Origin of the sequence: Pseudonocardia sp. (assembly GCF_025465255.1) — a bacterium.
Classification (GTDB): domain Bacteria; phylum Actinomycetota; class Actinomycetes; order Mycobacteriales; family Pseudonocardiaceae; genus Pseudonocardia.
In genome coordinates this window covers 56,305-97,495 of the sequence record NZ_JAODNI010000141.1, presented here as the reverse complement: position 1 = coordinate 97,495, position 41,191 = coordinate 56,305, and the positions used below count along the sequence as shown (strand labels likewise).

42 protein-coding genes and 1 pseudogene (1 of these 43 cut by a window edge) are annotated in these 41,191 nt (G+C 73.5%); 28 read left to right on the top strand and 15 right to left on the bottom strand.

Annotated elements, in window-relative coordinates:
* From JWP64_RS17405 to JWP64_RS17335, 15 genes are all read left to right on the top strand, one after another.
* On the top strand, window positions 1–643 hold a 643-nt coding region (locus JWP64_RS17405; RefSeq protein ID WP_297498143.1), incomplete at its 5' end, for a gamma-glutamyl-gamma-aminobutyrate hydrolase family protein.
* 83 nt (window positions 644–726) lie between these two features.
* A complete protein-coding gene (locus JWP64_RS17400; protein ID WP_297498161.1) occupies window positions 727–1,290 on the top strand; it encodes an NUDIX hydrolase in 564 nt (187 codons plus the stop codon).
* Between the two features lie 304 nt (window positions 1,291–1,594).
* The gene (locus JWP64_RS17395; RefSeq protein WP_297498140.1) at window positions 1,595–1,804 is read left to right on the top strand and encodes a hypothetical protein; all 210 of its coding nucleotides are present in this window, start codon (window positions 1,595–1,597) and stop codon (window positions 1,802–1,804) included.
* Between the two features lie 70 nt (window positions 1,805–1,874).
* Window positions 1,875–2,861, top strand: a complete 987-nt coding sequence (locus JWP64_RS17390) for an LLM class F420-dependent oxidoreductase (protein WP_297498137.1) — start codon at window positions 1,875–1,877, stop codon at window positions 2,859–2,861.
* Window positions 2,862–3,039: 178 nt separating this feature from the next.
* Window positions 3,040–3,960 (top strand): site-specific tyrosine recombinase XerD, encoded by a 921-nt coding sequence (locus JWP64_RS17385; RefSeq protein WP_297498134.1) that lies wholly within the window; start codon window positions 3,040–3,042, stop codon window positions 3,958–3,960.
* A 36-nt stretch (window positions 3,961–3,996) separates the two neighbouring features.
* On the top strand, window positions 3,997–4,716 hold the full coding sequence (locus JWP64_RS17380; protein WP_297498131.1) for a DUF4097 family beta strand repeat-containing protein: 720 nt from the start codon (window positions 3,997–3,999) through the stop codon (window positions 4,714–4,716).
* Between the two features lie 184 nt (window positions 4,717–4,900).
* The gene (locus JWP64_RS17375) at window positions 4,901–5,860 is read left to right on the top strand and encodes a ParA family protein (protein ID WP_297498128.1); all 960 of its coding nucleotides are present in this window, start codon (window positions 4,901–4,903) and stop codon (window positions 5,858–5,860) included.
* A complete protein-coding gene (locus tag JWP64_RS17370; protein WP_297498125.1) occupies window positions 5,857–6,675 on the top strand; it encodes a segregation/condensation protein A in 819 nt (272 codons plus the stop codon). The genes JWP64_RS17375 and JWP64_RS17370 overlap by 4 nt, the downstream gene beginning before the upstream one ends.
* A gap of 43 nt (window positions 6,676–6,718) precedes the next feature.
* Entirely contained in the window at window positions 6,719–7,288 is a 570-nt protein-coding gene (gene scpB / locus JWP64_RS17365) for an SMC-Scp complex subunit ScpB (RefSeq protein ID WP_297498158.1), read from the top strand.
* Between the two features lie 46 nt (window positions 7,289–7,334).
* Window positions 7,335–8,102: a pseudouridine synthase gene (locus tag JWP64_RS17360; RefSeq protein WP_297498122.1), complete on the top strand. Its 768-nt coding sequence runs from the start codon at window positions 7,335–7,337 to the stop codon at window positions 8,100–8,102.
* A gap of 102 nt (window positions 8,103–8,204) precedes the next feature.
* Window positions 8,205–8,939, top strand: coding sequence for a (d)CMP kinase (gene cmk / locus JWP64_RS17355; RefSeq protein ID WP_297498120.1), 735 nt, complete (start codon window positions 8,205–8,207; stop codon window positions 8,937–8,939).
* A 50-nt stretch (window positions 8,940–8,989) separates the two neighbouring features.
* Window positions 8,990–9,607, top strand: a complete 618-nt coding sequence (locus tag JWP64_RS17350; protein WP_297498155.1) for a lysophospholipid acyltransferase family protein — start codon at window positions 8,990–8,992, stop codon at window positions 9,605–9,607.
* The gene (gene der, locus JWP64_RS17345; protein WP_297498118.1) at window positions 9,604–11,085 is read left to right on the top strand and encodes a ribosome biogenesis GTPase Der; all 1,482 of its coding nucleotides are present in this window, start codon (window positions 9,604–9,606) and stop codon (window positions 11,083–11,085) included. Before JWP64_RS17350 ends, der begins: the two co-directional genes overlap by 4 nt.
* A gap of 46 nt (window positions 11,086–11,131) precedes the next feature.
* Window positions 11,132–11,797 (top strand): response regulator transcription factor, encoded by a 666-nt coding sequence (locus tag JWP64_RS17340; RefSeq protein WP_297498115.1) that lies wholly within the window; start codon window positions 11,132–11,134, stop codon window positions 11,795–11,797.
* 11 nt (window positions 11,798–11,808) lie between these two features.
* On the top strand, window positions 11,809–13,011 hold the full coding sequence (locus JWP64_RS17335; RefSeq protein ID WP_297498112.1) for a histidine kinase: 1,203 nt from the start codon (window positions 11,809–11,811) through the stop codon (window positions 13,009–13,011).
* Window positions 13,012–13,174: 163 nt separating this feature from the next.
* Here JWP64_RS17335 and JWP64_RS17330 read toward each other — a convergent pair whose 3' ends face one another.
* The 3 genes from JWP64_RS17330 to JWP64_RS17320 form a co-directional block, all read right to left on the bottom strand.
* A complete protein-coding gene (locus JWP64_RS17330; RefSeq protein WP_297498109.1) occupies window positions 13,175–13,525 on the bottom strand; it encodes a TraR/DksA C4-type zinc finger protein in 351 nt (116 codons plus the stop codon).
* Window positions 13,526–13,616: 91 nt separating this feature from the next.
* The gene (locus JWP64_RS17325) at window positions 13,617–14,795 is read right to left on the bottom strand and encodes an LLM class flavin-dependent oxidoreductase (RefSeq protein WP_297498106.1); all 1,179 of its coding nucleotides are present in this window, start codon (window positions 14,793–14,795) and stop codon (window positions 13,617–13,619) included.
* A 37-nt stretch (window positions 14,796–14,832) separates the two neighbouring features.
* Window positions 14,833–16,332, bottom strand: a complete 1,500-nt coding sequence (locus tag JWP64_RS17320) for an aldehyde dehydrogenase (RefSeq protein WP_297498103.1) — start codon at window positions 16,330–16,332, stop codon at window positions 14,833–14,835.
* Window positions 16,333–16,605: 273 nt separating this feature from the next.
* On the opposite strand from JWP64_RS17320, the gene JWP64_RS17315 reads away from it, so the two are divergent.
* Entirely contained in the window at window positions 16,606–17,592 is a 987-nt protein-coding gene (locus JWP64_RS17315; protein WP_297498100.1) for a helix-turn-helix domain-containing protein, read from the top strand.
* A gap of 31 nt (window positions 17,593–17,623) precedes the next feature.
* Here JWP64_RS17315 and JWP64_RS17310 read toward each other — a convergent pair whose 3' ends face one another.
* The 3 genes from JWP64_RS17310 to JWP64_RS17300 all read right to left on the bottom strand — a co-directional run bounded on the left by JWP64_RS17310 (window position 17,624) and on the right by JWP64_RS17300 (window position 20,187).
* On the bottom strand, window positions 17,624–18,628 hold the full coding sequence (locus JWP64_RS17310; RefSeq protein ID WP_297498097.1) for a beta-ketoacyl-ACP synthase III: 1,005 nt from the start codon (window positions 18,626–18,628) through the stop codon (window positions 17,624–17,626).
* Window positions 18,629–18,955: 327 nt separating this feature from the next.
* Window positions 18,956–19,675, bottom strand: a complete 720-nt coding sequence (locus JWP64_RS17305) for an SDR family oxidoreductase (protein WP_297498094.1) — start codon at window positions 19,673–19,675, stop codon at window positions 18,956–18,958.
* An 11-nt stretch (window positions 19,676–19,686) separates the two neighbouring features.
* Window positions 19,687–20,187 (bottom strand): NAD(P)H-dependent oxidoreductase, encoded by a 501-nt coding sequence (locus JWP64_RS17300; RefSeq protein ID WP_297498091.1) that lies wholly within the window; start codon window positions 20,185–20,187, stop codon window positions 19,687–19,689.
* A gap of 363 nt (window positions 20,188–20,550) precedes the next feature.
* Between JWP64_RS17300 and JWP64_RS17295 the strand changes: the two genes are divergently transcribed.
* From JWP64_RS17295 to JWP64_RS17285, 3 genes are all read left to right on the top strand, one after another.
* Window positions 20,551–21,453, top strand: coding sequence for a MoxR family ATPase (locus tag JWP64_RS17295; RefSeq protein WP_297498088.1), 903 nt, complete (start codon window positions 20,551–20,553; stop codon window positions 21,451–21,453).
* 194 nt (window positions 21,454–21,647) lie between these two features.
* Window positions 21,648–22,442 (top strand): vWA domain-containing protein, encoded by a 795-nt coding sequence (locus JWP64_RS17290; RefSeq protein WP_297498084.1) that lies wholly within the window; start codon window positions 21,648–21,650, stop codon window positions 22,440–22,442.
* Between the two features lie 81 nt (window positions 22,443–22,523).
* Complete coding sequence (locus JWP64_RS17285) at window positions 22,524–23,294, top strand: isocitrate lyase/phosphoenolpyruvate mutase family protein (protein ID WP_297498081.1); 771 nt, start codon at window positions 22,524–22,526, stop codon at window positions 23,292–23,294.
* A gap of 56 nt (window positions 23,295–23,350) precedes the next feature.
* On the opposite strand, the gene JWP64_RS17280 is transcribed toward JWP64_RS17285, so the two are convergent.
* Complete coding sequence (locus JWP64_RS17280; protein WP_297498078.1) at window positions 23,351–24,628, bottom strand: M20 family metallo-hydrolase; 1,278 nt, start codon at window positions 24,626–24,628, stop codon at window positions 23,351–23,353.
* A 70-nt stretch (window positions 24,629–24,698) separates the two neighbouring features.
* Entirely contained in the window at window positions 24,699–25,439 is a 741-nt protein-coding gene (locus JWP64_RS17275) for an SDR family oxidoreductase (protein ID WP_297498075.1), read from the bottom strand.
* A gap of 34 nt (window positions 25,440–25,473) precedes the next feature.
* Here JWP64_RS17275 and JWP64_RS17270 point away from each other — a divergent pair, with 34 nt between their 5' ends.
* The gene (locus tag JWP64_RS17270; protein WP_297498072.1) at window positions 25,474–25,914 is read left to right on the top strand and encodes a TetR-like C-terminal domain-containing protein; all 441 of its coding nucleotides are present in this window, start codon (window positions 25,474–25,476) and stop codon (window positions 25,912–25,914) included.
* 17 nt (window positions 25,915–25,931) lie between these two features.
* On the opposite strand, the gene JWP64_RS17265 is transcribed toward JWP64_RS17270, so the two are convergent.
* Window positions 25,932–26,267: a TraR/DksA C4-type zinc finger protein gene (locus JWP64_RS17265; protein ID WP_297498069.1), complete on the bottom strand. Its 336-nt coding sequence runs from the start codon at window positions 26,265–26,267 to the stop codon at window positions 25,932–25,934.
* A 77-nt stretch (window positions 26,268–26,344) separates the two neighbouring features.
* The gene (locus JWP64_RS17260) at window positions 26,345–27,112 is read right to left on the bottom strand and encodes a 5'/3'-nucleotidase SurE (protein ID WP_297498066.1); all 768 of its coding nucleotides are present in this window, start codon (window positions 27,110–27,112) and stop codon (window positions 26,345–26,347) included.
* A 60-nt stretch (window positions 27,113–27,172) separates the two neighbouring features.
* Here JWP64_RS17260 and JWP64_RS17255 point away from each other — a divergent pair, with 60 nt between their 5' ends.
* Window positions 27,173–27,787: a hypothetical protein gene (locus tag JWP64_RS17255; protein WP_297498064.1), complete on the top strand. Its 615-nt coding sequence runs from the start codon at window positions 27,173–27,175 to the stop codon at window positions 27,785–27,787.
* A gap of 766 nt (window positions 27,788–28,553) precedes the next feature.
* Window positions 28,554–29,477: a PHB depolymerase family esterase gene (locus JWP64_RS17250; RefSeq protein WP_297498062.1), complete on the top strand. Its 924-nt coding sequence runs from the start codon at window positions 28,554–28,556 to the stop codon at window positions 29,475–29,477.
* 6 nt (window positions 29,478–29,483) lie between these two features.
* On the opposite strand, the gene JWP64_RS17245 is transcribed toward JWP64_RS17250, so the two are convergent.
* Window positions 29,484–30,890, bottom strand: coding sequence for an MFS transporter (locus JWP64_RS17245; RefSeq protein ID WP_297498059.1), 1,407 nt, complete (start codon window positions 30,888–30,890; stop codon window positions 29,484–29,486).
* 107 nt (window positions 30,891–30,997) lie between these two features.
* Here JWP64_RS17245 and JWP64_RS17240 point away from each other — a divergent pair.
* Window positions 30,998–31,366: pseudogene (locus tag JWP64_RS17240) on the top strand (ammonia channel protein); the annotation flags it as partial.
* Between the two features lie 194 nt (window positions 31,367–31,560).
* Here JWP64_RS17240 and JWP64_RS17235 read toward each other — a convergent pair.
* The 3 genes from JWP64_RS17235 to JWP64_RS17225 all read right to left on the bottom strand — a co-directional run bounded on the left by JWP64_RS17235 (window position 31,561) and on the right by JWP64_RS17225 (window position 34,893).
* The gene (locus tag JWP64_RS17235) at window positions 31,561–32,175 is read right to left on the bottom strand and encodes a methyltransferase domain-containing protein (RefSeq protein ID WP_297498055.1); all 615 of its coding nucleotides are present in this window, start codon (window positions 32,173–32,175) and stop codon (window positions 31,561–31,563) included.
* A 74-nt stretch (window positions 32,176–32,249) separates the two neighbouring features.
* Complete coding sequence (locus tag JWP64_RS17230; protein WP_297498052.1) at window positions 32,250–33,254, bottom strand: TIGR03617 family F420-dependent LLM class oxidoreductase; 1,005 nt, start codon at window positions 33,252–33,254, stop codon at window positions 32,250–32,252.
* Window positions 33,255–33,342: 88 nt separating this feature from the next.
* The gene (locus tag JWP64_RS17225; protein ID WP_297498050.1) at window positions 33,343–34,893 is read right to left on the bottom strand and encodes an acyl-CoA synthetase; all 1,551 of its coding nucleotides are present in this window, start codon (window positions 34,891–34,893) and stop codon (window positions 33,343–33,345) included.
* A 227-nt stretch (window positions 34,894–35,120) separates the two neighbouring features.
* Here JWP64_RS17225 and JWP64_RS17220 point away from each other — a divergent pair, with 227 nt between their 5' ends.
* The 5 genes from JWP64_RS17220 to JWP64_RS17200 all read left to right on the top strand — a co-directional run bounded on the left by JWP64_RS17220 (window position 35,121) and on the right by JWP64_RS17200 (window position 40,058).
* Window positions 35,121–36,203, top strand: coding sequence for an NADH:flavin oxidoreductase/NADH oxidase (locus JWP64_RS17220; RefSeq protein WP_297498047.1), 1,083 nt, complete (start codon window positions 35,121–35,123; stop codon window positions 36,201–36,203).
* A gap of 75 nt (window positions 36,204–36,278) precedes the next feature.
* Window positions 36,279–37,259: a zinc-binding alcohol dehydrogenase gene (locus tag JWP64_RS17215; RefSeq protein ID WP_297498044.1), complete on the top strand. Its 981-nt coding sequence runs from the start codon at window positions 36,279–36,281 to the stop codon at window positions 37,257–37,259.
* A 32-nt stretch (window positions 37,260–37,291) separates the two neighbouring features.
* Entirely contained in the window at window positions 37,292–37,690 is a 399-nt protein-coding gene (locus JWP64_RS17210; RefSeq protein ID WP_297498041.1) for a 6-carboxytetrahydropterin synthase, read from the top strand.
* A 26-nt stretch (window positions 37,691–37,716) separates the two neighbouring features.
* On the top strand, window positions 37,717–38,751 hold the full coding sequence (locus JWP64_RS17205) for a glycosyltransferase family 4 protein (protein ID WP_297498152.1): 1,035 nt from the start codon (window positions 37,717–37,719) through the stop codon (window positions 38,749–38,751).
* Window positions 38,751–40,058: a lysylphosphatidylglycerol synthase transmembrane domain-containing protein gene (locus JWP64_RS17200; RefSeq protein ID WP_297498039.1), complete on the top strand. Its 1,308-nt coding sequence runs from the start codon at window positions 38,751–38,753 to the stop codon at window positions 40,056–40,058. Before JWP64_RS17205 ends, JWP64_RS17200 begins: the two co-directional genes overlap by 1 nt.
* Before the next feature lie 544 nt (window positions 40,059–40,602).
* Here JWP64_RS17200 and JWP64_RS17195 read toward each other — a convergent pair.
* Window positions 40,603–41,191: the 3' end of a helix-turn-helix domain-containing protein gene (locus JWP64_RS17195; protein WP_297498037.1), read on the bottom strand. It continues 1,178 nt past the right edge of the window; the window shows 589 of its 1,767 coding nt (coding positions 1,179–1,767); its start codon lies beyond the right edge, outside the window; its stop codon occupies window positions 40,603–40,605.

Below are 41,191 nucleotides of genomic sequence, written 5' to 3'. Positions count from 1 at the left end.
TGCGCTCCGCTACACGCGCGTCAACGGCATCCCGACCCTGGGCCTGTGCCTCGGCATGCAGTGCATGGTCATCGAGGTCGCCCGCGACCTCGCCGGGCTGGAGAAGGCCAACTCGGCCGAGTTCGATCCCGACACCCCGGATCCCGTCATCGCGACGATGGCCAGCCAGGTCGACGTCATCTCCGGTGAGCGAGGGATGGGCGGCACGATGCGGCTGGGCAGCTACCCGGCCGTCCTGCAGAAGGGCTCCGTGGTCGCGGAGGCCTACGGCAGCACCGAGGTGACCGAGCGGCACCGGCACCGCTACGAGGTCAACAACACCTACCGGGAGCGGCTCAGCGAGGCCGGGCTCGTGTTCGGCGGGACGTCGCCGGACGGGAAGCTCGTCGAGTTCGTCGAGCTGCCCGCCGACGTGCACCCGTTCTACGTGGGCACGCAGGCGCACCCGGAGCTCAAGAGCCGTCCGACGCGGCCGCACCCGCTGTTCTCGGCGTTCGTCAAGGCGGCGCTGCGGTACCGGGCCGCGGAGCGGCTGCCGGTGGAGCTGCCGGCGAGGTCGAAGAAGGCGGCCGAGACCCCGCCGCGGCCGAACGGGACGCGGGTCGAGAAGGCCGCCGAGACCGCGGACGTGGGGCGCTCGTGAGCTCGGCGTCCGGGCACGGCATCACGCCGGGGGAGCACGCGTTCCCGGTCGAGTCGTCGGAGGACGTGCACGTCGGACGCGTGATGGCGCTGCGGGTGGACCACGTCGTCATGCCCGGGGGCCGGGTCGCGACGCGGGAGATCGTGGAGCACGCCGGTGCCGTCGCGATCGCCGCGCTCGACGAGGACGACCGGCTGATGATGATCTTCCAATACCGGCACGCGGTGCGCCGCCGGCTCTGGGAGCTCCCGGCCGGCCTGCTGGACCACGCGGGGGAGGACCCCGCCGAGGCCGCCGCGCGCGAGCTCATGGAGGAGGCGGGCCTCGAGGCGACGGACTGGTCCGTGCTGGTCGACGTCGTGCCGTCGCCCGGGTTCTCCGACGAGGCCGTGCGGGCGTTCCTGGCCCGCGGGCTCACCGAGGTGCAGCGGCCGGACCTGGGCGACGACGAGGAGGCGGACCTCGAGCTGCGCTGGATCCCGCTCGACGACGCCGTGGCGATGGTGCTGTCCGGGGAGATCGTCAACGCGGTGACGGTGGCGTCGATCCTGGCGATCCGGGTGATCAAGGACGGCCACGGGACGACCCGGAAACCGGACGCGGAGTGGCCGGACCGGCCCACCCGCTTCGCGGCCCGCAAGGAGTAGCGAGCCCGGGCCCCGGGCCCGGAAGTCGCGGTGTGGCCCCGCGACGCTCGCGGCCGACGGCGCGCTCACGGAGGTGAGCCCGATCACTCGTCTCGGTCACGGGGACGTTGCACTCGGTGCCCGACGCCCTGCCCAGGACCGATCCGGGGTAGTATGGGCAGGTCAGGTTGGGTGGGCATCGAGAACCCGGTGCGCGGGCGTCACGCCGCGCAGGGTGCCACCCGGCGTTCGCGCCGCAGGGTCACGTGCTGACGAGTGCTCCAGGTCGGCCGGGCTGATGCGGCCGGCCGGAGGAGAACCGCACATGAGCTGGGCCCGACACGGACGCGCCACCAATGAGGACGGGACCATGGGTAACACCTGGTCAGAGGCGCAGGCGGCGTACCAGGAGAGCTGCGACACCCAGAACGGCCTGGCGGCGCGCGTCGTCGCGGGGCAGGCCACCGATCTCGAGGACTGCACCGAGCTGCTGGCGATGCTCGGCCTCGACGCGCGGGCAGGTCGCCCCGCCTGATCTTTCGCAATGCTCACGACGGCCCGGGTCCCAGGACCCGGGCCGTCGTAGTCTCACCACCATGGCTGGAATGCGATTCGGACTCTTCGTGCCCCAAGGCTGGCGGCACGACCTCGTCGGCATCGACCCCGCGGAGCAGTGGGGCGTGATGAAGGGGCTGGCGCAGCGCGCGGACGCCGGTCCGTGGGAGTCGATCTGGGTCTACGACCACTTCCACACGGTGCCCGTCCCCACGGACCAGGCGACACACGAGGCGTGGTCCCTGATGTCCGCGTTCGGGGCCGTCACCGAGCGGGTCCGGCTCGGCCAGATGTGCACCTGCATGGCCTACCGGAACCCGGCGTACCTGGCGAAGGTCGCCGCCACCGCGGACGTCATCTCCGGCGGCCGCATCGAGATGGGCATAGGGGCGGGGTGGTACGAGCACGAGTGGCGGGCCTACGGCTACGGTTTCCCGCCGGCCGGCACCCGCCTCGGCATGCTCGACGAGGGCGTGCAGATCTTCAAGCAGGCGTGGGAGAAGGGCACCGCCACCCTGCACGGCAAGCACTACCAGGTCGACGGCGCGATCGTGCAGCCGCAGCCGCTGCAGGAGGGCGGCATCCCGCTGTGGATCGCGGGCGGCGGCGAGAAGGTCACGCTGAAGATCGCGGCCAAGTACGCGCGGTACACGAACTTCGCCGGGACGCCCGGCACGTTCACGGCCAAGTCCGAGATCCTCGCCGAGCACTGCCGCGAGGTCGGGACGGACTTCGACGCCATCGTCCGCTCGGCCAACTACAACGTCGCGATCGGCCGCACCCAGGCCGAGGCCGACGAGCGGCTCGAGCAGCTCAAGGCCCGCCTCGTGCCGTACGTCGGCGAGGAGAAGGCCGAGACCCAGCTCGCGTCCATCCGCGGGCTGCCGGCCCACGGGACGCCGGAGCAGATCGTCGAGAAGCTGTCGGACCTCAAGGCCCGGGGGATGACCTACGGCATCTTCTACTTCCCGGAGGCCGCCTACGACCGCTCGGGGATCGAGCTCTTCGAGCGCGAGGTCATCCCGGCCTTCCGGTGAGTGCGCAGCCTCGCTAGAACGAGGCTGCGCACTCACGACCCCCGCCGACGTGTGCGGACGCCCCGTCTTCGCAGCTCGGACGGGGTTGTGTGCGTGAAACCTCGCTCTAACGAGGTTTCACGCGCACAGGGCGTGTGGTTGCGGGGATCCACGGTGCGGTCGGGGCAGGATGGCCTGCATGGGTGCCGGCGGGGTGGACGGATGCGTGGACGCGTTCCTGGCGCATCTGGCCGTCGAGCGGGGGAGCTCGGTGAACACGCTGCGCTCTTACACCACGGACCTGCAGCGCTACCGCGACCACCTGCGCGCGCGGGGGATCGCCGAGCTGGCGGTGGTCCGCGAGCGGGACGTCAGCGACTTCGTCGTGGCGCTGCGCAGCGGGGAGACGCCGCTCGCGGCGTCCTCCGCGGCCCGGGCGCTCGCCGCGGTCCGCGGCCTGCACCGGTTCGCCGCCCGGGACGGACTGGTGCCCGTCGACGTGGCGCACGCCGTCTCGCCGCCGGCGCTGCCCAAGCGGCTGCCGAAGGCGCTGACGATCGACCAGGTCGACCAGCTCCTCGCCGGCTGCCCGGGTGAGGGACCGGTCCCGTTGCGGGACCGGGCCCTGCTCGAGCTGCTCTACTCCACCGGGGCGCGGATCTCCGAGGCCGTCGGCATCGATCTCGACGACCTGGACGTCACCAGCCGGACCGTGCTGCTGTGCGGCAAGGGCGGCAAGCAGCGGATCGTGCCGGTCGGGCGGCCCGCGCTGGAGGCCGTCGACGCCTACCGGGTCCGGTCCCGGCCGGACCTCGCCGCGCGGGGCCGGGGCACCCCGGCCCTGCTGCTGAACGCCCGCGGCGCCCGGCTGTCCCGGCAGAGCGCCTGGCACACGTTGCGCTCCGCGGCCGAGGTCTCCGGGCTGGGCACGGACGTCTCCCCGCACACGCTGCGGCACTGCTTCGCGACGCACCTGCTGGCCGGCGGTGCCGACGTCCGGGTGGTGCAGGAGCTGCTCGGGCACGCCTCCGTCACGACGACGCAGGTGTACACGCACGTCACCGTCGACGCGCTGCGCGAGGTCTACGCGACGGCACATCCCCGGGCCCGCGCCCGCTGATCTCCCACGGTGACGGCTCCGATACATTCCGTCACCATGCGCGTCCGTCGCCTCCTCCTGATCCTCGCCGCCGGGCTGCTGGCGGGTGGCTGCTCCGTCCAGGGCGTCTCGATCGGCCCGGCCGCCGTCGAGCAGACCGGCGGCGACGTGCGCACGGCGACGACCACGAACTCCCACGACGGCCCGGTCTCCCGCGTCGAGATCGTGTCCGACGCCGGCGACGTCGACCTGCACGCCGGGGCCGCCGCCGGCGCGAGGGTCGGCCGCACCGCCCGCTGGACCGGCCCCGAGCCGGAGGTCACCGAGGCCCTCGACGGCGACGTGTTGCGGATCACAGTGCACTGCCCGAGCCCGGCGGAGACCTGCTCGGTGGGCCTGGCCGTCGAGGTGCCGGCCGCCACCGCCACCCGCGTGCAGCTCGGGGCGGGGAGCATCGCCGTGACCGGGCTGACCGGCGCCCACTCGCTCTCGACCGCGGCCGGCTCGGTCGCGGGCACCGGGCTCGGGGCGGAGAAGACGTCCGCGCGTGCCGCCGCCGGCGACGTCGACCTGACCTTCTCCGGTGCTCCGGCCCAGGTGGAAGCCGAGTCGACGGCCGGGAACGTGACGGTCCTCGTGCCGGTCGGGCCCGTCTACCGGGTCGACGCGCGGACGACCGTCGGACGCGTCGACGTCCGGGTCGCGGACGATCCGGGGGCCGACGCGGTCATCACCGCCCGCTCCACGACCGGCGACGTCACCGTCGCCCACGCCTGAGCGGCGGCCTGGGTCCGGCGATCACTAGTACGTGCGCGCCGCGTAGCGTTGCCGAAACCGCTTGGCCCCACTACGGCGAGGCGCGTTGCCGCACGTCGGAGGCTTTCCTACGCTGCGGGCCAATACGAGCAGGCACCGCCGGCGACGATCCGGCCGGGACGCCCACGAGGAGACGGGAGCCCGCATGGACATGCCGCGGACCGTCGAGCCCCCTGTCGCGGTCGGCGGAACGGGCCTGGTCACGGCCATGACGGCGGCGGCACCGGAGCCCGAGGTCGAGGGGTACGCCGACGACACCGGCAGCGACGACGACGTCGTCGCACCGGCGATCGGGAGGCACCACATCGGCGCGCCCGAGCCCGCGCCGCTGACCCAGCACGGTCCCGCCCGGATCATCGCCGTCGCGAACCAGAAGGGCGGCGTCGGCAAGACCACGTCGACCATCAACCTGGGCGCCGCGCTGGCCGAGTACGGCCGCAAGGTGCTGCTCGTGGACTTCGACCCCCAGGGAGCGCTCTCCGTGGGCCTGGGCGTGCAGCCCCACCAGCTCGAGACGACGATCTACAACCTGCTGATGGAGCGTGGCGTCGAGGCCGAGGACGTCATCCAGTCCACCAAGGTCGACGGCATGTACCTGCTGCCCAGCAACATCGACCTGTCCGCGGCGGAGGTCCAGCTCGTCACCGAGGTGGGCCGGGAGCAGGCGCTGGGCCGGGCGCTCAAGAGCGTCCTCGACGACTACGACGTCATCCTGATCGACTGCCAGCCCTCGCTGGGCCTGCTCACGATCAACGCGCTGGCCTGTGCGAACAAGGTGCTCATCCCGCTGGCGTGCGAGTTCTTCAGCCTCCGCGGCGTCGCGCTGCTGATGGACACGATCGACAAGGTGAAGGACCGGCTCAACCCGGACCTGGAGCTGATCGGCATCCTCGCCACGATGTTCGACGCCCGCACGCTGCACACCCGCGAGGTGCACCAGCGCGTGCTCGAGGCGTTCGGGGACAAGGTGTTCGATGCCGTCATCAACCGCACGATCCGGTTCCCGGAGACCACGGTCGCCGGCGAGCCGATCACCACGTGGGCGCCCACGTCCAGCGGGGCGCTGGCCTACCGGATGCTGGCTCGCGAGGTCATCGCTCGGTGACCATCCTCGAGAACGCGCCGGGTCTCCCGGAGGGGACCGCGCCCGCTCCGCGGTTCACGGTCCGGCTGCACAACTTCGAGGGCCCGTTCGACCTGCTGCTCCAGCTCATCGGCAAGCACGAGCTGGACATCACCGAGATGGCGTTGCACAAGGTCACCGACGACTTCATCGCGCACCTGCGGTTGCTCGGTGACGACGCCGACCTCGACGAGACCACCGAGTTCCTCGTCATCGCGGCTACCTTGCTGGACCTCAAGGCGGCCCGCCTGCTGCCGTCCGCGGAGGTCGAGAACGAGGACGACCTCGCGCTCCTCGAGGCGCGGGACCTGCTGTTCGCCCGATTGCTGCAGTACCGCGCGTACAAGCAGGTCGCGGTCATGTTCGGCGAGCTGGAGAAGACCGCGCTGCGCCGCTTCCCGCGTTCGGTCGCGCTGGAGGACCGGTTCGCGAAGCTCCTGCCCGAGGTGCTGCTGGGGATCGACGCCGCGACCTTCGCCGAGATGGCGGCGTCGGTGTTCCGGCCCAAGCCGCCGCCGACCGTCGGCGTCGACCACCTGCACTCCCACCAGGTCTCGGTGGCCGACCACGCCCAGATCCTGCGCGAGCGCCTCGCCGAGCTGGGGGAGGCCACGTTCGCGACGCTGACCGAGGACTGTCGCGAGACGATCGAGATCGTCGCCCGGTTCATGGCGGTGCTGGAGCTGTTCCGGGAGAAGTGCATCCACGTCGAGCAGCCGGAGCCGTTCGGCGAGCTGACGGTACGGTGGACGGCATCGTTCCCGGAGGAGAACGTGCCGGACCCCGACAGCGAGTGAGACACGCGTGACCAGCACCGACCCGACCACCGATCCGGACGGGATCGACGTCCTCGACGAGCTGCCCGCCCTCGCCCGGGACGACGAGTTCGACGGCGCGCTCGAGGCGTTGCTGCTGGTCGTGGACGCGCCGACGGAGGACCAGGCCCTCGCCACCGCGCTGGATCAGCCCGTCGCCCGGGTCCGGGAGGGGCTGCTGCGCCTCGCCGAGAGCTATCGCGTCGCCGGCCGCGGGATCGATCTCCGCCGGGTGGGGGACGGCTGGCGGTTCTACACCCGCGACCTGTACGCGCCGTACGTCGAGAAGCTCCTTCTCGACGGCCAGCGCGCCCGCCTGACCAGGGCCGCTCTCGAGACGCTCGCCGTCGTGGCCTACCGTCAACCGGTCACGCGCGCGCGGGTGGCGGCCGTGCGCGGGGTCAACTGCGACGGGGTGCTGCGCACCCTGCTGACCCGCGGGCTCGTGGAGGAGGCCGGGATCGACGGCCCCACCCAGGGCACCTTGTTCCGCACCACGGAGCTGTTCCTCGAACGGCTCGGGCTGTCCTCGCTGGAGGACCTGCCGTCGTTGGCCCCGCTGCTGCCCGACGTCGACGCGATCGACGAGATCTAGACCCTAACCGAACCACGAGAAGCACCAGAACACGGACGTGAACCAGATGAGCAACCCCCGCAACGCCTCCGCCGACGGAGTGCGGCTGCAGAAGGTGCTGGCCCAGGCCGGCGTCGCGTCCCGCCGCGCCGCCGAGGAGCTGATCGCCGCCGGCCGGGTCAGCGTCGACGGCAAGGTCGTCACCGAGATGGGCCGCCGGGTGGACCCGCAGACGGCCGTCGTGCACGTCGACGGCTCCCGCATCCAGCTCCGGGACGACCAGGTGTACCTGGCCCTGAACAAGCCCGCCGGGATGCTCTCCACCATGTCGGACGAGAAGGGCCGGCTCTGCGTCGGGGACCTGGTGATGCAGCGCACCGAGCTGCTCAACCAGGCCGGGCGGCTCTTCCACGTCGGCCGCCTGGACCAGGACACCGAGGGCCTGCTGCTCCTGACCAACGACGGCGAGCTCGGCCACCGGCTGATGCACCCGTCGTTCGAGGTGGAGAAGACCTACACCGCCGAGGTGATGGGCCAGGTCGCCCGGGACGTCGGCAAGCGCCTGCGAGAGGGCGTCGAGCTCGAGGACGGGCCGGTCAAGGTGCACTCGTTCCGGCTGATCGACTCCCTGCCGGGCCGGTCCATCGTCGAGATCGTGGTGCACGAGGGGCGCAAGCACATCGTCCGCCGCCTGCTCGACGAGGTGGGCCACCCGGTGCAGCGCCTGGTCCGCACGGCCATCGGGGACGTGAAGCTGGGGGACCAGCGCCCGGGCAAGCTCCGCCCGCTGAACCAGACGGAGGTCGGGTCGCTCTACCGGACGGTGGGGATGTAGCCGGCTCGGCCCGCTCCGGGGCACCGGACCGCGCCAAGGCACAATGGACGTCGGCTCGCGCCGTGTGTGGGTGGCGAGGGACGCGAGGCGAGGGGTACGGAGATGTCCGGGTCGGTGCGCGAAGCCAAGACGTTGCAGGGCATCGTCGCGATGGACGGCCCCTCGGGCACCGGCAAGTCCACGGTCTCCCGGCGGCTCGCCGCGGCCTGCGGCGCCGCCTACCTGGACACCGGGGCCATGTACCGGGCCGCCACCCTCGCCGTCCTGCGGGCCGGGCTCGACGAGTCCAGCCCCATCGAGAAGATCGTCGCCGTCGCGACGGCCGCGGACGTCGAGTCGATGACCGACCCGGCCGCGCCCGGCATCCGGCTGGCCGGCGAGGACGTCGAGGCGGAGATCCGGGACGTGCCGGTCACCAAGCTGGTCAGTGCGGTGTCCGCGCAGGCCGAGGTCCGCGAGGCGCTCGTCGCCCGGCAGCGGCGCCTGATCGACGCCGCCGTCGCGGCAGGCGGCGGGATCGTCGTCGAGGGGCGGGACATCGGCAGCGTCGTCACGCCGGACGCGCCGCTCAAGGTCTACCTGACGGCGTCGGACGGGGTTCGGGCGGCGCGCCGGCGCCGGCAGGACGCCAAGGCCGGGCGCGTCGCGGACCCGAAGGCCACGCTGGCGGACGTGCAGCGCCGGGACCGGCTGGACTCCACGCGCGCGGTCTCGCCGTTGCACGCCGCGAAGGACGCCCTGGTCCTGGACACGGACGAGCTCAGCGTGGACGACGTGCTGACGGCGCTGCTGGGCCTGGTCGAGGAGCGGGGACTGTGCAGCCCCACGCCCAGGTGACCGTGACCCGGGACGGCGGCGCCACCGCCACGGATCTCCCGGCCACCGCGGTGCCGCCGCTGCACGACGCGGCCCGCTGGCTCGGGACCTGGTGGTACCGGCCGTTCTACCGGCTGGTCGTGCACGGCCGGGAGCGCATCCCGGCCATCGGTCCGGTGGTGCTCGTCGCCAACCACAGCGCGATGGTCGATGGGCCGCTGCTGTTCGGACTACTTCGGCGCCGCTCGGCGTTCCTGGTGAAGAAGGAGATGTTCACCGGGCCGGTCGGGGCCGGGCTGCGCGGCATCGGGCAGATCCCGGTCCGCCGGGGTTCGGTCGACCGGGCGCCGCTGACGACGGCGCTGGGCGTCCTGCGCGGTGGCGGCGTCGTCGGCGTGTTCCCGGAGGGGACCCGCGGGCAGGGTGACGTCGCGGCGGCGCAGCAGGGGGCCGCGTGGCTGGCCCGGGCCTCCGGGGCGGTGGTGCTGCCGGTGGTGTGCCGGGGTACCCGGCGTCCCGACGGGGCCGGACGCCGGTTGCGGCCTCGGGTGGACGTGCTCGTCGGCGAACCCCTGCCGGCACCCACCGGAAAGGGCCGCGCGGACCTCGTCGCGGCCACGGAGACCATTCGGGTCGAGCTCGCCGCGCTGGTCGCGGAGCTCGACGACCGACGCAGTAGTGACGGATGACGGAGCAGTACGTGAGCAGCGAGAACATTCTCGAGGGATCGGACCGGGCGGAGATGGCCCGTATGGGTCTGGACCCGGACGAGTTCGTCGCCACCGAGGACGAGTTCGGCGAGCCGATCGACGGCGAGGACGGCCCGCGGGTCCCCATGCCGGTCCTGGCGGTCGTCGGACGGCCCAACGTCGGCAAGTCGACCCTGGTCAACCGCCTGATCGGGCGGCGTGAGGCGGTCGTGCAGGACATCCCGGGCGTCACCCGGGACCGCATCTCCTACGACGCCCTGTGGAACGGCCGCCGTTTCACCCTCGTCGACACCGGCGGCTGGGACCCGGACGCCACGGGCCTGCAGGCGGCCGTGACCGCGCAGGCGGAGCTGGCGATGCGGACGGCGGACGTCGTGCTGCTCGTCGTCGACGCGCGGGTGGGCGCCACGGTCACCGAGGAGGCCGCGGCGGACGTGCTGCGCCGCTCGGACCGTCCGGTCCTGCTCGCCGCCACCAAGGTCGACGACGAGCGCCTGGTCGCCGACGTCGCCTCGCTGTGGGGCCTCGGCCTCGGCGAGCCGCACCCGGTGTCCGGCCTGCACGGCCGCGGCTCCGGTGACCTGCTCGACGCGATCCTGGAGGCCCTGCCCGAGACCCCGCGGGACGACTTCGGCGCCGGTGGCGCCGGGCCGCGCCGCGTCGCGCTCGTCGGCAAGCCGAACGTCGGCAAGTCCAGCCTGCTGAACCGGGTGTCCGGCGAGGTGCGCTCGGTGGTGCACGACGTCGCCGGTACCACCGTCGACCCGGTGGACTCCCTCGTCGAGCTCGACGGCGAGATCTGGCGCTTCGTGGACACGGCGGGCCTGCGCAAGCGGGTCAAGATGGCCAGCGGCATGGAGTACTACGCGAGCCTGCGGACCCAGGCGGCGATCGAGGCGGCCGAGGTCGCCGTCGTGCTGCTGGATGCGAGCGAACCGATCTCCGAGCAGGACCAGCGGGTCCTGACGATGGTCCACGAGGCCGGGCGCGCGCTCGTCATCGTGTTCAACAAGTGGGACCTCGTGGACGAGGACCGCCGCACCGAGATGAAGCGCGAGCTGGAGCGGGACCTGATCAGCGTCCGCTGGGCCGAGCGGGTCAACATCTCCGCGCTGACCGGCCGCTCGGTCTCGAAGATCGCGCCGGCGCTGCGGACCGCGCTGGACTCCTGGGATCGGCGCATCTCCACCGGGCAGCTCAACAGCTGGCTCGCGGACGTCATCGCGGCCACCCCGCCGCCGGTCCGCGGCGGGAAGCAGCCGAAGGTGCTCTTCGCGACCCAGGCCACCACCCGGCCGCCGACGTTCGTGCTGTTCACCTCCGGATTCCTGGAGGCCGGCTACCGCCGGTTCCTGGAGCGGCGGCTGCGCGAGGAGTTCGGTTTCACCGGCTCCCCGGTACGGCTCTCGGTCCGGGTGCGGGAGAAGCGCGCCCGCGGCGGACGCCGCAAGCACTGATCGGCGAACCGCCGATCAGCGCCCCGGGATGCCCTAGGCTCGGTGCATGACCACGGCAACGGGGGATTCGCTGTCTCCCGTCCGTGTCGTGCTCGCGGACGACGAACCCCTGCTGCGGGCGGGGCTGCGGACCGTCCTGGAGGCGCGCCGGACGATCACCGTCGTCGGCGAGGCCGCCAACGGCGACGAGCTGCTCGACGCGGTCCAGGCGCACGCACCGGACGTCGTCCTCGCGGACGTGCAGATGCCCGGCCGGGACGGTCTCTCGGCGCTACGGGTGCTGTGCGCGCGCCCGGACGCGCCGCCCGCCGCCGTGCTCACCACCTTCGACCTCGACGACTACGTGGCCGAGGCGTTGCGCATCGGCGTCCAGGGCTTCCTGCTCAAGGACGCCGAACCGGACGCGCTGATCCGCGCCGTGCGGGACCTCGCCGCCGGGGGAGCGGTCCTCGACCCGCGCATCGCGGCCCGGCTGCTTCCGCGGCTGGCCGGGTCCGCGCCCACCCCGCCGTCGCCGCCCGCCGACCTCACGATGCGCGAGAACCAGGTGCTGAAGCTGCTCGCGGCCGGGAACTCCAACGCCTCGATCGCGGACGGGCTCGGGCTGGCGGAGGCGACGGTGAAGAAGTACGTCTCCGCGCTGCTGATCAAGCTGGGTGCGGACAATCGGGTGCAGGCCGCGCTGATCGCCCAGAGCTGGGGGCAGGTGTGAGCCCCGACCCCGTGACCGGATGGAACAGCGTCGCCCGGTGGAGCGGCATGGCCCGGCGGGTCGGGCCGGTCGCGCTCGAGGTGCCGGCCGTCGGCGTCCCGGTCGTGTTCGTGCTCCTCGCGGCCCCGGGGCCGTTCCCCTGGTCGGTGACCGCGGCCCTCGTCGGGTGCGCGCTGCTGCCGCTGCGGCACCTCTGGGCCCCGCTCGGGATCATCGGCTCGTTCTGGGCGATCGCCGGCGGGCTCGGCTGGGCGTCGGAGATCGTCGCGCTGTTCGTGGTGGGGCGGCGGACCGGGGCGTTGCGGCGCTCCCTGCCGTGGTTCGTGCTCTCCGTCGTCGCCGCGGTGGTGCCGGTGCTGGTGACGCAGCAGCTGAGCTGGCAGTCCGTGGTCCTGACCGTCGTGTTCGCGGTGCTGTCCGCGGGCAGCCCGCTGGCCGTCGGCCTGCTCGTCGCCCTGCGGGACCGGCTGACCGCGAGCCTGCGCGAGCTCGAGGAGGCCCGCGAGGCGACCGTCCTGGCCCGCGAGTCCGCGGCCCGCGCCGAGGAGCGCGCCCGCATCGGCCGGGAGATCCACGACGCCGTCGGGCACCACGCCACGCTGATCGCCGTCGGTGCCGCGGCGCTGTCCGCGTCCACCGCCGAGCCGGAGACCCGGGACGCCGCCGACCGGCTGCGGATGCACGCCAAGCGGGCGCTCTCGGAGATGCGGACGGCACTGGGCCTGTCCGGCGCGGAACCGGCCGAGGAGGCCGGGACCGCGCAGCTCGTGGGGCTGGTGGAGCGGTCCGCGGCCGGTGGGATGGCGATCCGGCTCGTTCCGGCGGGGGAGCCGCGGCCGCTGACCGTCGCGCTGGACCGGGCCGTCTACCGGATCGTGCAGGAGTCCCTGACCAACGCCGCCCGGCACTCGCCGGGCGCGCCGGTCGAGGTGGCGCTGGACTGGCGGGAGCCGGCGGGGCTGCGCGTCGAGGTCCGCAACGGGCCGGTGCGCCAGGACGCGGCCCGGCGCGGGGCGTTCGGCATCGGCGGTGCGGGGCTGGCCGGACTGGCCGAGCGGGTGCGGTCCGTCGGCGGGGAGCTGGACAGCGGCCCCGTCCCGGACGGCGGTTTCGCTGTGCGCGCGCGGCTCCCCGTCGGCCGGTCCGCCCGTGTCCCGAGGCCGGATCGGGAACCGCGCGCGGGCACCGGTCCGATCCCGCTCGCGCCCACCTGAGCGGCGGCGCCGGCGACCGGAGGATCCGACGTCGGCGGCGGGCTCCCCGGTTGCCGCCGACGCCGGTACCCGTTCAACGAGACCGGTCCGTGATCGATGTTGCCGCCCGGCGAACGGCCGGTGAACCCCTGGGGCCGGTTCGGGCGCGCCGTCGCCCCCTGGATCAGCGCCAGCGGCGGGGCGCGCAGGCCAGGCAGGTCTCGGCGGCGGGCAGGGCCTCGAGCCGCGCGTCCGGGATGGGGTTTCCGCAGGTCAGGCAGCGTCCGTAGGTCCCGGCGGCGAGCCGCTCCGCCGCCCGGTCCAGCGCGTCGAGGTCCTTGCGGGCCCCGGCGAGGAGGCCCTGGATCTGGGCGCGCGCGAAGCCGATCGTGACGCCCTCGGGATCGTGCTCGTCGTCGTGCGTGGTGAGGGCCTGCTCGGCGGCCAGCCCCTCGACCTGGCGGGCCAGTGAGGTGATCCGCGACGTCGTCGCCTCGCGCTCCGCCGCGATCAGCGCTGCCGGGTCGTGGTCCATACCGGGGAAACGCCCGGCCCGGCCGCGATTCTTCCGCAGCCGGCCGGGCGCGCCCGGTGGGTCGGTGCCGGGTGGGTCGGTATCGGGTGGGTCAGTGCCGCAGGCCGGCTTCCTTCAGCAGCGGCATGACCTTCTCGCCGAAGTACTTGAGCTCCTCGTTGTAGTCGATGAGCCCGAAGATCATTCCCTCCATGCCGGCCTCGTTGAGCCGGCCGAGCTCCTCGGTGACCTGCTCCGGGGTGCCGACGATCGGGTAGCCGCCCCAGCCCGCGATGAAGCGCTCCTGCATCTCCTTCACCGCGTGGTCGAAGGACTGGCTCGCGCCCGACCCGGCGATCTTGATGACGTTCCCGGCGGCGCCCCAGTCGCCCTCGTCGACGACCTGCTGGAAGGCGGCCTTGGCCTCCTCCTCGGTGTCCCGGCAGACGACGAGCCCGTAGGTCATCACCTTGATCTGGCGCTGGTACTCCTCGAGCGCCTTCTTCTTCACCGCCTCGGTGTAGGCCTTGATGTTCTCCAGCGTGTCCAGCGACGCGAAGTTGATGTCCACGTTCTTGGCGGAGAACTCGATGCCGCGCGGGGAGTTGCCGGCGTTGAGCAACGCGGGCCGCGGGGCCTGGTGCGGCTTCGGGTAGGCCTCGATGTCGTTGCCCTGGAAGTGCTTGGTGTCCATGTCGAACGAGCCGGGCTCGGTCCACAGCTTGAGGGCGAAGTCCAGCCACTCCTGGCCGAACTCGTAGCGCTCGTCGTGCTGGCGCTGCTCGCCGCCGAACATCTCCATCTCCGGCGGCACCCACCCCATGACCAGGTTCAGCGCGAACCGGCCGCCGGAGATGTGGTCGATCGTGGTGGCGGCCTTGGCGGCGACGATCGGGTGGACCGTCGGCAGGTGCGAGGTCGACGCGATGGCGATCCGCTCCGTGGCCTCGGCGAGCCCGGCGGCCCAGGCGTAGGTCTCGAAGCAGTTGCCGTTGAAGTTCGTGGACCCGCCGAAGCCCTTCCAACGGGCGACGGGCACGAGCACGTCGAACCCGAGGGCGTCGGCGCGCTGCGCGATCTCCTTGGTGTGGGCCCAGGTGGCCTCGTAGGTGGTGGGGGCGTGGCTCATGATCAGCCCGTAGGAGCAGTTCGTGCCGAACAGCCCGAGCTTCATCTTCTGGTCGCCGAACAGCGGGTTGGTCTGCGCGCGGTCGACCAGCGGGGCGGTCTCGGCGGCGGGGCGCGGGTCGGTCGGGGCGAGGCCGAGCCGTTCGTTGGCGGTGACGGTCACAGGGGTCTCCTTCGACGTGTGATCAGGTTGGGGGCGCTCAGCCGAGTTGGAAGGGATCGCGCGTGCCGCCGGTGAGCTCGACGAACACGGACTTGTTCTCGGTGTACTCGTTGACGGCCTCGATGCCGTTCTCGCGGCCGATCCCGCTGGCGCCGAACCCGCCGAAGGGCATGTTCGGGGCGATCACGCGGTAGGCGTTGACCCACACCGTCCCGGCGCGCAACTTCGCCGCGACCCGGTGCGCGCGGTGCACGTCCTTCGTCCAGACGGAGCCGGCGAGGCCGTACGGGGTGTCGTTGGCGAGCTTGAGCGCCTCGTCCTCGTCGCGGAACGTGTACGCGGCCAGGACCGGCCCGAAGACCTCCTCGCGGACGATGGTGTTCTCCGGCGTCACGTTCGTGACCACGGTCGGCTTCACGAACAGGCCACCGCGCTCGGCGTCCGGCTCGCCGCCGCAGGCGAACGTCGCGCCCTCGGCCGCGGCGCCCTCCAGGTAGCCGAGCACCTTCTCGTACTGCGGCGCGTTCGCGACGGGACCCATCTCGGTCTCGGGCGCGGTCGGGTCGCCCAGGACGATGCTGTTCGCCCGCTCGACGACCTTCGCGACCAGCGCGTCGTGCACGTCGGCGTGGACGATCAGCCGCGACCCGGCCATGCAGGTCTGCCCGGTCGCGGCGAACACCCCGGCGATCAGGCCGTTCGCCGCGGCGTCGAGGTCCGCGTCCGCGAAGACGATCTGCGGGCTCTTACCGCCGAGCTCCAGGGTGACCCGGTTGAGGTTGGCCCCGGCGGCCTGCGCGACCTTGACCCCGGTCGCGGACGAGCCGGTGAACGCGACCTTGTCCACGCCCCGGTGCCCGGCCAGGGACTCCCCGGTGCTGCGGTCCCACCCGGTGACGACGTTCAGCACGCCTGCGGGCAGCCCCGCCTCGAAGAGGATCTCGGCGAACGCGACCGTCGACGCGGGGGAGTGCTCCGACGGCTTGACGACCATCGTGCAGCCGGCCGCGAGAGCGGGGGCGAGCTTGAAGGTCAGCAGCAGGAGCGGCGAGTTCCACGGGGTGATCGCGCCGACGACCCCGACCGGCTCGCGCCGGGTGTAGGCGAAGTAGTTCGGGTTCACCGGCGGGACCGTGCGGCCCTCGAGCTTGTCCGCCAGCCCGGCGAAGTAGTAGTACCAGTTCGGCAGGGCCTTCAGCTGGCCGATCATCTCCCGGTAGAGCTTGCCGGAGTCCTTGACCTCCAGCATCGCCAGCCGCTCGGCATTGGCGGCGATCGCGTCGCCGACCTTCCGCAGGATCGCGGAGCGCTGGAAGCCGGTGATGCCGCCCCACTCGTCGCCGTCGAAGGCGGCGCGGGCGGAGGCGACGGCGGCGTCGACGTCCTCGGGGGAGCCGTCCGCGATCCGCGCCCAGGCGGTGCCGGTGTAGGGGTTCTGGGACTCGAAGGTCCGGCCGGAGCGGGCGTCGACCGACTTCCCGTGGATGAAGAGTCCGAACTCCTCGAGCGCGGTGTCGTCGAGCGGTGGCGCGGTCATCGGGCCGCCTCCTTGGTATCGGGATGGGATCGGTCCCGAACGTTAGGAAGGCCGGTGCCCCGCCGATATCCGACGACGGCGAGCGCGCATCCGCCCAGCGCATTTCTCCCCCCGGGTGGGAGAGCGCATTTCTCCCTCCCGGTGGGGAGCGCGGACGTGCCGCACCTGACACGAACTGCGCACTCAGCGGATATCGGCCTGCACTTCCGGGATGGTGGCGGCTCCCGCGCCGATCTAGTCTCGGCCTGGACCAGCGGACACGAGGAGGTGCCGATGCGGCAGCACGCGCTCGCCCGCTTCCCCATCCTCGGCACGCGGAGCCTCGAGGAGGCCCGCGACGCCGTCACCCGTGTGTACCTCGAGCACGAGCTGACCTCGGCGAACGACCGGCTCCAGATGACGCTCAATGCCGTGTCGGACAGCGTGATGACGCTCGGCTACCTGACCTACCAGTCCGAGACGACGCTGGTCATGCCGCCCACCGAGGACTGTTACCACGTCAACCTGACGACGGTGGGCACCACGGACGCGGACCGGTCCGACGGCGGCCGCGCCACCACACGCGCGGGACTGAGCGGGGTCGTCCTCTCCCCGCAGCAGCGCAACACCGTGCACTGGACCCCCGACGCCGAGCAGCTGATCCTCAAGCTCTCCCGGCGGCGCCTGGAGGACCATCTCGCGGACCTCCTGGGCCGCGCCGTGGCCGAGGTCGTCGACTTCGACTTCTCGCTCGATCTGACGACCCCGGCGGGCCGCTCGCTGTTCAACGCCGTCGAGTTCCTCGCCGCCGAGCTGGACCGGCCGAACGGCCTCGCGGAGATGCCCATGGCCCGCGAGCAGCTCGAGGCGTTCGTGATGACGCAGCTGCTGCACGCGGGGCGGCACCAGTTCTCCGACGACCTGGTCGCCCCGGCCGAACCCGTCCGCCGCAGCCGGCTGGCGCCGGTGCTGGAGTACCTGGAGAACAACGCCGACGAGCCGCTGACGCCGCAGGAGCTGGCGCGGGTCGGCTGCATGAGCGTCCGGACCCTGCACGCGACGTTCCAGCAGGTGCTCGGCGAGTCCCCGATGAGCTACCTGCGCCGCATCCGGCTGGACCACGTCCGCGGGGAACTGCTGCGCAGCGACCCGGCGACGGTGCGGGTCACCGACGTCGCGATGCGCTGGGGCTTCCTGCACCAGAGCCGCTTCGCCCAGCAGTACCGGGAACGGTTCGGCGAGCGTCCGCGGGACACGCTGCGCCTGCGGAACACCGGCTGAGGTCTCCGGGCGCTCCTACTGTGCCCGCCTCCTACCGCGCCCGCAGCTCCGGCCAGGTGAGTGCCGCGCCGCCCCACGTCGCGCCGCCCCCGAACGCGGCCAGCGCGACCTTGTCCCCGGCGTCGAGCCGGCCCTCGCCGACGGCGTCCGAGAGCGCCAGCGGGATGGAGGCCGCGGCGGTGTTCCCGACGCGGCCCAGGTTGCTGTACACCCGGTCCAGCGGCAGCCCCAACCGGCCGGCGACGGCGTCGAGGATGCGCTGGTTGGCCTGGTGCCCGACGAACAGGTCGACGTCCTCGGGCGTCCAGCCGACCTTCTCCAGCACGACCTTCGTGGTCTCGGTCATCCGCGCGACGGCCTGCCGGTAGACGGCCTGACCCTGCATGGCGAAGCGGTCCGCAGGCCCGTCCGGGTTCCGGGCGCCGCCGTCCGGGACGATGATCAGGTCCTCGAGGTCGCCGTCCGCGCCCATGTCCAGGGCGAGCAGCGCCCCCGGCTCGTCCGGCTCGCCGGCGCGCAGCACGACCGCGCCCGCGCCGTCCCCGAAGAGGAACGCGGTGCTGCGGTCGTCGTGGTCCAGGATCGTGGAGAACGTGTCCGCGCCGATCAGCAGCGCCGAGCCGAACAGCCCCGAGCCGAGCATGCCGGCCGCGGTGGCCAGGCCGTAGACGAAACCGGAGCAGACCGCGTTGACGTCGAAGGCGGGGACGTGGCCCAACCCGAGCCGCGCCGCGACGGCCGGTGCGGTGGCGGGGCACTGCCGGTCCGGCGTCGTCGTCGCGACGATGACGACGTCCACGTTCTCCCGGCCCGCGGACTTCAGCGCGTGCCCGCCCGCCTCGACGGCCAGGTCCGACGTCGCGACGCCGGGCGCCACGACGTGCCGGGTCACGATGCCGGTGCGGGACCGGATCCACTCGTCGGAGGTGTCGAGCCGCGCCGCGAGGTCGTCGTTCGTGACGACGTGGACCGGCACCGACGAGCCGACGCCCGCCAGCACGGTCGCACCTCCTCCGGCCCCGTGTCGCGTGCCCATCCGACCACCCCGTTCTCGCTCGCGTGGCCGCCCCGCGCGCGGGACCGCCGTCGACGGCGTTCGTCCGGCCGGGTACGGCCGGTTCGTCGAACCCGGGAACGGTTCCCGGGGCGGAGGCCGTCGTCGAGCCTCGCCCGGAAAGTCTCGCACGACCGGGGTGACCTGCGTCGTTGTTACCGCTGGGTACGGCGGTCCGAAGGGGCTGCCGAGCCGCGGCACGGGCCGCGGGATCCTGTCGAAGGTGCAGGACAACACCGGTGCGCCGACGTCGCCGTGATCACCGAGGAGAAGGCGAACCGGACGTGTCACATGCCGCCCGCAACGGGCTCAGGACCGCTCCGCGAAGTCCGTGGCCACGATCCGCTCGTCGTGGACGCCGTCCGCGGCGGGGGAGCAGAGCCAGCGGATCGGCGCGGCCATGATCTCGGCGGGCAGCATGGCGGACGCGTCCACGCCGTCCGGGATCATCCCGGTGACGGTCGGGCCGCCCGGGAGCAGCAGGTTGACCGTCACGGTCGTCCCGGCGAGGTCCGCGGCCATGATCCGGGACAGCGACTCCGCGCCCGCCCGCGACGGCCCGTAGGGCACGAACCCGGCGCGCCTCATCGTCGCGTGGTTCATGGTCACGTTCACGATCCGCCCGGCGGGTGCGGCGAGCAGGTCCGGCACCACCGCGGAGGCGACGAGGAAGTAGCCGGTGAGGTTCGTGTCGACGACGTCCCGGAAGCCCTGCTCGGGCACCTCCCAGAAGGGCTGCGGCGCGGTCAGGAACGCCGGGTTGACGGTCCGCATCCCGATCCCCGCGTTGTTGACCAGGACGTCCAGACCGCCGAGCCGCTCGACAGCCGCGTCGCGGCCCGCGCGGACGGAACCGGCGTCCCGGACGTCCATCCCGATGCCGTGCACCTCACCGGCGAGGGACCCGGCGACCGCGGCCGCCCGGCCCGCGTCTCGGCCGGTGAGCACGATCCGGTGGCCGTCCTCGGTGAGCGCCCGCGCCATCGCCAGGCCGAGGCCGCTGGTCCCACCGGTGATCAGGATCCGCATGGGCACGGCGGTCAGGGACGGCCGGCGGTCAGGGCCGCGACGACCGGGGCCCAGCGCTGCGCGTAGGCGTCGAGGGCGGGGTCCTCGGCGAAGGTCTGGTCGATCAGGTAGAGCCCGGGCAGGGCACAGGTGCCGCCGAGCTCGGCGAGGACCGGCTTGAGGAGGAGGTCCGGGGCCATCGCGTGGCCGGGCCCGGCGCCGAGCATCAGCGGGACGGCGACGACGTCCTGCAGGCCGGTGCCGCCGGCGAACTGGTCGAGGAAGAGCTTGAGCAGGCCCGTGTAGGTGGCCTTGAACGTCGGGCTGGCGAAGACCACGACGGAGGACTCCTGGACGGTCTTCACCGCGGCGGCGACGGCCTCGTCACCCCAGCCGAGCAGGCCCGGGCCGAGGTCGACGACGTCGAGGACGGTGTCCGGGGCGCTGCCGGTCAGCTTCTCCGCGAGGAGGCGGCCCGCCTGCAGCGTGCGCGAGGCGGGCTTGGGGTTGCCGACGACGACGGTGACGGTCACGGAGGCTCCAGGAGACGGGGACGGGGTCGGCCGCGGGACCGGCCTCGCCCGCGAGGATGCCATCCCCCGCGGGCCCGTGGGCGGCCCGCGCACCGGGGAGCCGCCGGGCGGCCCGTAACCTCGATCACCACCGGCCCGGATCCGGGACGTGCCGCGCCGTCGTCGAAGGAGCCCGTTGCCGCCTCCCTCCGTCCGGGCCCACGCCGGGCTACCTTCGTCAACCCCTTCTCGGCGTCCCCTCGCGGACGGCGGCGACACGCTCGGTCTCGCCCTCTGTGTGTTCCGTCGCGGGGCGACTCCGTCGCGGGCCGCGGGGTAGCGTCCCTTCGTGACCGAGCGTTCGACCAGTAGGAGTCAGGACCGATGACAGCGTCGACATCGACGTCCGTTCCCGCCCGCGACGCGATCGCCTCCGCCGTGGTGGGGCGCGACCGCGAGCTGAACCTCGTGCTGGCGGCCGTGGCCGCCGGCCGGGACATCCTCCTCGAGGGCCCGCCCGGGACGTCGAAGTCGACGATGCTGCGCGCGATCACCGAGCACTGGGGCGTTCCGTTCGTGCTGGTGGAGGGCAACGCGGAGCTCACCCCGGCCCGGCTGGTGGGGCACCACAACCCGGCCCGGGTGCTGCAGGAGGACTACTCCGCGGAGAACTTCGTGCCCGGCCCGCTGGTCGAGGCGATGCGCGAGGGCGGCTTCCTCTACATCGAGGAGCTCAACCGCGCCCCGGAGGACACGCTGAACACGCTGCTCGGCGCCATGGCCGAGCGCGCGGTGACGGTGCCCCGCGTGGGCACGATCAAGGCCGAGCCGACGTTCCGGGTGCTCGCCTCGATGAACCCGTTCGACAACGTCGGGACCGCTCGGATCTCGGACTCGGTCTACGACCGCTGGAACCGGCTCGCCGTCGGCTACCAGAACGCGGCGGAGGAGGCGGACATCGTCGAGGTCCGCACGGGGTCCGACGACCGGACCCTCGTCGACGACGCCGTCGCGCTCACCCGGGCCACCCGGGTGCACCCGGAGCTGCGCCGCGGCTCGTCCGTGCGGGGCGCGATCGACCTGGTCGCGATCGCGACCGAGCTGGCGAAGCTGGACGCCCACCAGGACCGCGAGCACGTGGTCCTGGACGCGGCGCTGCTGTCGCTGTCCGCCCGGATCGGGATGGACGAGGCCTCGGAGTCCACCCCGGAGCAGGTGATCACCGAGATCTGGGAGAACCATTTTTTCTCCTCGGCCGGCGGGCAGCGCCGGGACCGCACCGCCTGAACGTCGACAACGCCGTCGCGCTGCCCACCGCGGACACCGGTGAGCGACGGGCCCTCGCGCCCCTGCGGCGCAAGCCCAAGAAGCTGACCGAGGCGCCGAACGTCTTCGAGACGGGCAAGGGCGCCCCGGTCGTCGTCGAGCTGGACCCGGAACGCGGATCCGGGCAGGACGAGCTGCCCGCGGGCGGGCAGGGGGTGCTCGTCACGTCCCAGGCGGCGCGCCGCCGCGAGCTCGACGAGCTCCTCGAGGACGTCCCGCCGGACCGCGAGGTCGCGGCGATGGCGCAGCGGATCGCGCGGCGGCTCTCGATCCGGCGCCGCCCGCGGGACACCCGCCAGGAGCGGGGGACGGGCACCCTGGCGTCCGTGCCGTACCGCTACGGCTCCGACGACATCGACCTGGACAAGACGATCGAGATGCTCACCGAGCGCCCGCGCCCGGAGGACACGGACATCATCGTCCGCGAACGCATGGGCTCGCGGCGGGCTGGGGTGCTGATCGTCGACGTGTCCGGTTCCATGCGCGGGGAGAAGGTGCGGATCGCTGCGGCCACGGTCGCGGCGCTGTCGGCGGACCTGAGCGGGGTCGGGGACCAGCTGGCAGTGGTCGCGTTCTGGTCGGACGCGGCGCTGCTCAAACCGCTGACGAGCCGGGCGACGCCCACCGCGCTGCTGGACCAGCTGCTGCGCATCCCGGCGCGCGGCCTGACCAACGTCGGGTTCGGGCTGCAGGTGGCCCACGCGGAGCTGGCCCGCTCCGCCGCGCGCAGGCGGACCGCGATCCTGCTGACGGATGCGGTGCACAACGCCGGGCCGGACCCGCGGACCTTCGCGCGCCGCTTCCCGGAGCTGCACGTGCTGCTGGAGACCGACGGCGAGCACGACACGCCGCTCGGCCGGGACCTGGCGCGGCTGGGGCACGGCCGGATGGCGCCGGTGCACACACACCGCGACGTCGCGCCGGCGCTGAACCGCCTGCTCACGAGCTGACCGCGCCCCGCCCTGACCGTCCGGGAAGGATCGGGCCGGACGGCCGGGCGGTGGTGGCCCGCCGGCAGTAGCGTCGCCGGCATGACGCTGTCCTCCAAGGCCGCCGAGCTGCTGCGGCTGCACACCGATCCCGAGCTCCTCGTCGTCGTCAACGTGTGGGACGTGATCACCGCGACCGTGGTGGCCGACCAGGGCAGCAAGGCCCTGGCCACCGCCAGCCACTCCATCGCCGCCTCGCTCGGCTACGCCGACGGCGAGAACATCCCGCGGGACGAGATGATCGCCGCGGTCGGCCGGATCGCGGGCGCGGTGGACATCCCGGTCAGCGCGGATCTGGAGGCCGGCTACGGCGACGCCGGCGAGACCGTCCGCCGGGCGATCGGCGTCGGCGTGGTGGGTGCGAACCTCGAGGACCAGATGCGCCCGCTCGCCACCGCCGTCGGCGAGGTGTCCTCGGCGGTGAAGGCCGGCGAGGCGGAGGGCGTCCCGTTCGTGCTCAACGCCCGCACGGACGCGTTCCTCAAGGGCGCGGACCGGGACCCGAAGGACGTGCTCGCAAACGCGATCGAGCGCGGCCGCGCCTTCCTCGACGCGGGCGCGTCCTGCGTCTTCGTACCCGGCAGGCTCGACGAGGCCACCGTCACCGCGCTCGTCGAGGGCATCGGCGAGCGCAAGGTGAGCGTGATCAACGTGCCGGGCTCGCTGTCCCAGGCCCGGCTGCAGGAGCTCGGCGTGGCCCGGGTGTCCTACGGCCCCTGGGCCCAGCGTGCCGCGCTGACCTACCTCGCGGACCTGACGACGGACATCCTGGGTGGGGCGAACCTGCCGGAGGGCGTCCGCCCGCTCAACTAGCCACTCCCGCGCCGGGGTGCGCAGAGCAGAGGCCCGCCGGGAGCACGGACCGGGGGCTACGGCGCCACGGCGCCCTCGAGCATCCGGGCAAGGGTTTCGGTGAGCACGTCGGCCCCCGTGCAGAGATCCTCGTCCGCGGTGAACTCCGCCTCGGCGTGCGAGATCCCCTCGACGCTCGGGATGAACAGCATGACCGTCGGGACCAGGTCCTTCATGTTGGTCGAGTCGTGCCCGGCGCGGGTCTTCACGAGCATCGACGAGACCTCGAGGTCCGCGGCGACCGCGCGGGCCAGCGCGACGCCCGCCTCCTGGTAGAGGTGGCCCTTCCAGGTGTGGGCGGAGCGACGCTCGATCTCCACCCCGGCCTTGACCTCGATCTCCGCGAACTGCCGGCGCAGGATCTCGTCCGCCTCGTCGAGCAGGGAGTCGCTGGGGGAGCGCAGGTCCAGGTGCATGTTCACCTCCCGCGCGACGACGACCGGGGAGTTCGGGTGGACGGTCAGCTGCCCGCAGGAGGTGTGCAGCTCCTCGCCGAAGCGGTCCGCCAGCTCCCGCACCGCGACGACGGCGAGTGCCGCCCCGTAGAGCGCGTCCCGCCGGTCCGCCATCGCGGTGGCGCCGGTGTGGGCCTGGCTGCCGATCACCGCGATCTCGTACTTGTTCGCCGCCCACGTCGCGTCGACGAGGCCGAGGGTGGTGCCGGACTTGTCCAGCTCCCGGCCCTGCTCGATGTGGATCTCCGCGTAGGAGCTCACGGGCCGCGCCTCGCCGAAGACGTCCGCCTCGCCCAGCGCGCCGATCCGCGCGAGCGCGTCCCCCGCGGTGATCCCGGCGGTGTCCGTGGTGGACAGCGCCCTCTCCAGCGGCAGGGCCCCGGTGAACACCGCGCTGCCCATCATCGACGGCTTGAACCGGGAGCCCTCCTCGTTGAACCAGTCCACGACCGCGAGGTTGAACCGCGGTGTCGTCCCGGCCTCGCGGTGGTGCGTCACGAGCCGGTACGCGGCGTGCGCGGCGGCGAGCACGCCGTACGCGCCGTCGAAGCGCCCACCCCGCGGCTGGCTGTCCAGGTGGGACCCGGCCAGCACGTAGGGGGCGCCGGGGACGAACTCGTACAGGCCGAAGAGGTTGCCGACCCGGTCGGTGGCCACCGTGAACCCGCGCTCGACGAGCCACTCCGTCAGCCAGGCGCGCATGGCGCCGTCCTCGAGCGTCGCGGCCTGCCGCTCGACGCCGCCGGCGGGCGTCACGCCGATGGCCGACAGCGCGGCGAAGTCGGAGAGCAGCCGGGCGTCCGCGGCGGGGTCCCGGGGAACGTGGACGGTGGTGGCCATGCCCGATTGTCACGCCTCCCGGCGCCGCCGGAGGTTTCGATCCGGCGAAGGATTCAGGCCGGGCGAAGGATCAGCCGATTCCGCCGTTCGCGTAGAGGATCTGGCCGTTGACCCACCGGGCCGGGCCGGCGAGGAACGCGACCGTCTCCGCGATGTCGTCCGGTGTGCCGAGCCGCTCCAGCGGGGCGGCCTTCGCGAGCCGGTCCACGGTCGCGTCGTCCTTGCCGTCCAGGAACAGCGGCGTGGCGGTGGGGCCGGGCGCGACGGCGTTGACCGTGACGTCCCGGCCGCGCAGCTCCCGGGCGAGGATCGGCGTCATCGCGTCGACGGCGCCCTTGGTCGCGGCGTAGGCGGTGTAGCTCGGGAGGGCGAGCTTCACGACCGTCGACGAGAAGTTGACGATCGCGCCGCCCGCCCGGACCCGGCGCGCGGCCTGCTGGTCCACGACGAACGTGCCGCGGACGTTGGTGCGGTGCATGCGGTCGAAGTCCGCGAGGTCGAGCTCGGCCAGCGGTGCGAGCAGCATGATCCCGGCCGCGTGGACCACGACGTCGACGCCGCCGTGGAGCTCCTCGGCCCGGTCGAACAGGGCTGCGACCTCGGTCTCGTCCGCGACGTCCGCGCGGAAGGACTCCGCGGTGCCGCCGGCCGCGGCGATCGCCTCGACGGTCTCCTTCGCCCGCCCGGCGTTGCCCGAGTAGTGGACGACGACCCGCATGCCGTCCGCGGCCAGCCGCTCGGCGACCGCGCGGCCGATCCCGCCCGAGGCGCCGGTGACGATCGCGACCCGCGGGGTGTCGGTGCTGCTCATGGGGGCCTCCGTATTTGTGTCCGGCGCGAGCAAGATGACCCTGTACAAGTGGTGGCCCTCGAGGGGGGCGCTCGCGCTGGACGGGTACTTCGCCGCCGTCGAGCAGACGCTGTCCTTCCCGGACACCGGGGACATCGAGGCGGATCTGCGCACGCAGGTCCACGCGTTCGCGGGGCTGATGACGGGAACCCGGGCGGGCCGCGTCGTCGCGGAGCTGATCGGGCAGAGCCAGACCGACCCCGACCTCGCCGCTGCCTTCCGGGAGCGCTACTCGGGGCCGCGGCGCGCCCTGGCGGGCGAGGCGATCGCCCGCGCGCAGGATCGCGGTCAGCTCCGCGTGGACGTCGACCCGCAGATCGTCGTCGACCAGCTGTGGGGGGCGTGCTACCACCGGTTGCTGATCCCGGACGAGCCGATCACGGACGCCTTCGTCGACGGCCTGATCGCCAACGTCGTCCGCGGGATCCGGCCGTAGGGGTCGGGCCACGAGGGTCAGGCGTGCTCGCGGCAGCGGCTCGCCTCGGGACGGGTCTCCAGCCTCTCGTCGTCGATCTCCCGGCCGCAGACCTCGCACCGGCCGTACGTGCCGCTCTCCAGCCGCTCGATCGCGGCGAGCACCCTGTCGCGCTGGACGTGCGACGTGTCCTCCTGCAGGTCCTCCTCCATGGTCTGGGCCAGATGGGAGCCGCGGTCCCCGATGTCGAGGCCCACAGCGGAGCGGTCGTCCTGGCCGATGACCTCCTGGAGCGACTCCTCGCTGAACTCGACCTGCTCGTCGAGCCGGCGGAGTTCGTCGTCGAGCAGGGAGCGGGCGTGGTCGGTGTCCATGGTTCGGAGTCCTTCGGTGGGAGCGGGGTAGGTCGCGGTGGGATCCCCCCGCGGCCGACCGGGAAAACCCCGGCAGGTCAGAGCCGCGGTCGCTCCGGATCCAGGGCCTCCGGTGCCTCACGCAGACCCTGCAGGGCGGTGATCGTGGCGTGCCCGGCGGCGAGCAGTGCGCGGTCGCTGCCCGGCTCGGGTTCGTCGTCCGTCTCCAGCTCGACGACCTTCAGACCGTCGGACCGCGCGTCCTCGACGAGCGTGCGCACGGTGCCGCTGCGGTCGAGCGTCGCGATCCGCAGCTCCTTCACGGCCGCGGGAGGCACGTCCGGGGAGTTGAGCGACAGGACCGTGCCCTCGGGGCTGTCCCACAGCACGTCCAGCACGCCGGGAACCAGCCCGGCGACGGCCTCCCAGCGCGGCGGCTCCTCCGCCCCGAGCGGGACGTCGAGGGAGACGGCGAGCGCCCGCCGCTCGTGCAGGCCGGCCGTGAGCGCGGCGCCGACCGTCCCGGAGTGCAGCACGGCCCGGCCCGCGTTCCCGCCGCGGTTGATCCCGGACAGGACGACGTCGGGCACCGGATCCAGCCAGCCCGCCAGCGCCGCGACGACGATGTGTGCCGGGGCGGCCTGCACCGCGTAGGCCGGGACGTCCGGCAGTCCCTCGGTCTCGGCGGCCGTGACGACGGTCCGGCCGTCCTGCAGCGTCGCGGCGCTGGATGCGCCGGCGCCGCTGTACTGGCGGTCCGGCGCGGCCACGACGACGTCGAGCCCCGCGTCCCGGGCGGCCGCGGCCAGCGCCGCGAGACCGGCGGAGTCGATGCCGTCGTCGTTGGTGATCAGTGCCCTGGCCATGCGCCGGGATGCTCGGCTACCCGCCGGTTCATGCGGGGGGCCCGGCGGGTACCCGCGCGGATGACGAGATCGGCGACGGCCACGGACCGGTTCGACGGCACGATCGCGGGCCTCGGCACGGCCGCCGGCCTGCGGGTGGTGGTCGGGCACTGGCCGGCGTCGCCGCTGGGGGCGTTCACCGACGTCATGGTCGAGCGCCCGGACGGGCGCCGGATGCTGCTGGCCCCCGACGCCGCGGTGGCGGAGTTCGTCTCCGGCACGTACACGTTCGACGAGGTGGTGCTCACCCCCGTCGACCACGAGATCGACGGCGACCGGCGCCGGGTGTCCGCGGGCCCGCTGCAGCTGACGTTCCACATCGGCGGGCGCTCGCCGCTCGGCGCGCTGCTCCGCGCGGTGCCCCGCCCGCTCGCCACCGCCCCGTGGTGGATCTCCGCGATCGACGTCGTCGCGCGCCGGGTGCTGCCGGGGGTCCGGACGCGGGGGAGTGCCGGCAACGGCCGCGAGGAGTTCTACGCGGCGCTGGACCTGCACCGGATCGTCGTGGCGAACGTCCGCTGGGAGGGCGTGGACCAGGGCGGGCTCGCCCCGGTGGACCCGCCGGTGCGCTTCGGCTTCGGGTCGACACCGAGCACGCCCGCCCTCGTGCGGGTGGTGACGCTCGTCCGCTCGTGACCGCCGGCCCGGTCACCGCCGCTATCGCGCAATTCGTCGCGAGCGCGGAAATGACCCCGGTCGTTCAGCGGTGCGCCATTCGCCGTTCACAGTCCCCCATGTGCTCTTCGTCGCACGGCCGGGTAGCTCCGCTGTCGCCCCCTGTGACTTCTCGGAAAGGTCCTCCCCGCGGCTCGGGGCCGCCTGATCCCCGGGGGGACAACCGAGCGGACGAGGAGAAGCGCAGCGATGCAGCTCATGTCGGGGATCGGTCGGTTTTCGGACTCCGGACCACGTCACACGCGTACTCCGCGCTCCGCGGCGGCGTCGCCGGCCTGGTGGCTCCCGTGCCGTTCCAACAGGGCGTGGCCGGCGCGCCGCGCAATTGCGATCGGGTCCGGGCGGGCCACCGGGTCGCACCGGCGCTGATTCCTCGGCCGTTCGTGCGGCGTCGGCGGGAAGAGCTCCGCTGATCGGGGAAATGACGTCGGCCGCTTCCGTCCTTCGGCGGGCGAGGTTTCGTCGGTGTGAATCCGTCCCTGGCGCCGTGACGAAGCCGACCCGGGCGCGGCCCGGGTCCCGCCTACCCTGGTCGGAGCTCGTGCGTGGCCGGCACCGGCCGCACCGTCCGAAGGGAACCATGCCGCGTCGACCCCGTCCGGCCCGGTGGTCCCTGCCGGGCGCCCGGCTCCCCCGGATCCCCGCCCTGCCGTGGTTCGCGCTGCCGAAGGTTCGGGCGCCCCGGGCCCCGGCGCCGACCGGGTCACGCGCCCGTCGGCTGCCGACCGTGCGGGTACCGGTCCTGCCGGCCCGTCCGCGGCTGCCGGCGGTCACCGCCCCGGGCGGCCGGCGTGCCCCCAGGACCGGACGGTGGATCCGCAGCCTGCGATCCGGGCGTGCCTACGACGTCTACCTGCCCGCGGGTGTGCCCCGGCGGCGCCGCATCCCGATGGTCCTGCTGCTGCACGGGTGCACCCAGACCCCGTCCGGGTTCGCGGACTCGACCCGGTTCACCACGGTCGCGGACCGCAACGGGTTCGCGCTCGTCGTCCCGCAGCAGGAGCGCTGGCACCAGGCACAGCGGTGCTGGCGCTGGTACGAGTCCGCCCACCAGCGCCGGGGCGGCGGCGAGCCCGCCCTGCTCGCGACGATCGTCCGGGAGGTCTGCGCCGAACCCCGCCGCTGGAACGTCGACCCGAGCAGGGTCTACGTCGCCGGCATCTCCGCGGGCGGCGCGATGGCGCTGATCCTGGCGGCGACCTACCCGGACGTGTTCGCCGCCGCCGGGGTGCACTCCGCCCCGCCCTACCGGTCCGCGCGGGGTGGCGGGGGAGCGCTGACCGCCATGGCCGGGCACGGTCGGGTCCCGGACGTGGAGGGGTCCATCGCGCCGGTCGTGGTCGTGCAGGGGGCGTCGGACCACGTGGTCCGGCCGGTGAACGGGGACCGGGTCGTCGAACAGTGGCTGGACCACCGGACCGTGGGTCCCGGCCGCACCCGGACGGACACCGGCCGGACCGCCGGACGCCGCTACACCCGCCGGCGCTGGTACTCCGGCAGCCGCCGGGTCCTGGAGTACTGGAAGGTCGACGGTCTCGGGCACGCCTGGTCCGGCGGTCGCCCGGACGCGTCGTTCTCGGACCCGGCCGGCCCGCGGGCGTCGACGATCATGTGGCAGTTCTTCCGGGCGCACCGCACGGCCGCGCGGTAGAGCGCCTCACGCGCGGCCCGTCACCTCGTCCCCGGCCGTACGCGCCAGCAGTAGCCCCTCGATCGCCGGCACCAGCAGGAGGACGGCGAGCAGCACGAACGCGACCCGGAACGGCCGGTCCGCGCTGCCGTCGGTCAGCCCCTCGCCGACCCGCACCAGCAGCGCCCCCACCGCCACGCCGAGGCCCGCGCCGAGCTCCTGCAGCGTGGACATCAGGGTGTTGGCGCTGTTCATCCGGGGCTGGTCGACGTCGGAGAACGCGACGCTGTTGTAGGCGGTGAAGCCGACTGACCGGAAGATCCCGCTGAGCAGGAGCAGGCCGAGGAGCAGCGGCAGCGGGGTCGTGACCTGCACGAACGCGATCCCCACCAGGCACGCCGCGGACGCCAGCACGGCGCCGAGCATCACCGTGCGGATGCCGAACAGGCGCATCAACGGCGTCGTCGCGGGCTTGATGCCGACGTTGCCCACGAACAGCGCGATCACCACCAGCCCCGCCTCCGCGGCGTTCCAGCCGAACCCGAGCTGGAGGAACAGCGGCAGCAGGAACGGGATCGCGGTGATGACGGCGCGGAACACCGAGCCGCCCAGCGCCGTCACCCGGAACGTCGCGACCCGCAGGATCCGCAGGTTCAGCAACGGCCGGGGCGTCCGCAGCAGGTACACCACGGCCGCGCCCAGGCTGGTCGCGGCGATCACCAGCGAGAAGGCGACGACCGCCGGGTCCGGCACGGCCGCGCCGACGTTCTCCAGCCCGACGACGAGCGCCGCGACCCCGACCGCCGTGAGCGCGAACCCGCGCCGGTCCAGCCCGGCCGGGGCGTCGCCGCGCACGTCCGGGACGAGCCGGCGGGAGAGCACCAGCGCGCCGAGGCCCAGCGGGATGTTGAGGACGAAGATCCACCGCCAGGACGCGTACGTGCTCAGCACGCCGCCCAGTGCGGGGGCCAGCACAGGGGCGACGAGGGCGGGCCACGTCAGGTAGGCGATCGCCCTGACCAGATCCGCCTTCGCCGTCGTCCGCAGCACGACGAGCCGCCCGACCGGCACCATCATCGCCCCGCCGACCCCTTGCAGCACCCGCGTGCCGACGAGCATCGGCAGGTTCACCGCCAGCGCGCAGCCCAGCGAGGCGAGGGTGAAGACCCCGACGGCGCTCGTGAAGACCAGCCGGGCGCCGAAGCGGTCCGTGAGCCATCCGCTGATCGGGATGAGCACGGCCAGGGTCAGCACGTACGCGGTGATCGCCACGTTGACCGCGACCGGCGCGATCCCGAGGTCCTCGGCGATGTGCGGGGCCGCCGGCGCGATCACGGTGCCGTCCAGGATCTCCATGAAGAACGCGCCCGCGACGAGCAGCGCGAGGCCGCGGTGCAGCCCGCCGTGCGCGCCGCCGGTCGGACCGGTCGTCATCCGCGATTCCTTCCCTCTCGGTGATCAGGAGAACACATCCGCAATCGGTTTCTCACCTTCCTCGGGCCCGACTCCGCCGGAGGCTGGATCGCGAACCGGCTCGGGCCCGCCCGCACAACCTGCCGTTCGTGCTGCTGGGCGCCAGCCTGCTGTGGTTCGGCCGGTACGGGTTCAACGCCGGCTCGGCGCCGGCGGCGAACGGTCTCGCGGCCCTGGCGTTCGCCAATACCGCCGTCGTCACCTGCGCCGCGGTGCTGGCCTGGCTGATCGTCGAGCAGCTGCGCACCGGGCGCCCGAGGACGCTGGGCGCGGCCTCCGGGGCCGTCGCGGGGCTCGTCGCCATCATCCCCGCCTGCGGGTTCGTGGATCTGTGGGCGGCGGTCGCGATCGGCCTCGTCGCCGGGGTCATCTGCCCGCTGGCCTGCTCGCTGAAGTGGCGGCTGCGCCTCGACGACTCGCTCGACGTCGTGGCGATCCAATCACGGTGACCATCGGCTTCCGGGCCCGGCCGGAGAGCGAGGCCGGCGGCCTGGACCTCAGCGAGCACGCCGAGACCGGGTACGAGCTGGGCCTCGGCACCGGTTCCGGCCGCGGCGAGGACACCGGGCCGCCGCCCCCGTGGACCGGCAACGGCGCGGGAGCGGGACCCGCCGCCGGCAGCCCTGAGACTCTAGGAGGCCTCGTCCGCGCGGAGCGCGGCGTGCCGGGGACCGCGGCAGACGTAGAGCCGGGCCGGGGGGAGGTTCCGCCACACCGGGGCCGTCGCCTCCACGTGGGTGAACCTGTCCTCCATGCACCGCACGAGGTCCCGGACCCGGTCCGGGATCGCCGTCAGCGTGATGATCGTGGCGAACACGCCGTCCCGCCCGAGCGTTCCGGCGGCGGCGGTGAGCATGCTGTGGCGCTGCGCCGGCGGCAGGAGCGTCCACGGCAGCGATGAGATGATCGCGTCGACGGTGCCGACCCCGGCTTCGGCGAGCAGCGTGGTGAGGTCGGCGGCGTCCCCGTGCAGCACCTCCAGCCACGGCCGGGTCCGGTGCAGGTAGGCGACGAACTCCGCGTCGACCTCGACCGCGACGTACCGCGAGCCCGGGACGAGCCGGGCGTGGATCGCGTCGGACAGGGCGCCGGTGCCGGCCCCCAGCTCGACGACCGTCGGCGTGCCGACGTCGGGCACGACAGCGGCGATCTCGGCGGCGAGGGCGGCGCCGGTGGGGGCCGGGGCGCCCATCAGGTCCGGCCGGCGCAGGGCGCGGCGGAGGAAGGTCCCGTGTCCGAGAGGCATCCGTCAAGCTTGTCCCGGTATGTCCCGCTCGGCTACCGGGAGTGATCTGCGGCTCGCGCCGGAGGAGACCCGGGCTACCCGCGCAGGTGCTTGGCGGTGGCCGTGAGCAGCTCCGGGTCCACGTCGTACGGGGTGTAGAGGGAGACCCGGTCAGCCAGGTCCCCGTAGCGCTCCTCGATCTGAGCGGCGAGCTCCGCCGGCGTGCCGGCGAGTGCGAAGGCGGTGAGCACGTCGTCGTCGATCGCGGTGGCCATCTCGTCCCAGGCCTGCTGGCGGGAGAGCCGGTTGAGCTTCTCGGCGAGCTCACCCCAGCCGTGGTGGTCCAGGACCGGGCGGTAGGCGGGGGTGGAGCCGTAGAACGCGATCTGCCGCCGCACGCCCGCCTCGGCCTTCGCCCGCGCCTCCGGGTCCGCGCCCAGGACGGAGAAGACGGGCAGGGTGACGACGAACCCGTCGAGCGAGCCGCCGCGGGCGCGGGTGAGGGCGGGAAAGGTGACCTCCCGCAGGTAGGACTCGGTGGTGAGGGCGTGCGCGAGCAGCCCGTCGGACACCCGGCCCGCGACCTCGGTCATCCGCTCGCCGACGGCGGCCAGCAGGATCGGCGGGTTGCCGTGCGGGTTGGGGCCGGGATCGAAGAACTCCGTCATGAGCGTGTGCGTGTAGAACTCGCCCTCGAAGCGCAGCCGCTCGCCGGTCTCCCAGCGCTCCCAGATCGCCCGGACCGCGGAGACGAACTCCTCCATCCGCGCGGCGGGCCTGCTCCACGGCATGCCGAACCGGCGCTCGATGTGCGCCTTGACCTGCGAACCGAGGCCCAGCTCGAGCCGGCCGCCGGAGACCAGCTGCACGTCGTTGGCCTGCATCGCCAGCGTCATCGGGTTGCGGGCGAACGCGACGGCGATCCCGGTCTGCAGCGTGATCCGCTCGGTCGCGCGGGCGGCGAGGGACAGCGCGACGAACGCGTCGTGCTGGGTCTCCGGCACCGTGATGCCGGCGTAGCCGCCGGCCTCCGCGGCGAGCGCCGCCGCCTCGACCTCCAGGGGATCCGCGGAGAACTCCGCGACCGCATCGACCTGCACCGGGTCCTCCTTCAGCTGGCGGGAACGACCTGATCCAACCAGGCGAGAGCGCCCGACACGACCTCGCGCCCGCGACCGTCGAGCGCCTTTACACGCCGGCTCCTGCTGTCTCGGCGTAGGCGGCCCGAAGCTTGTGCTTCTGCAGCTTGCCGGTCTCGGTGCGGGGGAGCTCGGAGACGAAGTCGATGCTGCGCGGGACCTTGTAGTGCGCGATCCGGGCACGTAGGAAGTCCGTCAGCTCGCGCTCGAGCTCGGGCCCCGCCATCACCCCGGGTGCGGGCTGGACGACGGCCTTGACCTGCTCGCCCATCTCCTCGTCCGGGAGGCCGATCACCGCCAGGTCCAGGACCGACGGGTGCAGCGTCAGCGCGTCCTCGATCTCCTGCGGGTAGATGTTGACCCCGCCCGAGATGATCATGAAGGCCTTGCGGTCGGTGAGGAAGAGGAAGCCGTCCTCGTCGACGTAGCCCACGTCGCCCGTCGTCCCCCAGTTCGGGTGCTTCGGGTTCTGCGCCTGCCGGGTCTTCTCCGGGTCGTTGTGGTAGGCGAACGGCAGGGCCTCGCGTTCGAAGTAGACGAGCCCGACGTCGCCCTGGGGGATCTCGTCGCCGGCGTCGTCGCAGATGCGGAGCACGCCGAGCAGGGCCGTGCCGACCGAGCCCGGCTTGCGCAGCCAGGCGGGGGAGTCGATCAGGGTCAGGCCGACTGCCTCGGTGGCCCCGTAGTACTCGTGCAGGATCGGCCCCCACCAGTCGATCATCTGCTGCTTGACCTCCACCGGGCACGGCGCTGCCGCGTGCACGGCGACGCGGTGCGAGGACAGGTCGTGGGCCGTCCGCCGCTCCTCGGGGAGCTTGAGCATCCGGACGAACATCGTCGGCACCCACTGGCTGTGCGTCACGCGGTAGCGCTCGATCGCGGCCAGCGCGGCCGCGGCGTCGAACCTCGGCATGACGACGACGGTGCCGCCGACGGAGTGCACCATGCCGCCGAAGCGCAGCGGCGCCGAGTGGTAGAGCGGCGCGGGAGAGAGGTACACGGTGTCCGCGGCGAGGCCGTAGACCGGCCCGAACACCGCGAGCAGCGGGTCCGGCGCCTCGTCGACCTGCATGTCGGACAGCGGCGCCTTGATGCCCTTCGGCCGCCCCGTGGTGCCGGAGGAGTAGAGCATGTCCCTGCCCCGGGGCTGATCCGGCAGCGGTTCGGCGGAGACGGCGGCGAGCGCCGCCTCGTAGTCCTGGTGGCCGTCCACCGCACCGCCGAAGGCCAGCCGCACCGCGATCCCGGGCGTCTCCGCGGCCAGATCCGTCGCGACCGTGCCCATCCTCTGCGACACGACCAGGGCCTTCGCGCCGCAGTCGGCGAGGATGTAGGCGATCTCGGCGGGGTTGAGGTGCCGGTTGACCGCGGTGATGTAGAGCCCGCTGCGGATCGCCGCCCAGAAGACCTCGAAGGTGCGCGGGGTGTTCTCGGCGAGCAGGGCGACGTCGTCACCGGGGCGCAGGCCGGCGTCGTGCAGCACCCGCGCGAGCCGGACGGAGCGTTCGTCGAGCTCCGCGTAGGTGAGCTGCTCACCGGTGTCGGACATGATGACCGCGGGCTTGTGCGGGGTGAGCGCGGCGAAATGACCGGGATACACGGTTGCCTCCTCGTTGAGCAGCCGACGACGCGCCCGATCGTGGTGGAGCCACCCCGTGAGGGTCAATACTGACTGTTTCGGTGGCGGGCCGGCGGCAGGTGGCGCGGGTGGTCCTGTCCGGCGGGCGACCGATCCTCGTGATCCCCGGTGAAGAACAGCACAGCGGGAATGCGGTCCGGGTGATCGACGGCTGACCTCAGGAGAAGATCACGACTGAAGGAGTACTCATGCCGTCCCTGTTCGACCCCATCACCCTCCGCGGGCACACCGTCCGCAACCGGATCTGGCTCGCCCCGATGTGCCAGTACGCGGTGGAGGCTCGGGACGGGATCCCCACGGACTGGCATCTCGTGCACCTCGGAGCCCGCGCGACGGGCGGGTTCGGGCTGGTCATGACCGAGGCCGCCGCCGTCACGGCCGAGGGCCGGATCAGCCCGCAGGACGTCGGGATCTGGACCGACGAGCAGGCCGCCGCCTGGTCCCGGATCGTGGACTTCCTGCACGCCCACGGCGCGGCCGCCGGAACTCAGCTGGCGCACGCCGGGCGCAAGGCCTCGGAGTTCTCGCCCTGGCGCGGCGAGGGCTCCGTCCCGGAGGCGGACGGCGGCTGGGTCACGTCCGGGCCGTCGGCGGTGGCGTACCAGGGCCTCGCGGTGCCGCACGAGCTGAACGTCGAGGAGATCGGCGAGATCGTCGACGCGTTCGTGGCGGCGGCCCGGCGGGCGGAATCGGCGGGGTTCGACGTCGTCGAGATCCACGGCGCCCACGGCTACCTGCTCCACCAGTTCCTGTCGCCGTTGGCCAACCTGCGGACGGACGCCTACGGCGGATCGTTCGAGAACCGGGTGCGGCTGCTGCTCGAGGTCGTGGACGCCGTCCGCGTGGTCTGGCCCGAGGACAAGCCGCTGCTGGTCCGGCTCTCGGCGACGGACTGGGTCGAGGGCGGCTGGACGGCCGAGGAGACCGTGGAGGTGTCCGCGCTGCTGGCCGCACACGGCGTCGACCTCGTCGACGTCAGCTCGGGCGGGCTGGACGCCCGGCAGCAGATCTCGGTCGGTCCCGGATACCAGGTTCCGTTCGCGCGGGACGTGCGCGCCAAGGCGGAGGTGGCGACCGGTGCCGTCGGGCTGATCACGGATCCGGCGCAGGCCCAGGGCATCCTCGACGACGGGGACGCGGACGTCGTCCTGCTGGCCCGGGCCGCGCTGCGGGAGCCCGCCTGGCCGCTGCGCGCCGCGCACGAGCTGGGCGTCCCCGCGAAGGAGGCGCCGTACCCGCCGAACTACGCGCGGGGCGCCTGGCGGTCCTGAGTCTCCGTCCGGCCTAGGCTCCGGCGCGGGCGGACCGGACCGGTTCACCCGGAGCCCGACGAGTCAGGAGACCGCGTGGAGCGCACCGCCCGAGCGCTGTGGCTGCGCGCGCCCGGTGAGTGCGAGATCCGCTCCGTCGAGCTGCCCGCGCCCGGGGACGACGAGGTGCTGGTCCGGAGCCTGTTCTCGGGGGTGAGCCGGGGGACGGAGGCGCTGGTCTTCCGCGGCGGCGTCCCGGCGAACCAGCGCGAGACGATGCGGGCGCCGTTCCAGGAGGGCGACTTCCCGGCGCCGGTGAAGTACGGCTACCTCAACGTCGGCGTCGTCGAGCAGGGACCGCCCCCGCTGCTGGGGCGGACCGTGTTCTGCCTCTATCCGCACCAGACCCGCTACGTCGTCCCGGCGAGCGCGGTGACCGCGGTGCCCGCCGACGTCCCGGCCGAGCGCGCCGTGCTGGCCGGGACCGTGGAGACGGCCGTCAACGCGCTCTGGGACGCCGCGCCGCTGGTCGGGGACCGGATCGCGGTCGTCGGGGCGGGGATGGTCGGGTGCAGCGTCGCCGCCGTGCTCGCCGGGTTCCCGGGCGTCGACGTGCAGCTGGTGGACACGGAGCCGGCGCGGGCCGCGGTCGCGGACGCGTTGGGCGTCGGCTTCGCGTCGCCGCCCGACGCCGTGGGCGAGTGCGATCTCGTGGTGCACACCAGCGCGTCGGAGGCCGGGCTCGTCCGGGCGCTGGAGCTGCTCGCGCCGGAGGGCGAGGTACTGGAGATGAGCTGGTACGGGGACCGGACGGTCGCGCTGCCGCTCGGGGAGCATTTCCACTCGCGCCGCCTGACCGTCCGCAGCAGCCAGGTCGGCATGGTGTCCCCTGCCCGGCGCGCCCGCCGCACGTTCGCCGACCGGCTCGCCCTGGCGCTCCGCCTGCTCGCCGATCCGCGCTACGACGCCCTGGTCACGGGGGGCTCCGCCTTCGACGAGCTGCCCCGCGTGATGCCGAACCTGCTCGGCGGTGAACCGTCCGGGCTCCTGCACCGTGTCAGCTACGGGGACGGCTGACGGGCCGTTCCGCCATCCCGGGAGGCCCCGCGTTGTTCAGCATCACCGTCCGCGACCACATGATGGTGGCCCACAGCTTCCGCGGCGAGGTCTTCGGACCGGCGCAGCGGCTGCACGGCGCGACCTTCGTCGTCGACGCCACGTTCCGCCGCCCGGACCTGGACGTGGACAACATTGTCGTGGACATCGGCCTCGCCACCACCGAGCTCGGCGCCGTGGTGGGCGCGCTCAGCTACCGCAACCTGGACGACGAGCCGGACTTCGCCGGGATCAACACGTCCACGGAGTTCCTGGCGAAGGTCGTCGCGGACCGGCTCGCGGACCGGATCCACGCGGGCGCGCTCGGCGAGGGGGCCCGGGGGATCGCCGAGATCGCGGTGACGCTGCACGAGTCCCACGTCGCGTCGGCGAGCTACGAGCGGCCGCTGTGAGCATCGGCGCGAGAACGGCCGTGACGGTGCGGCCCGTCCACGTCGTCCTGCCCGGGAACGTCGACGACCCCGCGTTGCCCAGCGGCGGCAACCTGTACGACCGGCGCGTGTGCTCAGGCCTCGCGGAGGGGCGTCCGGTGTACGAGATCGCCGTCGCCGGGAGCTGGCCCCTCCCCTCGCGCGCGAGCCGGGACGCGCTGGCCCGGGAGCTGGCAACGGTGCCGGACGGGGGAGTCGTCCTGCTCGACGGGCTGGTGGCGTGCGGGGTCCCGGACGTGATCGTCCCCGAGGCCGCGCGGCTGCGGCTGGTCGTCCTCGTGCACCTCCCACTGGGCGAGGAGCGGGGCGCAGCGCCCGAGTTGGACGCGCGGGAGCGCGAGGCCCTGCACGCCGCGGCCGCCGTCGTCGCAACGAGTACATGGACGGCGCGGAGGCTGGTCGAGCACCACGGGCTGCCGGCGGAGCGGGTGCACGTCGTCGTCCCGGGCGCCGACCCGGCTCCGCTCGCCCCCGGCTCGGACGGGGCGACCGGGTTGCTCTGCGTCGGCTCGCTCACCGCGACGAAGGGCCAGGACCTGTTGGTGGAGGCGCTGGCGGAGGCCGCGGACCTGGGCTGGAGCTGCACCGTCGTCGGGCCGCTCCTGCGCGACCCGGCCTACGTCACCTCCGTGCGGGCGGCGATCACCGCTCACGGCCTCGACGAGCGGATCGAGCTGACCGGCCCGCGGACGGGCGACGAGCTCGCGGCGGCCTTCGCTGCCGCGGACCTGCTGGTCCTGCCCTCCCGCGCCGAGTCGTTCGGGATGGTCGCGGCCGAGGCGCTGGCGCGCGGGATCCCGGTGCTCGCCACGGCGCTCGACGGCATCGCGGAGGCCCTCGGCCGCACCCTCTCCGGCGCGGTACCGGGCCTCCTGGTCCCGCACGAGCACCTGGCCGAGGGCCTGCGCCGCTGGCTCTCGGACGGCGACCTCCGGGGCGGCCTACGCGCCGCGGCCCGGGAGCGCCGGCCGACCATTACCACGTGGGACTCGACGGTCCGGCTGCTCGAGGGGGTGCTGTGATGCTGATGCGCCTGCGGCGCGCGTGCGCGGATGACGTCGTTCCCGCACCATCTTCCGCGCACGACCCCGGAACGTCCTCCCGCCGGCCTCGACGGTTCCGCCCTCGGCTCCGGACCGTCGTCGCGGTCGCGATCCTCGGTGTCGTCGGATGGAAGCTCGGCACCGACGCGTTCCTCGACGGCCTGCGCGCCGTCGACCCCTTCGCGGTTGTCGCGGCCCTCGCCATCGGGCTCGTGACCACCGTGGCCAGCGCATGCCGATGGTGTCTCGTCGCCGGCAGGCTCGGCCTGCCGCTGTCGCTCCGTACCGCCGTCGCCGACTACTACCAGGCACTGATCCTCAACGCCGTGCTGCCGGCGGGCGTGCTGGGCGACGTCAACCGCGGGGTGACCCACGGCCGGGAGAGCGGGGACGTCGGCGCCGGGGTCCGGGCCGTGGTGCTGGAGCGGGTCGCGGGCCAGGTCGTGCTGTTCGTCGTGGGAGCGGCGGTGCTGGTCACTCAGCCGGCGGTGCTCGCGCACCTGGCCGGTGGGCTCGTCCCCGCGCTCGTGATCGCGGGCCCGCTGTTGCTCGGAGGCGGGCTGTGGGTGCGCGGCGCCCGCCGCGCGGCGCGGGTCCGGATGGCGCTGGCCGAGTTCCGGATCGGCGCCCGCCGCGGCCTGCTGGCCCGCGAGGCCTGGCCCGGGGTCGCCCTGCTGTCGCTGATCGCGCTGGCCGGGTACGTCGCGCTGTTCCTGGTCTCCGCCCGCGCGGTGGGCTCGACGGCGCCGACGCTGCAGCTGCTCCCGCTGGTGGTCCTGGCGCTGTTCGTCATGGGCCTGCCGCTCAACATCGGTGGGTGGGGACCGCGGGAGGCGGTCGCGGCGCTCACGTTCGGCGCGGTCGGCCTGGGCGCGGCACAGGGGGTCGGGGCGGCGGTCGTGTACGGGGTGCTGACCCTGATCGGGACGCTGCCGGGCGCCGCGGTGCTGATCGCGCGCAGGGCACGGTCGCGGCCTGGATTCGCGAAAGTCCAGGCCGGTGTCGCGGGAGACGGGGCCGGTGTCGCGGACGGCGAGGCTGTTGTGTCCGCCTCGAGGCGGGGCCGTGTGGGCGTCGACGTCGCCCCGACGAAGCCTCGGGGGTTCGACTCCCGTCGGTCCGCGGAGGGTTCCGCGGACGTCGCGAACTCGCGACAGCCGGACATCTCGGTCGCGCTTCCGGCCATGCGGGCGCCGCTGCCCGTCGAGACTGCAACATCGGTGGCTCGTCCGGGTGGGAGTCGGTCCCGCGGCCGTGCGCACATGGGCCGGACCGAACAGGTCTAGCCGAGCAGGTGCGGCAGGGGTTTCCGTCGCGGTGCCTGCTCCGGGTCGATCCATCTCGGTGGGAGGAATTCGGGGAGTCCGTCGCGGATGCGGACGGTCCAGCCGGAGTCGGCGTGCAGGAGCCGTGGTGGATCTTGCAGCGCATGACCAGGTTGTCGAGCTGAGGCTGCCGCCGGGGCGGTTGCGGTGACGCGCCAGCCGGAGCTCGTTGGTCTTGGGTTCGAACTCAGGCCATTCACCGCAGGTCAGAGGTCATTCGTCGACGCGCCTCAGTCGCCGCCGCGGTCAATCCCGGGGGCAAGGGGTGTTCTCCTGTCGGCCGCCCCCGGTCGTGACGGGTTCACGCGCGCGGACGCCCGCCGCCCCGACCACGACGAGCGAGGTCCGGTATCGCAGGGCCAGATGGCCTTCGCGGCTCCCGACCGTCGCAACTCTCGCCGATCAAGGCCGAAGGGGCGTCGATCGATCACCACGAGCGCCCTTTTGCCCTTGATCGCCGCAATGCGACCGCTCTCTGCCCGTGATCGACGACAGGAGAGAGCGACTACGCCCCCCAGCGCTTCTCGTCGATCCCCAGCGCCCGCATCTTCCGGTACAGCGTCGACCGCGCGATCCCCAGGCTCTCCGCCGCGACGAGCTTGTTCCCCGCCGCGTCCGTCAGCGCCTCCAGGATCGTCTCCCGCTCGGCCCGCTTCAGCGACGGCATCGCCCGCCGCGGCGCCGTCCGCCGGTACTCCGGCGGCAGGTGGGTCAGCGCGACGTCCGATCCCATGGCGCGCAGCAGCGCCGCGCTCAGGACGGCGTCGAGCTCGCGGACGTTGCCCGGCCAGTCCAGCGCCATCAACGCCTGCAGCGTCGCGGCCTGCAGCCGCGGGAGCGACCCGGGCCCGGTGCGCCGGCGGATCAGGACCGGCACGACGTCCGCGAGGTCCTCCGGCCGGTTCCGTAGGGGCGGGAGGGTGACCCGGGCCGGGAAGCGGTCCAGCAGACGGGCGGCGGGGGTGTCGCCGACCGGCTGCCCGGCCGTCGCGACGATCCGGGCGGGCAGGCCCTGCCGGGCGTCGAGCCGGGCGGCGAGCGCCGCGCACGCGGCGTCGGGCGTGAGGTCCAGGTGTCGCAGGACGAGCGTGCCG

Excerpts from the sequence above, each read along its gene's own strand:
- JWP64_RS17400 (WP_297498161.1), top strand. The coding sequence starts at position 727 with ATGGCGCTGCGGGTGGACCACGTCGTCATGCCCGGGGGCCGGGTCGCG.
- JWP64_RS17395 (WP_297498140.1), top strand. The coding sequence starts at position 1,595 with ATGAGCTGGGCCCGACACGGACGCGCCACCAATGAGGACGGGACCATG.
- JWP64_RS17390 (WP_297498137.1), top strand. The coding sequence starts at position 1,875 with ATGCGATTCGGACTCTTCGTGCCCCAAGGCTGGCGGCACGACCTCGTC.
- JWP64_RS17385 (WP_297498134.1), top strand. The coding sequence starts at position 3,040 with ATGGGTGCCGGCGGGGTGGACGGATGCGTGGACGCGTTCCTGGCGCAT.
- JWP64_RS17380 (WP_297498131.1), top strand. The coding sequence starts at position 3,997 with ATGCGCGTCCGTCGCCTCCTCCTGATCCTCGCCGCCGGGCTGCTGGCG.
- JWP64_RS17375 (WP_297498128.1), top strand. The coding sequence starts at position 4,901 with ATGGACATGCCGCGGACCGTCGAGCCCCCTGTCGCGGTCGGCGGAACG.
- JWP64_RS17360 (WP_297498122.1), top strand. The coding sequence starts at position 7,335 with ATGAGCAACCCCCGCAACGCCTCCGCCGACGGAGTGCGGCTGCAGAAG.
- cmk (WP_297498120.1), top strand. The coding sequence starts at position 8,205 with ATGTCCGGGTCGGTGCGCGAAGCCAAGACGTTGCAGGGCATCGTCGCG.
- der (WP_297498118.1), top strand. The coding sequence starts at position 9,604 with ATGACGGAGCAGTACGTGAGCAGCGAGAACATTCTCGAGGGATCGGAC.
- JWP64_RS17340 (WP_297498115.1), top strand. The coding sequence starts at position 11,132 with ATGACCACGGCAACGGGGGATTCGCTGTCTCCCGTCCGTGTCGTGCTC.
- JWP64_RS17330 (WP_297498109.1), bottom strand. The coding sequence starts at position 13,525 with ATGGACCACGACCCGGCAGCGCTGATCGCGGCGGAGCGCGAGGCGACG.
- JWP64_RS17320 (WP_297498103.1), bottom strand. The coding sequence starts at position 16,332 with ATGACCGCGCCACCGCTCGACGACACCGCGCTCGAGGAGTTCGGACTC.
- JWP64_RS17315 (WP_297498100.1), top strand. The coding sequence starts at position 16,606 with ATGCGGCAGCACGCGCTCGCCCGCTTCCCCATCCTCGGCACGCGGAGC.
- JWP64_RS17310 (WP_297498097.1), bottom strand. The coding sequence starts at position 18,628 with ATGGGCACGCGACACGGGGCCGGAGGAGGTGCGACCGTGCTGGCGGGC.
- JWP64_RS17305 (WP_297498094.1), bottom strand. The coding sequence starts at position 19,675 with ATGCGGATCCTGATCACCGGTGGGACCAGCGGCCTCGGCCTGGCGATG.
- JWP64_RS17295 (WP_297498088.1), top strand. The coding sequence starts at position 20,551 with ATGACAGCGTCGACATCGACGTCCGTTCCCGCCCGCGACGCGATCGCC.
- JWP64_RS17285 (WP_297498081.1), top strand. The coding sequence starts at position 22,524 with ATGACGCTGTCCTCCAAGGCCGCCGAGCTGCTGCGGCTGCACACCGAT.
- JWP64_RS17280 (WP_297498078.1), bottom strand. The coding sequence starts at position 24,628 with ATGGCCACCACCGTCCACGTTCCCCGGGACCCCGCCGCGGACGCCCGG.
- JWP64_RS17275 (WP_297498075.1), bottom strand. The coding sequence starts at position 25,439 with ATGAGCAGCACCGACACCCCGCGGGTCGCGATCGTCACCGGCGCCTCG.
- JWP64_RS17270 (WP_297498072.1), top strand. The coding sequence starts at position 25,474 with ATGACCCTGTACAAGTGGTGGCCCTCGAGGGGGGCGCTCGCGCTGGAC.
- JWP64_RS17265 (WP_297498069.1), bottom strand. The coding sequence starts at position 26,267 with ATGGACACCGACCACGCCCGCTCCCTGCTCGACGACGAACTCCGCCGG.
- JWP64_RS17260 (WP_297498066.1), bottom strand. The coding sequence starts at position 27,112 with ATGGCCAGGGCACTGATCACCAACGACGACGGCATCGACTCCGCCGGT.
- JWP64_RS17255 (WP_297498064.1), top strand. The coding sequence starts at position 27,173 with ATGACGAGATCGGCGACGGCCACGGACCGGTTCGACGGCACGATCGCG.
- JWP64_RS17245 (WP_297498059.1), bottom strand. The coding sequence starts at position 30,890 with ATGACGACCGGTCCGACCGGCGGCGCGCACGGCGGGCTGCACCGCGGC.
- JWP64_RS17235 (WP_297498055.1), bottom strand. The coding sequence starts at position 32,175 with ATGCCTCTCGGACACGGGACCTTCCTCCGCCGCGCCCTGCGCCGGCCG.
- JWP64_RS17220 (WP_297498047.1), top strand. The coding sequence starts at position 35,121 with ATGCCGTCCCTGTTCGACCCCATCACCCTCCGCGGGCACACCGTCCGC.
- JWP64_RS17200 (WP_297498039.1), top strand. The coding sequence starts at position 38,751 with ATGCTGATGCGCCTGCGGCGCGCGTGCGCGGATGACGTCGTTCCCGCA.